The following is a 57671-nucleotide window of genomic DNA, read 5'->3' as shown; positions in this document are numbered from 1 at the left end:
GTTCAAAGTCTGCCATAATAATAGCTGATGAAATTGCATCTGTATCTGGATTTTTATGACCGAAAATATAAGTTTTTGCCATGTTTTAATTCTCCTTAATTTTATATTTAATTTTATTTTATCATGATTTTCTATTGTTATTCTACTTCAGCACCTAATGAATTTTTAAAATGATCTAATGCCCATTGATGTCCTGTTGGATTAAATGAAGCAACACCCTTATGGGAAATTGAAATAGCATATCCCAAATTGTAGGCAGTGATAGCAGTGTGAAGCACGCAAATGTCTGTACATACCCCGACAATTTCTAAATGCGTAATGTTGCGTTCGCGTAACATAATGTCTAAAGGCGTACCACAAAATGAATCATAACGCGTTTTATCTAAATAATGAACATGATCATTAAATAAGATATTTTGATAAATATCATTTACTTTACCGTAGAGTTCTCTTCCAGTGGTGTCTATTATATTATGAGGTGGGAAAAGTTTGTTTTCTGGATGATAACTATTTTCTTCATAATGTAAATCCATAAGAAAAAAGATATTAGCCTGTTTTTTATTATATACTTCAATTCTTTCAACAATATAATTTTCAATTTGTTGCCCAAGAAGGCCACAAGTTAATTTGCCATTATCAGCAACAAAATCATTTGAATAGTCAACAATAATAAGCGCACTATTTTTCATCTAATGTAACACTCCCAAAATTAAGATTATAGTTATTATATACTAAGTACATAAATCATTAAAGGAGCATTTAAAGCGTTTAAAAACTAAATATTAGTTTATTATAAAGTATTAAGTAAGGAGGAAGAGTTGCTAATGATCATTAACGCAATGCACTTTGGATTAAAAGGTAAGCATAAATGGGCAGATACACGTGCGATTCAAAAAGCATTGAAATATGCTAGAAATCACAAAAACACAACAATTTATATTCCTAACGGAGAGTATCATATTCATAGGCCGTTGGTAATATATGACTCAACTACTTTGATATTGGATGATGAAGCAGTATTAAAAAGAGTAGGTAAAGATACTTTATTAAAAAACGGTAGATGGTTGAAATCTTATTATGGATACGAAGGTAATGGTGCAATCTGTATTGCTGGTGGCACACTGGATATGAATGGTTATGACTATCCGTATAACAATACAGCAATGTGCATGGGTCATGCTCAAAATATTCAAATTTTAGACGTAACATTTAAAGATGTTGTTGGAGGTCATGCCATAGATGCATGTGGCATCAATGGATTATATATCAATGGCTGCCAATTTTTAGGATTTAAAGATGACAAAGGGGAAAGATTGTTTTCAGAAGCGGTACAAATTGATATACAAGTAAAAGGCGCATTTCCAAAATTCGGTGCAACGGATGGTACGATAACTAAAAATGTAGTGATTGAAAATTGTTATTTTGGAAATTCGAAAACACCTACAATGGGCGCGTGGAATAGAGCGATAGGATCTCACGCGAGTAGATTTAATCAATTTTATGAAAACATACATATTCGTTTTAATACGTTTGAAGGAATAAATCAATATGCACTGACACCTTTAAAATCAAAAGATACTTTTATTCACGATAATATATTCAAAAATTGTGGGGGCGGTATTCGGTTTTTAGCAGTGAAAGATGGTAAAAATGCGCAAGACCTTACCGGTAAGGTAAGAACAACTCAATCTGGAAGTAATTTATATATTTACCAGAATCATTTTATTGGTCATATGTCTAAAGATGCAATTCGAGTGCAAAGTTACCATAACGTAAAACACAAGAATATATTTATTGCACAGAATTATTTTGATAATAAACATCAAAGACTTTATTTAAAAGATATAGAAAATTTGTATCTATCAGATGAAAAAAATATAAACATTAAAAAAATAAACATAAAATAATGATTCTTTATTTTAGTAGTTCTGAATTAAAACACAATATAAAACATATTGTAATTTAATTGAAATTATATTATCTTAAAGAGTAATAATGTAAGAAAATTCAGAAAACAACTAAAATCGGGGGGAACATTATGAATAACATGAACAAAGGGGAATTTAGACGTTCACATTATTTAACATTTTTTTCTGAAAAAAATAAATCTTATAATGCAGGACAGCTGACAGGATTGATTTTAGGGCCACTATTATTTATTTTGACATTGTTAACTTTTCAACCTGAAAATTTATCTTATAAAGGTGTTTTTGTGTTAGCAATTACAATTTGGATAGCTATTTGGTGGATTACTGAAGCAATACCAATTGCAGCAACTAGTTTATTACCATTAATTTTATTGCCTATTGGTCATGTACTTAGCCCGGAAGAAGTATCTGCTCAGTATGGTAATGATATTATCTTCCTATTTTTAGGTGGATTCATACTAGCTATAGCTATGGAAAGATGGAATTTACATACACGTGTAGCATTAACAATTATCAGTATTTTAGGTACAAGTACTGGAAAAATTTTATTAGGTTTTATGATTGCGACAGGGTTTTTATCTATGTTTGTTTCGAACACTGCAGCTGTGATGATTATGATACCGATAGGTTTAGCAATTATTAAAGAAGCAAATGATTTAAAAGGGGAAGAAATGAATGCTACAAGCATCAATAAATTTGAACAATCATTAGTATTAGCTATCGGATATGCAGGAACAATTGGTGGATTAGGAACTTTGATTGGAACGCCACCACTTATTATTCTAAAAGGGCAATATCAATCAGCATTTGGTGAAGAAATCAGCTTTGCCAAATGGATGGTTGTTGGCGTGCCAACGGTCATTGTGCTATTGATTTTAGTATGGTTATATTTGCGTTATGTTGCATTTAAACATGATATGAAGGAACTGCCAGGCGGTCAAAATTTAATTAGAAAAAAATTAGATGAATTAGGCAAGATGAAATATGAAGAAAAAGTAGTACAAGTAATTTTTATATTGGCAAGTTTATTATGGATTAGTAGAGAATTCTTATTGAAAAATTGGTCGTTCACCTCAGAAGTTGCCGACGGTACGATTGCAATGTTTATAGCTGTATTATTATTCTTAATTCCTGCTAAAAATAAAGCGCAACATACACGTATTATTGATTGGAATGTTGCCAAGGACTTGCCATGGGGCGTGCTCATTTTGTTTGGTGGAGGTTTAGCACTTGCTAAAGGTATTTCAGAGAGCGGTTTAGCCACATGGCTAGGGGAACAATTAAAGTTAATCGAAGGTGTCAGTCCATTAATTATCGTCCTTGTCATTACAATATTTGTGTTATTCTTAACAGAAATAACTTCGAATACAGCTACTGCGACTATGATTTTACCTATTCTTGCTACACTTTCTGTTGCAGTTAATGTACATCCACTACTACTTATGGTGCCGGCTGCTATGGCTGCCAATTGTGCTTATATGTTACCGGTTGGTACACCGCCAAATGCTATTGTATTTGGTACTGGAAAAATTAGTATTAAAAAAATGGCATCAGTTGGATTTTGGGTCAATTTGTTGAGTATTATTGTCATTGTGTTAGTGGTTTATTTCTTAGTACCACCAGTATTAGGTATAGATGTTACCAAGCCTTTACCATTAAAATAACTAAAAGCGTCATAGAGCCTGAGGCATATAAAATGTCTCAGGCTCTATTATTGAAATATATAAGATGATAAGTTTTCGAGTTGGAATTTCAGTAAGTTTTACTTTATTAATTAATCGTGATTTAACTTATTGAAAGACCCAATGACTGTAACTTGAAAATCTAAAGTGTTCAAGATTTTAATGACTTTAGATAATTCTTCCGTCAATCCAGTGTCTGCTTGGACGAAAAAGTGATACATACCTAATTGTGTTTTTAAAGGTCTAGACTCAATCCAAGATAAGTTGATGTTAAAAAGTACAAAGGTATTTAGAATACTTGCTAGTAAACCTGGTTTATCAAATTGCGGTGTGATGAGTAACATTGTATCGCTTGCATTGTCCAAATGTTGCGGCTGGTTACTTACGACTAAAAAACGAGTAACATTGTGAGGGAAATCTTGAATGTTTTGTTCTATAGGTTGGAAACCATAAGTTTCCCCACTACCTAAAGGTGCGATTGCGCCAACTTGGTTAGTTATTTTTTCTAAACTTTGTATTGTGCTATCTACATAATCATATGTGAAGTTATGCTGTTGTATATATTTACTCGTTTGACTAATTGCTGGGCTTATTGAATAAACTTTTGATATATCATTTACTGTAGCATTTTCAGGGCCATATAAAGCAAATTGTATATCTAAATGAATTTCTCCCTGAGCATAAATGTTCTGTTGAGTTAAGGCATCGGCAACAATATTGATTGTACCTTCTATTGAATTTTCGATAGGCACAACAGCAATGCTTTGATCATCTTCTGAGACAGCAGTAACTACTTCATACAAATTAGATTTAGATATATAGTCAAACTCAGACTCTGATTGATATTGTTTTGCCGCTAAATATGAAAATGTTCCTTTTGGACCTAAATAATATAATTTCATTTGACGTTACCCCTTAAATATATGTGTTAATTTTAAAAATTAATGGAAAGGACACCCAGAAGCAGATGATTGCTTTTTATAATAGAAATTTGGTTCTCTCATCTCGTTTTTATATCCATGATGGTAATTAGATACTAGCGTTGGAGATAAAGAGGGTGCTAACCAAGACCATTTACCAGTTACATCTCTTCCATTCTTGCGTTCATTTTTTTCAAATCTTTCAAATTGTTTTGACGCGGTTAAATGATCAACCATTGACACGCCCTCATTTTTAAATGAATGATATACTGCATAATTCAATTCAACTAATGTTCTATCTTTATTAAAAGAATTATTCTTTAGTGTATCAAATTCAAAAGCTTCTGCAACGGTTTCTAGTAAATTATAGCGATATGAATCCGTAAAATTACGCACAGCAATTTCATTTACCATATACCAACCATTGAATGGTGCGGTTGGATATGTGATTCCACCAATTTTCAAGTCCATGCTAGATATAATTGGTACGGCATACCATTTTAATCCAAGCTTTGCTAATTTTGGAAAACGGTCATGTGTAATGGGTACTTCCTTAATTAATTCAGGTTGATAATTATGAAATTTTAATGTTTCCCCAGGAATTTTATAAATTAAAGGTAAAATATCAAAATCAGTATGATTGCTTGTCCACCCTAAATGTTCTGCTAATTGAGTGATTTTTATTTCAGCAGGGTCGCCAACATCTTCATATCCAGCATATCTGATGAGTTGATTATTAAATATTTTTGGTGGGTTTTGAGCGGCAAAAATAGTGATACATGGTTTGATTTTTCCATCATTTGTTGCAAATTGAATATGATTTTCTATTGCGTCTATAAATTCGTGTTCTGACTGAATATGTCTTGCATCTTTGACAGTTAAAGCATCCCAGAATGCACGACCTATACAACGATTTGAATTTCTCCATGCCATCTTAGCACCATATACAAGTTCTTCATTAGTATGTTCATACGTACCTGTTAAGTTGATTTGTGTTTCTATCTGATTTAGTCGTTTTAATATAATATTTTCATTATAATTTAATTCTTTATACATTGTTTGAATAAATGATTTAGCTTCATTTAACATATAAAACACCTCGCACATATTATACGGCATTTTTTCTATTTTTAATGCTTAACTGTGTAATTGTCATGATTTTGTCGCTACTATTTTGAATTTACTACTAACTAAATAATTAATAAATAACAAAATTATATTTAATAATGTGCTGAGTTATAATTGAAGTAATATAGATAAATTTGTTTCAGATATAAACGTTTAATTTTTTGTGTTAAACTAATGAAAAAGCCGATAGGAGAGATAGCGGTGTACCAATTTGAGGATGATACTTTAGTATTACATAATGATTTATATCAAATAAATATGGCGGAGAGTTATTGGAATGATGGTATTCATGAGAGATACGCTGTATTTGATTTATATTTTAGAAATATGCCCTTCAACAGTGGTTATGCAGTGTTTAATGGATTAAAAAGAGTTATAGCTTATATTAATAACTTTCATTTTTCAGAATCGGATATTAAATATTTAAAATCTATTGGTTATCAAGAAGACTTTTTGGAATATTTAAAAGATATGAAATTTACTGGTAATATTCGTTCTATGCAAGAAGGAGAATTATGCTTTGGTAATGAACCTTTATTAAGAGTTGAAGCACCACTCATCCAAGCGCAATTAATTGAAACGATGTTGTTAAATATCGTGAATTTTCACACGTTAATTACTACGAAAGCAAGTAGAATAAAACAAGTAGCGCCCAATGACACATTAATGGAATTTGGAACAAGACGTGCACAAGAAGCGGATGCTGCTTTGTGGGGTGCAAGAGCAGCATATATTGGTGGATTTGATTCAACTAGTAATGTGCGTGCAGGAAAACTTTTTGGTATACCAGTATCAGGGACACATGCGCATGCAATGGTTCAAACATATGGTGATGAATATATTGCATTTAAAAAATATGCAGAACGTCATAAAGATTGCGTGTTCTTAGTTGATACTTTTCATACCTTGAAATCTGGTGTGCCAACAGCGATTAAAGTGGCTAAAGAACTTGGTGATGAAATTAACTTTATTGGTATACGTTTAGATTCTGGTGATATTGCTTATTTATCAAAAGAAGCACGTCGCATGTTAGATGAGGCTGGGTTCACTAAGACTAAAATTATTGCATCAAATGACTTAGATGAGCAAACAATTACAAGTTTGAAATCGCAAGGTGCAAAGGTCGATTCATGGGGAGTTGGTACTAAATTAATTACTGGTTACGACCAGCCAGCCTTAGGTGCTGTATATAAACTTGTGGCAGTTGAAGATGCTTCAGGGAATTATGTAGACCGAATAAAGTTATCTAACAATGCAGAAAAAGTAACAACACCAGGTAAGAAAAATGTGTATCGCATTATTAATAAGAAAACCAACAAAGCTGAGGGTGACTACATAACGTTAGCGCATGAAGATCCTTATGATGAGTCGCCACTTAAATTATTCCATCCTGTTCATACGTATAAGATGAAATTTATAAAGTCTTTTATAGCTAAACCATTACATCATGATATTTTTAAAGCTGGTGAACTCGTTTATGATTTACCGAGCGAAAAGGAAGCACAAAACTATTTGACGGAAAGTCTTTCATATTTATGGGATGAAAACAAACGTCACCTTAATCCACAAGAGTATCCGGTTGATTTAAGTACAGAATGTTGGGAAAATAAACACAAACGTATATTTGAAGTGGCAGAACATGTGAAGGAGATGGAAGAAGAAAATGAATGAAATTCAAGATATTATCGTTAGAGAAATGAAAGTCAAACCCAACATTGATAGCAAATTAGAAACACGTAATATTGTTCAATTTATAAAAAATTACATCCAATCTCATTCATTTATCAAATCCTTGGTTTTAGGCATTTCAGGAGGACAAGATTCGACTTTAGCTGGTAAGCTGTGTCAAATTGCAGTAAATGAATTAAAGGAAAAGGATATTGATTGTCAATTTATTGCGGTTAAACTACCATATGGCGAACAAAAAGATGCAGATGAAGTTGAAGATGCTTTGAAGTTTATACAACCAGATCGAACAATTACGGTTAACATTAAACCTGCTGTAGATCAAAGTGTACAATCGTTAAAAGAAGCTGGAATTACGCTGACTGATTTCCAAAAAGGGAATGAAAAAGCACGTGAGCGTATGAAAGTACAATTTTCGATTGCATCAAATAAGCAAGGTATCGTAGTGGGAACCGATCACTCAGCGGAAAACTTAACAGGATTTTTTACAAAATATGGTGATGGTGCAGCGGATATTGCCCCGTTATTTGGTCTGGATAAACGTCAAGGACGACAAATCTTAGCGTATTTAGATGCACCAGCACATTTATATGAAAAAATACCAACGGCTGACTTAGAAGAAGATAAACCACAGCTACCAGACGAAGAAGCACTTGGTGTTAGTTATGCTCAAATAGATGATTATTTAGAAGGTAAACAAGTGCCAAAAGAAGCAAAAGCTATAATAGAAAATCATTATATTAAAAATGCACATAAAAGAGAATTAGCTTACACAAGATATACATGGCCAAAGAATCAAACAGATTTCGAATGATTTTAGTGACAAAATAATAAGTTACTGATAAAATAATTTGGATTTAATGAGAAAGAAAGGAAAATGAACATGTCAGTAATCACATCTAATCCATGGTTAATGGTTTTAGCTATTTTTATTATTAATGTTGCTTACGTAACTTGTTTGACAATAAGAACGATATTAACACTCAAGGGTTATCGTTATGTTGCAGCAGTTGTAAGTTTCTTAGAGGTTTTAGTATATGTAATTGGTTTGGGAATGGTGATGTCTAGTTTAGACCAAATTCAAAATGTCTTTGCATATGCTTTTGGATTTTCAATCGGTATTATTGTAGGCATGAAAATTGAAGAGAAATTAGCACTTGGCTATACAGTTGTGAATGTTACTTCATCTGAATATGAATTAGATTTACCAAAGCAATTAAGAGATTTAGGTTATGGCGTTACGCATAATACTGCTTATGGTAGAGATGGTACGAGGTTAATTTTACAAATATTAACACCAAGACGCTTTGAATTAAAATTAATAGAAACAATTAAGCAAATTGATGAAAAAGCGTTTATCATTGCATACGAACCAAGAACAATTCACGGTGGTTTTTGGGTTAAAGGTGTGCGCAGTAAGAAACTTAAACAATATGATCCAGATAAAGTGGAAAGTATATGAAAAAGCAGCAAAAGTTTAAAGTAGAAGAAAACGAAACGGTACAAGATTGTTTGCAACGTATGCGAGATGCTGGATATATGCCTATTAAACGCTTTGAAAAGCCGATTTATAAAGAAAATAAAGATGGTGAATACGAAGTATATAGACAAGAAATTCAATTTGTTGGTAAATTAATAGAATAATTGTTCCAAAATAGCTAAGAAATCAGATATGAATTAGTGCTAGATATATAAGTGTAATCGTTGACAGAGATAAAAAATCTCAGGTCAACGATTTTTTTAATCATGTTGTTCCATTTTGATATAGATTGATAAATTTTTTGAGTAGAATAAGGTTTTTCTGCACGCCTTTTGATAAAACGTGTTAAAATTTCTGTAAGAAGATAGAAAAGACTTATACATTTATGGTCAATTCTGTTAAACTAATAATGACAAGATTAAACACGAACTTTAACCGTATTTTTTGAATAAATGTACATGTTTTTGGAGTTTGTGGACTAAAACTTACGCAAGATAGGAGCTTATTTCAATGATAGAACGTTATTCTAGAGAAGAAATGTCTAATATTTGGACGGATCAAAATCGCTATGAAGCTTGGTTAGAAGTAGAAATACTGGCATGTGAAGCTTGGAGTAAATTAGGTGATATACCTGCTGAAGATGTATTGAAAATTCGCCAGAATGCAAAGGTTGATGTTAACCGAGCAAAAGAAATTGAAGAAGAAACACGACACGATGTCGTTGCATTTACAAGACAAGTATCAGAGACATTAGGTGAAGAGCGTAAATGGGTTCACTACGGTTTAACATCAACTGATGTAGTTGACACTGCATTAAGTTATGTTATTAAACAAGCAAACGATATTATTGAAAAAGATTTAGAAAGATTTATTGATGTTTTAGCCCAAAAAGCTAAAAATTATAAGTATACTTTAATGATGGGGCGCACACACGGTGTACATGCGGAACCTACAACATTTGGTGTTAAGATGGCATTATGGTATACAGAAATGAAACGTAATTTAGAGCGTTTTAAACGTGTGAGAAAAGAAATAGAAGTCGGTAAAATGAGTGGTGCAGTAGGTACCTTTGCGAACATCCCACCCGAAATTGAAGCGCATGTTTGTGAAAATTTAGGTTTGGATGCAGCAGCTGTTTCTACTCAGACATTACAACGTGATCGTCATGCATATTATATAGCTACCTTAGCGTTGATTAGCACTTCTATGGAAAAATTTGCAGTGGAAATACGTAATTTACAAAAAACTGAAACAAGAGAAGTAGAAGAAGCTTTTGCTAAAGGTCAAAAAGGTTCGTCAGCAATGCCACATAAACGTAATCCAATTGGTTCAGAAAATATCACTGGTATTGCGCGTGTTATCAGAGGATATATTACGACAGCATATGAAAATGTAGCTTTATGGCATGAGAGAGATATTTCGCATTCATCTGCAGAAAGAATCATGCTACCAGATGTAACGATAGCTTTAGATTACGGATTAAACAGATTTACAAATATTGTAGAAAGACTTACTGTATTTGAAGATAATATGTTAGCAAATATCGATAAAACATTTGGTCTTATTTATTCACAACGCGTATTACTAGCGCTGATAAATAAAGGTTTAGCACGCGAAGCGGCATACGATAAAGTACAGCCAAAAGCGATGACATCTTGGGAAACAAAAACACCGTTTAGAACGTTAATTGAACAAGATACAACTATTACAGATTTATTAAGCACTGAAGAATTAGACGAATGCTTTAATCCAAAACATCATTTAAACCAAGTTGATACGATTTTTAGCCGTGCAGGATTAGAATAATTGAAATTTACTGATGAAATCGTTACACTTTAATGTATTAGCACGTTGAATTAAGATTAAAATGAAAGTACAGGGGTTGTTTTTAATGCAAATAGAAAAATTAAGAGGAAAAGCATTAGATGAATTATTTGATGCAATTCTTACATTAGAAAACAGAGAAGAATGTTACCAATTCTTTGACGATTTATGTACAGTTAATGAAATCCAGTCGTTATCTCAACGATTGCAAGTCGCAAAAATGATTAAGCAAGGTTATACTTATGCGACGATTGAACAAGAGTCCGGTGCTTCAACTGCAACAATTTCTCGTGTTAAAAGATCTTTACAATGGGGAAATGATGCTTACACAATCATTCTAGACCGCATGAATATTGAAACGACCGATTAATTAACAATTCTATATACTATAGCGAAGTGTAATTTTAATGATTTCATTTGAAAAGCTGTTAGCAAAGAAACCTTCTTTGCTGACAGTTTTTTTGTTGTTAATTTAAAGTGTATTGATAAAATAGAAATAAGGCTTTAAATTTTTTGAATATATTTAGCGAGAAACATGATTAACTTATGATTTATTTGTCATGTTAAAATACATTATAAAATCCTATATCGTTTTAGAACTCAGTGGTTAAAAATGATATAATCAAAAGTATGCTAAAAAAAGGAGTAACATATCATGTATGACATTAAAAAGTGGAAACATATTTTCAAATTAGATCCTGCCAAGTCTATTTCTGATGAAGATTTAGATGCAATATGTATGTCTCAAACCGATGCAATTATGATCGGTGGAACAGATGATGTTACTGAAGATAATGTTATTCAATTGATGAGTAGGGTGAGGAGATATCCTTTACCTCTAGTTTTTGAAATTTCCAATATAGAAAGTGTTATGCCTGGATTTGACTTTTATTTCGTACCGACTGTATTGAATAGTACAAATGTAAAATATCATAACGGCATACTTTTAGAAGCATTGAAATCTTTTGGACACGTCATTGATTTTGAAGAGGTTGTTTTTGAAGGATATGTTGTCATGAATCCTGAAAGCAAAGTAGCACAAGTTACACAAGCTGAAACAAATTTAACAGATGAAGATATTGAAGCATATGCTCAAATGGTTAATGAAATGTATAAATTACCAGTCATGTACCTTGAATATAGTGGTACATATGGAGATGTTGAAAAGGTTAAGACAGCTGCAAATATGTTAAGTGATACACAACTATTTTATGGTGGTGGCATTAGTAATCAAGAAGAAGCTGAAGAAATGGCTTCGATTGCTGATACGATTATCGTTGGTGATATCGTTTATAAAGATATTAAAAGCGCATTAAAAACAGTTAAGATAAAGGAGTCACATAAATGAATGCATTAGTAAATAAGATGAATGATGAACAAAGCTTAGCAGTACGCACTACAGAAGGGCCATTACTTATTATGGCGGGTGCAGGTTCAGGCAAAACACGTGTTTTAACTCATCGTATAGCTTACTTGCTTGATGAAAAAGACGTATCTCCATACAACATTCTAGCGATTACTTTTACAAACAAGGCAGCAAAAGAAATGAAAGCACGTGTGGAAGCTTTAGTCGGTGAACCAGCTCAAGTTATATGGATGTCAACGTTCCACTCAATGTGTGTAAGAATACTGAGAAGAGATGCAGATAGAATTGGCATTGAACGTAATTTTACTATTATTGACCCAACCGATCAAAAATCAGTTATCAAAGATGTATTGAAGAATGAAAATATAGATAGTAAAAAGTTCGAACCGAGAATGTTTATAGGTGCTATAAGTAATTTAAAAAACGAATTGAAAACGCCAGAAGATGCTCAAAAAGAAGCTGACACTTATCATGAGCAAATGATTGCTACAGTATATAAAGGATATCAAAGACAGTTATCAAGAAACGAAGCATTGGATTTTGATGATTTAATCATGGTTACAATTCGATTATTTGAACGTGTGCCAGATGTTTTAGAATTTTATCAAAATAAATTCCAATACATACACGTCGACGAGTACCAAGACACAAACAAAGCACAATATACATTAGTTAATCTTTTAGCGTCTAAATTTAAAAACTTATGCGTAGTTGGAGATTCTGATCAATCTATTTATGGTTGGCGTGGCGCTGATATTCAGAACATACTTTCCTTTGAAGAAGATTATCCTGAAGCTAAAACGATATTTTTAGAACAAAATTATCGTTCAACTAAAAATATATTAAATGCAGCTAATGAAGTAATCAAAAATAATTCAGAGCGTAAACCTAAAGGATTATGGACAGGTAATACATCCGGAGATAAAATTCACTACTACGAAGCTACTACCGAGCGAGATGAAGCTGAATATGTAGTCAAAGAAATTATGAAACAACAACGCAACGGAAAAAAATTCAAAGATATGGCTATCTTGTATCGTACTAATGCACAATCTCGTGTGTTAGAAGAGACATTTATGAAATCTAATATGCCTTACACAATGGTCGGTGGTCAAAAATTCTATGACCGAAAAGAAATTAAAGACCTACTTAGTTATTTGAGAATAATAGCCAATAGTAATGATGATATAAGTTTACGCCGTGTAATAAATGTGCCAAAACGCGGTGTTGGACCTTCGACAGTAGATAAAATTCAGGCCTATGCTGCTCAAAACGATATAAGTATGTTTGACGCGCTAGCAGAAGTGGATTTTATAGGCTTATCTAAAAAAGTTACGCAAGCATGTATTACTTTTTATGACATGATACAGAACTTAATTAAACAACAGGAATTTTTAGAGATTACTGAAATTGTTGAAGAGGTATTAGTTAAATCAGGTTATCGTGAGATGTTGGAACGAGAACAAACATTAGAATCAAGAAGTAGATTAGAAAATATAGATGAATTTATGTCAGTGCCTAAAGATTACGAAGAGAATACCCCATTAGAAGAACAGTCATTAATCAACTTTTTGACAGACTTATCTTTAGTTGCAGATATAGATGAAGCGCAAATAGATGATGGTATAACGTTGATGACAATGCACTCAGCAAAAGGACTAGAGTTTCCTATTGTATTTATAATGGGGATGGAAGAATCATTATTCCCACATATAAGAGCAATAAAAAGTGATGATGATCATGAAATGCAAGAAGAAAGAAGAATTTGTTATGTTGCGATTACACGTGCTGAAGAAACGTTATATTTAACGCATGCAACTTCAAGAATGCTTTTTGGAAGACCACAGTCCAATATGGCTTCAAGGTTCTTGAAAGAAATACCTGAAGATTTATTAGAAAACGAAAATAAAGCACGAGCTACGGCACAAGGAAATCGATTTAAATCTGCAACCAAACAACCTGAAAAAAGAGGTTATAGTAAACGTGTTACTTCTTCTGAAAAAGCACAACAATCAACGGATTGGCATGTTGGTGACAAAGTTATTCATAAATCATGGGGTGAAGGCATGGTGAGCAATGTTAATGAAAAAAATGGTTCAGTTGAACTAGATATTATCTTTAAATCTGAAGGACCTAAACGTTTGCTTGCTCAATTTGCACCTATTGAAAAGAAAGGGGAATAAAGCGTGGCTGACTTACAATCGCGTGTCGATGCATTACATCAATTGCTAAATCAATATAGCTATGAATATTATGTACAAGATAATCCTTCAGTACCAGATAGTGAATATGATAAACTTTTGCACGAATTGATAGATATTGAGGCAAACTATCCAGAGTATCAAACAGTTGATTCACCTACAGTAAGGGTAGGTGGCTCAGCTCAATCAACGTTTGAAAAGGTAAATCATGATACACCGATGCTGAGTTTAGGAAATGCTTTTAATGAAGAAGATTTAAGAAAATTTGATCAACGTATACGTGAGCAAATTGATCAAGTTGAATATATGTGCGAGTTGAAAATAGATGGTTTGGCTGTGTCTCTCAAGTACGAAAATGGTAGGTTCGTACAAGGTTTGACACGTGGTGATGGTACTACAGGCGAAGATATTACCGAAAACTTAAGAACGATACATGCGATACCATTAAAGATTAATGAAGCCAGAACATTTGAAGTTCGCGGTGAAGCATATATGCCTAGAAAATCATTCTTTGATTTAAACGAAGCCAAAGCACAAAATGACGAACAACCATTTGCTAATCCAAGAAATGCAGCTGCTGGTTCACTGCGCCAATTAGATTCCAAACTTGCAGCAAAGAGAAAACTAAGTGTTTTCCTATATAGTGTGAATGACTTTACACAATTTAATGCTCATACACAAAGTGAAGCTTTAGATGAATTAGATAAATTAGGTTTTAAAACAAATAAAGAACGAGAACGTGCTCAAACTATAGAAGAAGTATTCGACTATATTGAAAAATGGACGGAAGCGCGGGAACAGTTGCCATATGATATTGATGGCATTGTTATTAAAGTGAATGATTTAGATCAACAAGATGAGCTTGGCTATACACAAAAATCTCCGCGTTGGGCAATTGCATATAAGTTCCCTGCTGAAGAAGTCATGACAGATTTATTAGATATTGAACTTAGTATTGGTAGAACAGGCGTCGTTACACCTACGGCCATACTTGAGCCAGTAAAAGTAGCGGGAACGACAGTTTCTAGAGCTTCTTTACATAATGAAGATTTAATTCATGAAAAGGATATCCGAATTGGCGATAGTGTAGTAATTAAAAAGGCTGGCGATATCATACCAGAAGTTATAAAAAGCGTTTTAGATCGTCGACCGGAAAATGCTGAAGTTTATCACATGCCAACACATTGTCCTAGTTGTGATCATGAACTAGTTAGAATAGAAGGGGAAGTAGCATTAAGATGCATCAATCCAAAATGCCAAGCACAACTCGTTGAAGGTATGATTCATTTTGTATCACGACAAGCAATGAATATAGATGGTTTAGGTACTAAAATTATTCAACAACTTTATGAAAATGAAAAAATAAAAGATGTTGCTGATATATTTTACTTAACTAAAGACGATTTGCTACCATTAGAGAGAATGGGTGAGAAGAAAGTCAACAATCTATTAAATGCGATTGAACATTCTAAAACAAACTCATTGGAACATTTACTATTTGGTTTAGGAATCAGACACCTAGGGGTCAAAGCGAGCCAAGTCATTGCTGAAAAATATGGAACGATGGATCATTTATTTGATGTTACTGAAGAATCATTAATTGAAATTTATGATGTTGGTCAAAAATTAGCACAATCATTAGTCACTTATTTAGAAAATGAAGATATCCGTGCACTTATTAATAAATTAAAGGAAAAACATGTTAATATGACTTACAAAGGTGTCAAAACAACTGAGTTAGAAGGTCATCCAGAATTTATTAATAAGACCATTGTATTAACTGGTAAGTTATATCAAATGACAAGAAATGAAGCTTCAAAATGGTTAGAATTGCAAGGTGCTAAAGTTACAAATAGTGTTACTAAAAAGACAGATCTAGTAATTGCTGGAGAAGACGCTGGTTCAAAACTTACAAAAGCCGAAAAATTTGGCACAGAAGTTTGGACGGAGGATGACTTTGTCCAGAAACAAAAAGAAATAGAGGGATAGAGGAGATAATGCATGAAAAGAACGATTATACTATTCATCTCAGCAATTTTTCTATTATCAGCATGTGGAAATGATGATAATGAAAAAAGTAAAGAACAACCTGATGACAATAAACAGCAAGAAAAATCCGGTTCAGTAAAAGAAATCGCTACTGATAAACATGTTCAAGGTAATAATTATAGAACGATTTTACCATTTAAAGAAAGCCAAGCACGTGGTTTATTACAAGATAACATGGCAAATAGTTATAATGGGGAAGATTTCGAAAACGGCCTCTTAGAATTGAGTAAACAAGTTTTTCCAACTGACGATTATTTATATCAAGATGGTCAGTACTTAGATAAAGATACGATTAATGCTTATTTAGATCCAAAATATACTAAATCTGAAGTAGATGAGATGGATGAAGATGAACGAAAAGAAAAGAAAGCGAATGAGAATTTAGGTCTAAATCCATCTCATAATGGAGAAACAGATCCAGAAAAAATTGCTGAAGAATCACCTGCGTATCTTTCAAATATTTTAGAACAAGATTTTTATGCTAGTGGTGATACTAAAGGTAAGGAAATTAAAGGTATGACTATCGGACTAGCTATGAATAGTACATATTACTATCAAAAAGAAAAAGATGGCGAAACCTATAGTAAAAAATTAGATGACAAAGAAATTAAAAAACAAGGTAAGCAAATGGCAGGAGAAATTTTGTCGAGAGTCAGAGAAAATAAAGATTTGAAAGACATACCAATACACTTTGCAATTTATAAACAAACTGGTGAAAATTCAATTGTTCCAGGTGAATTTATTGCTGGTACGACAGTTGAAGACGGCAAGACGCGTATTAATGAATGGAAAGATATAAATCAAACTACAGCATTGTTACCTTCTGATGAAGCAGGGGAAATTGATGAAAATTTAAATAATAATTTTAAGCAATTTAATGATAATTTACAGACGTATTTTAACAACTTTACTCAAGCAGTGGGTACAGTTAAATTCGATAATAAAAAAGCAAAACAATTAACAGTTGATGTACCGATTGATTATTATGGTGAAGCAGAAACAATTGGTATCACACAATACATCACTGAACAAGCAGAGAAATACTTTGATGATATTGACGAATATGAAATTCGCATAAAAGATGGTAACAAAGCAAAAGCTTTAATCAGTAAAACTGAAGATGACAAAGATCCACAAGTTCATATTTATAAAAACAATAATTAGTATACGTTTTCTCGATAAAAGCCACTCTATGTAATCACGTTATGTGTTACAAGAGTGGCTTTTTAGTATCAATTTATAGTGAGAGCGTTGCGATTCGATTATTCTTTAACCATTTCTTTAACTTTATTTAAATCGTGCTCTACAAATTCACCAGGTTTTTTAGTAATTTTACTTACTAGATAAGTAACTATCACACTTGCTAGAAAACCAGGTATTATTTCATACATACCAAATATTTCATTTACTGATGCTAGCGGTTTAACCCAAGCAATCCACACAATAACGACTAAAGCTCCTGTAATCATACCACTCAGCGCGCCAGCGTGAGACAACCCTTTCCAGTATAGTGAGAAAATCACTAACGGGCTGAACGCTGCGCCAAATCCTGCCCAAGCATTACCGACAAGGTTTAAAATTGTATCATTTGGTGACCATGCAATCCAAATTGCAATAATTGCAACTAGTAAAACAGATAGTCGTCCAATCATTACAAACTCTTTTTCGTGAGTTTTTGCTTTCGCTTCACCACGAATAAGTTTATAAAAATCTTCAGTTAATGAACTAGAAGTCACTAATAACTGAGATGAAATTGTGCTCATAATAGCTGCCAAGATAGCTGCCAACAAGAAACCGCCTACAAGAGGGTGGAATAAAATTTGGCTCATAATGATAAAGAGTGTCTCTGGATCTTCCATTTTAATGTGGTATTGAGGTATAAATGCGATACCTGTTAGGCCTACAGCAACTGCGCCTAAGAGACCAATAACCATCCAGCTAATACCTAAACGTCTTGCTTTTGGTAAAAGTTTATGTGTTTTAATGGACATAAACCGAACAATAATATGTGGTTGACCAAAATACCCCAATCCCCAGGCAAATAATGAAATAATACCTAAAAACGTTGTCCCTTTAAACAAATCCATATTGGTAGGTTTCATAGCTGCTACTTCGCTAAAAGTATCCAAACCGTTGAGTTTTATAAGTGCTACAATAGGAACCATTACCATTGCGATTAACATAATTACACCTTGGAAGAAATCCGTAATGGATACAGCTAAATACCCACCAAAGAACGTATAAAAAATTACTATTGCTGCAACTATGATAAGTCCCCAATGATAGTTTAAACCAAAAGCACTTTCAAATAATTTTCCACCAGATACAAACCCAGAATGTGTATATAAAGTGAAAAACACAACAATAATTAGACCTGAAATTATTTTTATGTAATTTTTACGGTCATTGAGTCGATTTTTAAAAAAGTCTGGCAGGGTGATAGCGTCTCCTGCAATTTCAGTATAAATGCGGAGTCGAGGTGCAACTACAAAATAGTTAATATAAGCGCCGAGTGATAAACCGATTGTAATCCACATTGCTGATAAACCAGTGCTATACACAGATCCAGGGAGACCCATAATCATCCATCCACTCATATCGGATGCACCTGCTGATAAGGCAGTTACGTAAGGGCCAATACTTCTACCTCCCAGCATAAATTCACTTAAATTACCTGTTGATTGTTTGTAACCATAATAGCCAATAACTAATAAAATGATAAAATAAATGATAATCATAATATACGTTTGCCAAGTAACGTGAACTTGATTAGCTAAAGATGTACCTAGAATAAACATAATACTTCAACTCCCTTATCCCCAGAATATTAAATTGTGTTACATGAATTATTATACAATGTAATTTATAAATAGAGTAGATTTATTTTTATTTTTTTGAAATATTTAGCTCAATGACAAAAATGAAAGTGCTTACAAAACATAGAATGATATTACGCACTTTATAAAATTTATGATTTATTATGCAATAATTGTTATTAATACTATGAAAATTGTATATATTGTTTTTGAAACATATTTAAGTTACATAATTACAAATGTTTTACCAAACGGAACTTAATTAAAATATGGTTATTTATTGTTATTGTTGAAAAGTTTAGATTTTTGTTTGAAATTTTGATACAATTTTATAATGAATGAGTAAAAAGGAGGCTTTTATTTAATGGCTAAAGTTACACGTGAAGAGGTAGAGCATATTGCTAATTTAGCTAGACTTCAAATATCTGAAGAAGAAACAATTGAAATGCAAGATACATTAGAAAGTATTTTAAATTTTGCTAATCATATAGATACAGCAGACACTAGCTCAATTGAGCCAACTTATCACGTATTAGATTTACAAAACGTGTTAAGAGAAGATAAAGCAATCGAGGGCATTCCTCAAGAGCTTGCATTAAAAAATGCTAAAGAGACGGAAGATGGACAGTTCAAGGTACCATCTATCATGAATGAGGAGGACGCTTAAGATGACCATCCGTTATGAATCTGTGGAAAATTTAATTACATTAATAAAAAATAAAGAAATTAAACCTTCACAAATAGTGAACGATATCTATGATGCAATTGAAGAAACTGATCCAACAATTAATTCATTTCTTGCATTAGATAAAGACAATGCTATTAAAAAAGCACAAGAATTAGATGAGTTACAAGCCAAAGACCAAATGGAAGGCAAACTATTTGGTATTCCAATGGGAATTAAAGACAATATTATTACTGAAGGTGTAGAAACAACTTGCGCTAGTAAAATGCTAGAAGGATTTGTACCTATTTATGAATCTACAGTAATGAATAAATTACGCAATGAACAAGCTATTTTAATTGGAAAACTAAACATGGATGAATTTGCAATGGGAGGTTCTACAGAAACTTCTTATTTCAAGAAAACGTTAAATCCATTTGATCACACGGCTGTTCCTGGTGGTTCATCTGGTGGTTCAGCAGCAGCTGTTGCAGCGGGATTAGTACCTTTTAGTTTAGGTTCAGATACTGGTGGCTCAATTCGTCAACCTGCAGCTTATTGCGGTATTGTAGGTTTAAAACCAACTTATGGTCGTGTATCACGTTTTGGTTTAGTAGCATTTGCGTCTTCATTAGACCAAATTGGGCCGCTAACGCGCAATGTTAAGGACAATGCTTTAGTATTAGAAGCAATTACTGGTTTAGATGAAAATGACAGTACGAGTGCACCTGTAGAAGATGCAGATTTTACATCTGATATTGGTAAAGATATTCAAGGCCTTAAAGTGGCATTACCAAAAGAATATCTCGGTGAAGGTATATCTGATGAAGTGAAAGCATCTGTAAAAAAAGCTGTTGAAACATTGAAAGAACTAGGTGCTACAGTAGAAGAAGTTTCATTACCGAATACGAAATATGGCATTCCTTCTTATTATGTAATCGCATCATCTGAAGCATCCTCAAACTTATCACGTTTTGATGGTATCAGATACGGTTATCATTCTCCAGAAGCAAATTCACTAGAAGAATTATATAAAATGTCAAGAAGTGAAGGATTTGGTGAAGAGGTTAAGCGTCGTATTTTCCTTGGCACATTTGCACTAAGTTCAGGATACTATGATGCGTTCTATAAGAAATCACAAAAAGTTAGAACATTAATAAAAAACGATTTTGATCGTATTTTTGATAACTATGATGTTGTAGTTGGGCCAACAACACCAACAACTGCATTTAATATAGGTGAAGAAATCGATGATCCACTTACAATGTATGCGAATGACTTACTAACAACACCAGTTAACTTAGCTGGCTTGCCAGGTATATCTATTCCTTGTGGTAAAGCGAATGGACGTCCAATTGGTTTGCAATTTATTGGTAAACCTTTTGATGAGAAAACATTATATCGTGTCGCTTTCCAATATGAATCAAAATTTAATTTGCATAATGAATACGAAAATTTATAAGGAGTGGAAATCATGCATTTTGAAACAGTTATTGGACTAGAGGTCCATGTTGAGTTAAAAACAGAATCTAAAATGTTTTCTCCATCGCCAGCACATTTTGGAGCGAAACCTAACTCAAACACAAACGTAATTGATTTGGCTTACCCTGGAGTACTACCAGTTGTCAACAGACGTGCCGTTGATTGGGCGATGAGAGCGTCAATGGCATTAAATATGGATATTGCAACAGAATCAAAATTTGATCGAAAAAACTATTTCTATCCAGATAATCCTAAAGCATATCAAATTTCACAATTTGATCAGCCAATAGGTGAAAATGGTTATATTGATATTGAAGTAGATGGTGAAACAAAACGCATAGGTATCACACGCTTACACATGGAAGAAGATGCTGGTAAATCAACACATAAAGATGGTTATTCATTAGTTGACTTAAATAGACAAGGTACACCATTGATTGAAATTGTGTCTGAGCCAGATATTCGTTCACCACAAGAAGCATATGCATACTTAGAAAAATTACGTTCAATTATTCAATATACTGGTGTTTCAGATTGTAAAATGGAAGAAGGTTCACTGCGTTGTGATGCCAATATTTCATTACGTCCATATGGTCAAGCAGAGTTCGGAACAAAAGCAGAACTGAAAAATCTAAACTCATTTACTTATGTACGTAAAGGGTTAGAATATGAAGAAAAACGTCAAGAAGAAGAATTGTTGAATGGTGGAGAAATCTTACAAGAAACAAGACGATTTGATGAATCTACGGGTAAAACAATTCTTATGCGTGTGAAAGAAGGATCAGACGATTACCGTTACTTCCCAGAACCAGATATCGTACCTTTATATGTTGACGATGAGTGGAAAGAACGCGTACGTCAAACAATTCCTGAATTACCAGATGAAAGAAAAGAAAAATACGTGAATCAATTTGGTTTACCAGCATATGATGCACACGTGATTACATTAACAAAAGAAATGTCTGATTTCTTTGAAGGTGCCGTAGCAGAAGGTGCTGATGTAAAATTAACTTCCAACTGGTTAATGGGTGGCGTTAACGAGTACTTGAATAAACATCAAATAGAATTATTAGATACAAAACTCACACCACAAAATCTTGCTGGTATGATTAAATTAATTGAAGATGGCACAATGAGCAGTAAAATCGCTAAAAAAGTTTTCCCAGAACTAGCTGAAAATGGTGGAGATGCAAAACAAATTATGGAAGATAAAGGTTTAGTTCAAATCTCTGACGAAGCGACACTTCTTAAATTTGTAAATGAAGCATTAGACAATAATCCACAATCAGTTGAAGACTATCAAAATGGTAAGGGTAAAGCAATGGGCTTCTTAGTTGGTCAAATTATGAAAGCTTCAAAAGGTCAAGCTAACCCACAATTAGTGAATCAACTATTAAAACAAGAATTAGATAAAAGATAACAAAATCATTTGCATTTTGAACAGTTATAATCTAATTAATGAGTAACCGAGAAATAAACAGCTTGGATAAAGTATTAAACGTCAATTTCTATAACAAAATAGGAATTGACGTTTTTTTATAAAACTTTAAGCGCACATTGAACTACTACTTTTTAATGTAATTTTATAAATTGCTGAATTCAATGAAATAATATGTGTGAAATATTATAAGAACGAACGATATATCAGGCAAGCATTATTCACAGTCAAAATCTTAAATTTAAAATATAAGAGCGCTAATTTAAATTATGGATAGTGCCATGTTTTGATAATAGGAATGGAAGTTTCAATTTCTTTAATATTAAGTAGTATATTATATTTTCTTTTTGAAAATAGCCTAAATGCTTTTATCATTTAACTAAATCATTTAATATATATACTGAGTATAAAAAGTTGAGGGATAAAATATGAGAAAACGAGCTAGAATCATTTATAACCCAACATCTGGTAAAGAATTGTTTAAACGAACATTGCCAGATGTGTTAATAAAATTAGAAAAGGCCGGTTTTGAAACGAGTGCCTATGCAACTGAAAAAATTGGTGATGCAACAACTGAAGCTAAACGTTGTTTAACTCAAGACTATGATGTTTTAATAGCTGCAGGGGGCGATGGGACGCTCAATGAAGTCATCAATGGTATAGCAGAACATCCAAATAGACCTAAAATTGGAATCATCCCAATGGGAACTGTAAATGATTTTGGGCGTGCATTGCATTTACCCAATGATATTATGAGTGCGATTGATGTGATTATAGAAGGCCATTCAACGCGCGTTGATATTGGAAAAATGAATAGTAGATATTTTATTAATTTAGCTGCAGGGGGACAATTAACACAGGTATCTTATGAAACACCAAGTAGATTGAAATCAATTGTTGGTCCTTTTGCATATTATATTAAAGGATTTGAAATGTTACCTCAGATGAAAGCTGTTGACATACGTATCGAATATGATGATGAGGTTTTTCAGGGAGAGGCGCTCTTATTTTTATTAGGTTTGACCAACTCTATGGCAGGATTTGAAAAATTAGTGCCTGATGCCAAATTAGATGATGGTTATTTCACCTTGATTATAGTGGAAAAAGCGAATTTAGCAGAGTTAGGGCATATTATGACCCTTGCTTCAAGAGGTGAGCATATTAAACATCCTAAAGTGCATTATAAAAAAGCAAAATCAATCAATATCTCTTCATTTATAGATATGCAATTAAATGTGGACGGTGAATATGGTGGTAAATTGCCCGGAAATTTCTTGAATTTAAAACAGCATATTGAAGTTTATACACCAAGTGACATTAAAAATGAGGAACTAGTTGAGCAATAACAAATATAATATTAAAATAAATCGTAATCGTGAACTAGTTTAAATAAATGAGTTAAAATGAATCTTCAAAAACGTTAATAGACAACGAGGTTAGGTAAAGATACAAATAGCCTAACCTCTTTTATATGGGGTGATAATATGAGCATATTACAAAAAAATGAAATCTTAGAAGGACACGTAATTGATTTAACACATGAAGGACACGGCGTTGTAAAGTTAGATCGGTATCCTGTGTTTATTCCTAATACTTTAATAGATGAAACGATTAAATTTAAAGTGATTAAAGTAAAAAAGAATTTTGCAATAGGTAAATTAATAGAAATTAAAGAACAAAGTAAAGAACGTGTTGAGCCACCATGTGTATATTATTACAAATGCGGAGGCTGTCAATTACAACATATGACATACCAAGCTCAATTGAATATGAAAAAAGAACAAGTAATTAATTTGTTTCATCGAAAAGCAGATTTTAAAGATACGATTATTAATGACACAGTTGGTATGGAAAATCCTTGGTATTATCGAAATAAATCACAAATACCTGTTGGAAAGAATAAAGACGAAGAGATTATCTCAGGTTTTTATAGACAAAGAAGTCACGATATTATAGATATGGAAAGTTGTTTAATTCAAGACCAATTGCATCAAGAAGTTATGAATCAACTTAAAGTTTGGTTTAACGAATTGAATATTAGCGTTTATAATGAACATAAAAAACAAGGGCTTATGAGGCACGTTGTCATTCGTACTGGACACCATACAAGAGAGTTAATGGTGATATTTGTGACCAATGGCAAGAAATTTAAACAGAGTGATTTACTTGTGCAAAAATTAGTTAAAGCATTTCCTGAAATTACAAGTATAAAGCATAATGTCAATAATACACATTCAAATGTAATATTAGGAGCGGAATCTAATACTTTATATGGTAAGACAACAATCAATGATAAATTATCAGACGTTACCTTCAAAATAAGTGATCAATCTTTTTATCAAATTAATTCGATACAAACTGAAAAATTGTATCAACTTGCGATTGAATACGCAAACTTAAAGCAGGATGATGTTGTCTTGGATACTTACTGTGGTATCGGAACGATAGGTTTATATATGGCACCAAAAGCGAAACATGTTTATGGCGTAGAAGTTGTGTCAGAAGCCATTGAAGATGCTAAACAAAATGCGACTATAAACCAATTTGAAAATACTACTTTTGTCTGTGGTAAGGCAGAAGAGGTTATATTAAAATGGAAATCACAAGGAATTAAACCAGATGTAGTGATGGTTGATCCGCCTAGAAAAGGCTGTGACGAAACATTTTTAAAAACATTATTAGAATTAAACCCAAGAAAAATTGTCTATATTTCATGTAATCCTTCAACACAACAACGTGATGCGCAATATTTAGCACAACATTACAAACTAACGAAGATTACACCAGTAGATATGTTTCCTCATACAACACATGTTGAAACGGTTGCTCAATTTAATCGTATATAAAACGTAGGTTAATAGATAAGCATGATTTAATAAACATTGTGTAAAGTTAATTAACTTATTGTTTGCTCAGTGTTGCAGTTTATTTCAATGTAAGAAGATTTGTTAAAATTCAATTACAAGTCATTAACTTTGTTCAATAGCTCTTTCTAAGTGATTAAAATCATTGTATACTCTAGGTAATAACAAAGCATTTGGAGGGTTGCTAATGTTTAAAATTGAGTTGTTTTCTAATAAAAAGTTATTAGAAGGATTCTTACTATTCCAATTAACAATAGTAATGATCAGTATATTGTTATCATATAAATTTGCTTATTTATTTGCTTCGGTTATAGAGCAAAATATCTTATTTAATTTATTGTATGGTATTTTAGGTTTTACTATTGTTTATTTCTTACATGAATTGATTCATAACTTAATGTTTCGCATCTTATCAAAAGGTCGAAAACCTATTTATAGAGTTAAATATGGTTTGATAAAGTCACATATGCCACAAGTTTATTTCAAAAAATGGCAATATAGCTTAATTATGTTAGCCCCTTTAATTATTATATCACCCATTTTATTTATCATATTTTTTATTACGCCTTACTCATCTATCATATTTATTACAAGTTTTCATATTGGATATTGTGTTGTGGATTTGTATTTACTTTCAGGTGTGTTAAATGAGAAAGTGGAAGTCATAGAAGATACTGAGGATGGTATTAAATATTATACAAAAAACCCTTCAATTGAATTGCAAACTGAACCAAAATCATAAGAATTAATTAATCTGAGTTAGTAATACTGCTAAATACATAATTATCATTATAGATGATATCGTATTTAAGAAGCGGATAGCTAACTCTTTTTTGTTTGTTTTACTATCATGAGCATATATTATGTAACAAAATCATTTAGATTGTAAGATAAATATCAATAATATAATTATATAAGTTTAAAAAGGGAGGTGTGTGCATTGACAGAAAGAAGAATCATTCATATAGATATGGATTATTTCTTTGCTCAAGTAGAAATAAGGGATAATCCAAGTTTAAAAGGGAAACCAGTTATCGTCGGTGGAAAAGCGAGTGGTAGAGGCGTGGTGTCAACAGCTTCTTATGAAGCAAGAAAATATGGTGTTCATTCTGCAATGCCCACCGCACAAGCACATAAATTATGTCCGAATGGTTTTTATGTATCTCCTAGATTTGAAGCTTATAAGGAAGCCTCAAACACAATTATGAATATTTTTAAAAGTTACACTGAAATCGTTGAACCATTGTCATTGGATGAAGCATATTTAGACATTACGCATTTAGTCCGTCCTGATTTACCAGCGTCTATGATTGCGCAATATATTCGTAGAGATATTTACGAAGCTACCCAATTAACGTCCTCTGCAGGTGTCTCTTATAATAAATTTTTAGCAAAATTAGCGAGCGGTATGAATAAGCCTAACGGTCTAACTATTATTGATTATAAAAATGTACATGAAATATTAATGGGCTTAGATATTGGTGATTTTCCAGGAGTAGGTAAAGCTTCTAAAGAAAAAATGCATGAGCATAAAATTTATAATGGCCAAGATTTATATAACCAAAGTGAGCGTGAATTAATTCGTCTTTTTGGAAAACGCGGTTATGGATTGTACAATAAGGCGAGAGGTATAGATAATAATGAAGTAAAAGCCACAAGAATTAGAAAGTCAGTTGGCACAGAACGCACCTTTGCAACAGATGTTAATGATGATGATCAAATTCTTCAAAAAATTTGGGAGTTAAGTCATAAAACAGCTGAACGCTTAGCCAGAATTCAAAAATCTGGCAAAACTGTCACTGTTAAAATTAAAACTTTTAAATTTGAAACTTTGTCAAAACAAAGAAGTTTGAGAGATCCGATTAGAAATGAGACGGATATTTATAACATTGCATATAGTTTATATACTGAACTAAAAGATTCAGAAACACCAATTAGATTGGTGGGCGTTACAGTAGGTAACTTAGAAAAAGCGACATATGAAAACATGACAATTTATGATTATATATAAACGAAGTATCATGGAAATAATTACTGATTTTGAATAAATTAATCTTTATCTTTTAACTGCTTACCAAATATTGTTAATATACTATTCAAATCATCATAGTGTTTTAATAATCGAAATGTAATCATTGCACATGCTTTAGCATCATTTAAAGCATCGTGATGACCGTGAAAATCTAGATTGTAATAATGCATCATATGATTCAACCCATAACGATGATTATTTATTGTCTTTCTTGATAGTTGTAGTGAACAAAAATAAGTGATTGTTGGTGTGTCTTGACCAATTTGCTTAATGCTGTCATACAAAACATTCATATCAAATGCAGCATTATGAGCAACTACTGGTAATCCATCAATGAATTGCATCATATATGGATATACTGATGCAAATGTCGGCGCATCTTTTACATCATTTGGATTAATACCATGTACGGCAATGTTTTGTTTTGAAAAATAGTCATTTGGATTAACCAGTGTATAAAAAGATTCTGTGATTTGATGATTGATAACTTTGACCATTCCCACTGAACATATACTCGTTCTTTTTCCGTTTGCAGTTTCAAAATCTAAAGCAATATAAGCATTAGCTGTCATCAAGCAAGAACCCTTTCTCTTATAGAATATGTTATGACTTTATATAATTCTCTTTTCGAAGTCAAGCGAGTAAAACTCAATTAAGCATAATAGATGATCAACAGTCCTTTCCTACTAGCAAAATACTTAAAAAGCATGCCAATCATGTTGGCATGCTTCTGTATATTCATCATTAATTTTAAAAATTTGTTAGCGTATTAACGCTATGCTTCATCTTCATTAAATGAACGTGCAGCTAATTCTTTCTCATATAAATATAAAGTGTTACTGTCGTCACCGATACGGTTTAAATAATCAATATGTGTATCAAACATTGATTCTTCTTCGACTTGTTCATCTAGGAACCAATTTAAAAATGAAATTGTGGCATAATCTTTATCTTTATTAGCTAGGTCAGATAAATTGTAAAATCTGCGTGTTACATCTTGTTCTTGGGCTAAGCCATCTTCAAAGGTTTCTAAGATACTTGTGAATTCAGATTTAGGTGCTGGTATTGAATTAAATATTGCTTGTTCACCACGATCATTGATATAATCATAAATTTTCTTACCATGAAATCTTTCTTCTTTTGCCTGCTGGATATAGAAATTAGCAAAGCCTTCGTAGGACTTACTATCACAATACGCAGCCATTGCCATATAAGCATGTGCAGCAAAATACTCGTGGTTCATTTGTTCATTTAATGCATCTAATAATTCTTTATTCAACATAAGTAACAGCCTCCATGTATCATTTTTCATTAGTATAGCAAACTTATTCTCATTCGTAAATAATAATTATTCTAATCTAAAGAATGTGAAAGATATTTGCATTGAGAATTGTTTGGAATACAACTTAATCGTGTTATAATATTTGAGTGAATAGTAGAGGAGGAATTAGATGAGACAATGGACTGCAACACGTCTAGCGAGACTGGCAAGACAAGTAAGTCGTACTGTTGGGAAAAAGGGAACAGACTTACCAGGTCAAGTCGCTAGAAAAGTGGATAAAAATATTTTAAGAGAATTAGCATCTCATGTAGATGAGATTGTATTTATAAGTGGTACAAATGGGAAGACGACTACATCAAATTTAATAGGTCATACTTTGAAAGAGAATCAAATAGAAATCATACATAATAATGAAGGTGCCAATATGTCTGCTGGTATTACATCAGCCTTTATTTTGCAAATTAAAAAAAACACTAAAATCGCAGTTATTGAAATTGATGAAGGTTCAATACCAAGAGTACTTAATGAAGTTACGCCTACGATGATGGTGGTTACTAATTTCTTCCGTGATCAAATGGATCGATTTGGGGAAATCGATATTATGGTAAATAATATTGCAAAAGCAATTGATAATAAAGGGATAAAATTATTGTTAAATGCTGATGATCCATTTGTCAGTAGATTAAAGATAGCGAGTGACACTGTTAATTATTATGGAATGAAAAAGCACGCGCATGATTTTGAACAAAGTTCTATGAATGAAAGTAGATATTGTCCTAATTGTGGTCGCTTATTACATTATGATTATATTCATTATAATCAATTAGGCCATTATTATTGTGAATGTGGCTTTAAACGAGAAAATACAAAATATGAAGTAGCTCAATTTGATTTAACACCTTTTATAAATTTAAATGTTGGTACTACAACATTTAATATGAAAATTGCAGGCGATTTTAATGCATATAATGCAATTGCTGCTTATACCGTGCTCAGAGAACTTGGATTAAATGATGCGTCAATTCGAAAAGGGTTTGAAACTTATACTTCTGATAATGGCAGAATGCAGTATTTTAAAAAGGGTACGAAAGAAGCAATGATCAATCTAGCTAAGAACCCTGCAGGTATGAATGCAAGTCTCTCAGTTGGTGATCGGATAGAGGGGAACAAAGTTTACGTCATCAGTTTAAATGATCATGCTGCAGATGGACGTGATACATCTTGGATTTATGATGCTGACTTTGAAAAATTAGCGAATCAACAGATAGAAGCTATAATAGTTACAGGTACACGAGCAGAAGAGCTACAATTGAGATTAAAGCTCGCAGAGATAAATGTACCAGTTATTTTAGAAAATGATATCTATAAAGCTACTGCGAAAACAATGGAATATACTAATAGTTTTACTGTAGCAATACCTAACTATACTTCACTTGCCCCTATGTTAAAACAATTGAATCACTCTTTTGAGGAGGATAACGTAAAATGAATGAGTTAACGGTCTATCACTTTATGCCTGATAAATTAAATTTGTACAGTGATATAGGTAATATCATTGCACTTAAACAACGTGCAAAACGCCGTAATATCACTTTAAAAGTTGTAGATATTAATCAGACGGAAAATGTTACTTTTGATGAATGTGATATCTTCTTTATTGGTGGGGGTAGTGACAGAGAACAAGCATTAGCAACATTAGAATTGAGTAAAATAAAAAGTAAGTTAAAAGCTGCTATTGAAGATGGTTTGCCTGGTCTAACTGTATGCGGTGGTTACCAGTTTTTAGGACGTAAATACATTACACCAGATGGCACAGAACTAGACGGTTTAAATATTTTAGATTTTTATACAGAATCTAAAAAAAATCGTTTAACAGGAGATATCGTTATTGAAAGTAATACTTTTGGTACAATTGTAGGATTTGAAAACCATGGGGGCCGTACTTATCATAATTACGGTACTTTAGGTGAAGTTACTCATGGATTTGGTAATAATGATGACGATGCTAAAGAAGGCATTCATTACAAGAATCTACTAGGTACTTATTTACACGGACCGATACTACCTAAAAATCATGAAATTACAGATTATCTATTAGAAAAAGCATGCGAACGTAAAGGCCTTGTATTTGAACCGAAAGAATTAGACAATTCAGAGGAAGAAGCAGCTAAGAAAGTAATTGTTGAGCGCGTTGCTCAACAAAAATAGTAAAGATTTAACTAGTATGAATAAACCACAGCCTAGGACATTTTGTCCTAGGCTGTTTTGTTGATGTAACAATAGTTAATAGATCAATTTAAGCAAACCGATTATTTAAAATTCTATAAATTAATAGTATTTCATAGACAATATGACTTTTTAATTGATTTTTATCAAACTCATCTAAACCTTTGACGGTGGATTTAAGTAACGACGCTGATTTTGGATGACGCTCAAAATGTCCAGTTCTATGTATGTTATTTATACTCTCAGCAATATTTAGGATGGCAAGTTGCTCATCTTTAGTAAAAGTAACTTGTGTGTCTTTTGGTAAAAAAACTAAGTTAGATAAGTGAGTTATAAATAAGCGATTTGTATGTGTACGCGTAGTTAAAGACTTTAAACGAATCCATTCTGAATTGTGGTGTTTGTGATAACTGAGCTCATCTTTTTGATAAGAAAGTAACGTCTCGACTTTTTGGTTTAAATTTAATAATGTGGTTAATTGTTGATTGGTCGTTCCATTATAAAATTTACCAATAACCAGTTGACGCATACGCTTATGAAATAATGCGTACATTTTTGCTTCAGTTTGATTAATAGCATCATCCAATTGATCATAATATTTGGGAGGTAAGACAATAAAGTTTACTAATCCCGCTGTAACTAATCCAATGATAGCCGTTAATAATCTGGAGAAGAAATTAAAGTAATAAGCATCATGTATGCCAGGAATCATAGCCATTGCAGTTAAAGTTGCTACAGTTGTACCTACTTGTAAATTTAATTTTGTACAAAGAATAATGGTGAATGTTGCACTAAATGCGTAGGCAAAAGCAGATTGATCGCCGAAAATAAAAGTAAATATAACGGCAAATAACGCACCAATAATTGTTGCAGGAAGTCTTCTATAACCTTTTATTAACGATGCCTTAGCGGTTGGTTCAATTGTGACAATAGCTGTTAATATAGCAAAAATTGGATTTAAGTTTAAGGCTAAACAAAAAAGAGCAGTTAAAAAGGTAGCTAAACCTGTTTTCAGAGTTCGTGCACCAACAATATTTTTATACCAAGAATCATTCATATTAAAACTCCTATAAAAATAAACGTTTAATGATTTAACCAGAATTGTAAAAGTGGTTATGTCATTATTTGGTTAAAATGTTAAACTATATATGATAAAAATTTTCTAATTTATTATATCAAAAAAAGTCTGCTATAATAAGAAAGAATATAATTTACAAAAAGGAACGGGATAAAATGATTGTAAAAACAGAAGAAGAATTAACAGCACTAAAAGATATTGGATATATCTGCGCACTAGTTAGAGACAAAATGCAAGAAGCTACTACACCTGGCATCACTACTAAAGAACTTGATGATATCGCAAAAGATTTATTTGAAGAACACGGTGCTATCTCAGCACCAATTCATGATGAAAACTTTCCAGGTCAAACTTGTATCAGCGTTAACGAAGAAGTGGCACATGGTATTCCTGGAAAACGAAAAATTCGTGAAGGTGACTTAGTAAATATTGATGTTTCTGCATTGAAAAATGGGTATTATGCTGACACTGGCATTTCATTTGTAGTTGGTGAAGCGGATAATCCATTGAAACAAAAAGTTTGTGATGTTGCTTTAGAAGCATTTGAAGCAGCTATGACAAAAATCAAACCTGGTGCAAAGCTGAGCCAAATTGGTAAAGCAGTTCACGCAACTGCACGTAAAAATGATTTGACAGTAATTAAAAATTTAACAGGTCATGGTGTTGGTCAGTCATTACATGAATCTCCAAGCCATGTGATGAATTATTATGATCCAAAAGATAAAACTTTGCTTAAAGAAGGTACTGTAATTGCTGTTGAGCCATTTATTTCTTCAAAAGCTACATTTGTCACAGAAGGTAAGAATGAATGGGCATTTGAAACTCAAGATAAAAGCTTTGTTGCACAAATTGAACATACGGTTATAGTAACAAAAGAAGGACCAGTTTTAACTACTAAAATAGATTAGAATAAGTTTCGGTCTAAAGTCCTAATATAAGATGGTTCCGGAGCCTATACTAATGGTTCCGGAAATTTTTTATAATAGAATCTAATCAATCATGAGGTGATTCTATGAATTATATTACGACTTATCTAGAAAAAATGACTAAACAAACTTTTTATTCAAGTTTAATTGAATATAGACAATATCTTGATAAAAAATTAAGAAGCATAGAAATGTACATAAATTATCTATTTGAAAGAAAAACTTATGTAGCTAGATTAATAGATCATTTAACATTATCTTTAGAAAATAAATATATCGACATTTTAGATGAATCTGATATTGAATGTGCACAAGAGATTGAGCACTATGATATAGAAAAAATTAAAAATGATTTGAATGAAATGGAAGCAGACTACGCACGTATTGTAGCCGATTTATCACAACAGGCAAAGGAAAAAGTGAATGTTGAAACAGAATGTGATTTAATCGAACAAATTAGTTTAGTCGCTTGAAGAAAGGTGGCGAAACATGACTCATAAATATATATCAACTGAAATGTTGATTGTGTTTACAGCATTAATGATAATAGCTAATTTCTACTATATTTTCTTTGAAAAAATAGGTTTTATTTTTGTATTATTATTAGGCTGCATATTGGTTTATGTAGGATATTTATATTTTCATAAAATACGAGGGTTATTAGCGTTTTGGATAGGGGTATTACTTATAGCTTTTACTTTACTATCCAATAAATACACAATTATCATATTATTTATATTTTTAATTGTGTTAATTGTGAGATATATATTTTATAGGTTCAAACCTTTGAAAATTATTGCGACAGAAGAGGCAGTAGAATCTCCAGAATTTATTAAGCAAAAGTGGTTTGGTGAACAACGTACACCTATTTATGTTTATAAATGGGAAGATTTACAAATACAGCATGGTATTGGTGATATTCATATAGATATGTCTAAAGCTGCTAATATTAGAGAACATAATACTGTAGTGATAAGACATTTTTTAGGTAAAGTGCAAATTATTGTGCCTTTAAACTACAATATAAAATTACATTTTTCAGCACTTTATGGTAATGCATATGTTAATGAAACATCATATAAAGTTGAAAACAATAATATTAAAGTTGTTGAAGAAACAAAAGAAGATAATTATGCTGTTAATGTCTACTTGTCAACATTTATAGGAGATGTTGAGGTGATTTATAAATGAATCACTACATAAGAGCAATAGGGTCAATGTTGATATTAGTTTATAGTACATTTTTCGCTATGTTTTTTATAGATAAAGTTTTTGTGAATATTATATATTTTCAAGGCATGATTTATACGCAAATCTTTGGAATACCAGTTTTACTATTTATTAACTTATTAGTTATATTACTTTGCATCATTGTTGGCTCAGTATTAGCTTATAAAATCAATCAACAAAATCATTGGGTACAAGACCAAATTGAGCGTTCTATAGAAGGGCAGACAGTAGGTATCAATGACCAAAATATAGAATTATATAATGAAACAATTGAATTATATCAAACGCTTGTACCGCTCAATCAAGAAGTTCATAGATTGCGTTTAAAAACACAAAATTTAACGAATGAATCATATAATATGAACGATGTGAAAGTTAAAAAAATAATTGAAGATGAAAGACAAAGACTGGCTCGAGAGTTACATGATTCCGTAAGCCAACAATTGTTTGCAGCAAGCATGATGCTTTCTGCCATTAAAGAAACTGATTTGAAAGCGCCTTTAGATCAACAAATTCCAGTATTGGAAAAAATGATTCAAGATTCACAGCTAGAAATGCGTGCCTTGCTATTACATTTAAGACCAATTGGCTTGAAAGATAAATCACTCGGCCAAGGTATCAAAGATTTAGTGGTTGATTTGCAGAAAAAAGTGCCTATGAAAGTTGTACATGATATTGAAGAATTCGACGTACCTAAAGGTATAGAAGATCATTTATTTAGAATTACACAAGAAGCAATTTCAAATACATTAAGACATTCAAAAGGGACAAAAGTTACAATTGAATTGTTTAATAGAGAAGAATATTTATTATTACGTATACAAGATGATGGTAAAGGCTTTAACGTAGATGATAAGGTAGAACAAAGCTATGGGTTAAAAAATATGCGCGAACGAGCACTTGAAATTGGCGCAACGTTTCATATAGTATCACTGCCAGATTCAGGAACACGAATTGAAGTCAAAGCCCCATTAAATAAGGAGGATTCATATGCCGATTAAAGTATTATTTGTTGATGATCATGAAATGGTCAGAATTGGTATTTCTAGTTATTTATCTACTCAACCAGATATAGAAGTAGTCGGAGAAGGGCAATCAGGGAAAGATGCAATTGAAAAAGCACATGAACTAAAACCTGATTTAATTTTAATGGACTTACTGATGGATGATATGGATGGTGTAGAAGCTACAGAACAAATTAAGAAAGATTTGCCACACATTAAAGTCGTTATGCTAACTAGTTATATTGAAGATAATGAGGTGTACCGTGCACTAGATTCTGGTGTAGATAGCTATATTTTAAAAACAACAAGTGCCAGTGATATCGCTGAAGCGATACGCAAAACATATCGTGATGAATCTGTATTTGAAGCAGAAGTGTTGGTTAAGATGAGAAATCGTATGAAACAACGCGCTGAATTATATGAGATGTTAACTGAGCGTGAAATGGAAATATTATTATTGATTGCAAAAGGGTACTCAAACCAAGAAATTGCCAGTGCTTCACATATTACAATCAAAACAGTTAAAACACATGTGAGTAACGTATTGAGCAAATTAGAAGTACAAGATAGAACTCAAGCTGTAATCTATGCATTTCAACATAATTTAATACAATAATAAAAGCTAAAACCTAAGCAGAGATACAATAATGTGTGCCTAGGTTTTAGCTTTTTTAAATTTATATTCGAAGAAAGATTCTGTCGCTTAATCTACTCCGTTATTTTTTTCTTCTTCAATTTGATCAATTGTAATTTCTTCTGGTGTTTTACCTGCAACTACTTTTCTTTGATGCATAATTGCATTGATTTCAGCACCAATAATGATGATAAAACCAGTGATATAAAGCCATAACATTAATATAATAATACCGGCAATACTACCATATGTTTTAGAATAATTAGCAAAGTTTGAAATATAAATACCAAATAAATAAGAGCCGCCTAAAAATACGATAGTTGCAAAAATAGCTCCGGGTATAACCGAAAGCATTTTAATTTTAACATTTGGTGCTAACGTATAAAGTACTATAAATGCTATAAGTACTACAATAACAGGTAGTGCAAATCTAACTAAATTGAAAATCCATTTAACTTGATCACCTAAGCCTAAAGGTCCAAATAGCAATGACCCGATTTGTTCACCAAATGTAGGCAGTACAATTGCTAGTGGTAAGACAATAATTAATGCCAGTGTAAACACTACACTTAATAGTTTAGAAACAATAAAATTTCTGCTATCTTCTACGTCATAAGCCACATTAAAAGAATTCATCAAGGCGGTCATACCATTAGAAGCAGACCATAACGCTAAGATTAACCCTACAGATAAAATACCGCCACTTGCATTGCCCATAATATCGCCAATAATAGATGATACTTGTGGTGCGTAATCTGGTGGCACATGTTCCTTAATCATGCTTCTAATCGAGCTTTGTTTAATACCGAGGTACGGCACAATAGATAATAAGAAAAGTAACATAGGAAATAGTGATAACATAAAATAATAGGATAGTTGTGCTGATAATCCTGATGCATCGTCTTTTCCTATTCTATATACTAAATAAGAGAAAAAATTTGAATCTTTAGTATATTTTGCAGGCTTATTGATACGTGATACAAAAAATTCTTGATTGTCTTTTTTTGGCGATTTCGATTTAAATTCATTTGGTGTTATGTATATACGATCACGTTCAATTTGTTCGTTCTTATCTTTTTTGTTCTTTTGATCTTCCATTTCTTTAGTTTCATTCAGAAAATTAGAAGATGTTTTTTCATTTTTAGACATATCAAATCTCCTTATGTATTGATATTTTACGTATACAGTTTAATATACTGTAAAATGCATTAAAGGTAAATATGTGTTGCCATATTCTTTTGAAATAAAGTAACTTTTGAAAAATAAAATATCTTATAACAAATCAAAAATAAAGGAGGGTAGGAAAGAAATCAAAACTTATAAAGTAGATTTCCAATTCCCACCCCCGCTTGGATGACTAAGTTATATTATGCGCAAGTCATCTATGACGCTACACTTCAAACTATCATTATGAAGTGACTAAACGTTTTTTATATTCATTAGTCACGATATTATTTATTTAATTTTTCAAGCGATTATTTTTACGTTCAACAAATGTGTCTTTTGCATCTTTTAAGGAACGCTCTAACTCTGGATTATTGCGTCTAATTTCTTCTATTGCATCTTTCCAATATGAGACTTCATCTTTTATATTAGAAATTGCTGAAGGTTTTTGTGAACGATTACCTTCTTTAATATCTTTAATTGATTGTTTTAATGATTGGCGTGTAGATTTGTCAGCAAGTGTTGCTGCGCCTCCTATTACAGCACCTAATAATATACCTGGAATTAATTTGTTTTGCATGATGTTGTTACCCCTCTCTTAAATTAGCATCTTTAATAATAAAATCAATTAAATTATCACAAGATGATTGTACCATTTTATACACGCCTTCGAAATTATTTGTGTAATAAGGATCTGGTACATCAGTTTCTGTCATATCACTGAATTCTAACAATTTAAATAATTTTCCTTTAATATTTGGATTAATATTTTGAATATCATCAACGTTGCTTTGATCCATAGCAATAATATAATCAAAGTCGTCGTTAGATTCAAATAGTTCACTAATCATACCATTAAATGGAATATTGTGTTCAGATAATATTTTTTGTGTCCCTTCATGAGGTGATTGTCCAAGATTCCATTTACCTGTACCTCTTGAAGTGATTTCTATACCATCGATACTTCTATCTTTTAACCTTTGTCGCATTATAGCTTCTGCCATAGGTGAGCGACAAATATTTCCAAGACAAACAAAAGCAACTGTAATCATATATTGACCTCCAAATTATATAATCCTATTTCCCATTTTAATGGTTTATTAATCATTTCTAAAGAGGAATTGTGATAAAAGTTTTACAAGGTTAGCAAATTTGATAAAATAAAGTAAAAAGAGGTGAGAGTAGTGACTAAAAATAACGAAGAAATGATTGAAGAAATTCGTGATCGTTTAAATCTAGTAAATCAAAGTTTAATCGATCCCGAAAAATATAAATCTGCTGATGAACAAGAAGTAAAAGAGGTATATGATTATGTAACGTCCAAAGCCTCATTTACGCCAAGTGAAGCTTCGGCAATTGCAGATGCACTTGGACAAATTCGTAAATAAGGGAGAGTTTAATTATGGGGCAATTACAACATAAATTGAAACAGTACGCTGAATTATTAGCTGGCATTGGCATGAACGTACAAGAAGGTCAACCAGTATTTATCCGTTCAAGCGTAGATGCTTTAGAATTAACGCATTACATAGTTGAAGCAGCATATAAAAGAGGTGCTTCAGATGTGAAAGTAGAGTATAGTGATGATCGCTTAGCACGACTTAAATTTGAAAATGAAACAGTTGATCATTTTGAAAATAATGAAGTTAAAGCTTACGAAGTTGCTAAACGTATGGATTATGCTAACCGTGGTGCAGCTAATCTCGCACTAATTACTCAGGATCCAGACCTATTAAATGGTATAGAAAGTGATAAATTAGCCACTTTCCAAAGACAATACGCTACAGCATATAAAGGTTATATAGAAGCAAGTCAGAAAAATCAATTTCCTTGGTGTGTAGCTGCCTTTCCGTCTAAAGCTTGGGCAGCACGTGTATATCCAGAATTAACTGTAGAAGAAGCATATGAAAAATTTATTGATGAAGTGCTAGATATTGTACGTGTAGACGGAAACGATCCAGTGGCAAATTGGGAAAAGCATATTGCTAATTTAAGTAAGCATGCAGATAAACTACAACGTAAAAACTATAAGTCATTACATTATATCTCTGAAGGAACTAATTTGGAAATTGGTCTTCCAGAAGGTCATATTTGGGAAGATGCAACAAGTTATACAGATGAAGGTCAAGCATTTGTTGCTAATATCCCAACAGAAGAAGTATTCACAGCACCGCATCGTTTGAAAGTGAATGGATATGTGACCAATAAATTACCATTAAGCCATAACGGTAATATTATTGATGGTTTTACACTTACGTTTAAAGATGGTGAGGTAGTAGATTTTAAAGCTGAACAAGGTGAAGAAGTGCTACGTGATTTATTAAATACAGACGAAGGTGCCAAACATTTAGGTGAGGTTGCTTTAGTACCAGATGATTCACCAATTTCAAATCGTAACACAATTTTTTACAACACTTTATTTGATGAAAATGCCTCATGTCATATTGCATTAGGTTCAGCTTATGGATTTAATATTGAGGGTGGCACAACAATGACCACTGAAGAAAAATTAGCACATGGATTAAATGATTCACTGATTCATGTCGACTTTATGATTGGTAGTTCTGATTTAACGATTTATGGTATCACTACAAGTGGTGAGCAAGAACTGATTTTTGAAAATGGTAATTGGGCTAACTAATCATTTGAAAATGTAGAAAAATTTGATCATGATATACTTATTTCAACTATAGTCATCATTATCGGGGTGGGACGACGAAATCTTTTTAATAAAATTAGATTTCTGTCCCACTCCTAATTTATATTTGTTTAAGTTTAAAAAAGGGAAGGAATATATTATGGGAACTACAAAAATGAAATCGATGTCTGAATCTAGAAGTGTTAAAGCAAGACAAGTATTTCCACAAGATACTAATCATCATCATACGATGTTCGGCGGAATGTTGATGGCTAACATTGATGAAATAGCAGCTATTACAGCAATGAAGCATAGTAACACACAAGTTGTTACAGCATCTACAGATTCTGTTGATTTTTTAAAGCCAATCAAAACCGGGGATATAGTGTCATATGAAGCAATGGTGTCATATGCAGGTACATCATCAATGGAAGTATGCGTACAAATTACAATTGAGGATGTTTTGAAAGATGAAAGGCACCTAGCAGCACTAAGTTTTTTGACATTTGTTGCCCTGGATAATGATGGCAAGCCAACACATGTGCCACAAGTGTATCCAGAAACAAAAACTGAAAACTGGTTTCACGAAACAGCATTAGCGAGGGTTAAACGCCGTAAAGAAAGAAGACAAGAAAGTAAAGAAACAATTGAGTTTTTAGCCAGTGTGCAACATATAGAATAAAGTTAGGGAATGTCTATTCCGAATATGGTGATTGAAATCCTGGTTTTGATTATGGATATTCATCATATTCGAAAAATAGACATTCCCTTGTTAATTGAAACTTTAAGCTCAGTAGATACGATTAATGCATAGGATACAAGCGATGCATATCTATTTCATTTTGTTTGAAATTTGTATCAGGGTAATACATATTTTTTACTAGAACATTTGGTCCTAAGCAATTAAATTTAGGACAATGGCAGTTAAGTGATTGTGCTAAAGGTGTCTTTAACCATGCATTAAAAACATCCGTGAGTTTATCATTTTTAATATTTGATAAAGCGCCATTTTCATCACCAAAATCAGTCACTATAATGTTTCCAGAAAACACATTCACGTTTAACCTATTTCTACCATCTGGGTCATTTCGCATCGTAATATTTTTGGAATTTCTTAATCTATGTAACAATGCTTGATAATCTTCATTGGTTATACATGGGTAAATAGGCAATGTTCCAAAAAGCATCCATATATCTGGGTGTCGAATATCTAATAAATGATGAATTGCTTCTTTTATTTCAGTTAATGATAGCACTTCTAATTGACTAGCAAAGTCAGAAGGATACATCGGATGAATTTCATGTCTTTGACATTTCATATCATTAACAATTTCATTATGTATTTTATTCAAATAGGGCCTTGTACTTTTGTTTAACATTGTTTCAGCAGAAATGAACATACCTTGTTCAGAAAGTGTTCGAGCGTTTGATAACATTTGATCATAAAGTCGTAATTTCGCTTTCAGTGGTGGTTGTTTTTCCATTGCTCCAAATCCAACTTCTGTAAATTCATCAATTGTTCCCCAATTATGTGAAATATGCATTACATCAATATATTCAGCAATATCTAAATATCTGTCGATAGGTAACGTTAAGTTTGAATTCATTTGAACATAAATTCCGCGATCATATGCGTATTTCAATAGTGGTTTCACAACATTTTTAATGGATTTCTTTGAAAACATAGGTTCACCACCAGTGATGGACATCGTTTTTAAATTTGGGATTTCATCCAAACGGCGATAAATTAAGTCCATTGGCAAAGGGGAAGGGTCTGCAGTTTGAAGAGTGTATCCTACCGCGCAATGACTACAGCGCATATTGCATAGATTTGTCGTGGTGAATTCAATGTTACTCAAAGTTAATGCATTATGTTCTTGAATATCATTATAGGTTTCCCATGGATCATTAAATATAGAAATAGGTTTTTTAATACTAGACAATAAAGATTTTTGATATGTCATTTTAAACATCCTTTTATTAAAGCTTGGTTTAGGTTTAAATATATGAAATGGTTAAACATATTGAAATTATTCTAATTTAGTTAAATTATTTCAGTTTATAATTATTAAGACTTTGGCAAAATTTGTCAAATCCATGTTAGTATAATAATATCTGAAAAAAAGGAGTTACTAATACAATGGATGACAATCAAACAATAGATCAAATAAAAAAGAGACTAGAAAAATTTATGAATGATATCGATCATGTAAACCCTAACGAAGTTAAAGTAGAAGACATAGATGAATGGATTGGTTTATTAGATCAATTAGAAGAAAAAGTTAAATCAGTTTCGAAATCATCAGATTAAATTTCGGGGTATTAAAATTTTTTATGTTTAAAAAACGCTAGTTTCGTCTATACAGAGTATATAACATAAATATGGAAAGGTGATAATTCATGGCTAAAAAAGTAGCAATTATTGTAACTAATGAATTTGAAGATGTAGAATTAACAAGTCCTAAAGAAGCAATTGAAGAAGCTGGACACGAAACTGTTGTTATTGGTGATGAAGCCAATAGTGAAGTTGTTGGGAAACATGGTGAAAAAGTTTCTGTGGACGTAAGTATTGCTGATGCAAAACCAGAAGATTATGATGGATTATTAATTCCAGGTGGTTTCTCACCTGATCATCTACGTGGTGATTCTGAAGGCAGATACGGTACATTTGCTAAATACTTTACCAAAAATGATGTTCCAACGTTTGCAATTTGCCATGGACCACAAATTTTAATAGATACTGATGACTTAGCAGGTAGAACATTAACTGCAGTATTAAATGTTCGTAAAGATTTAGCGAATGCAGGTGCACAAGTAGTTGATGAATCAGTAGTCGTTGATAATAATATTGTAACTAGTCGTACACCTGATGATTTAGATGACTTTAATAAAGCAATTGTAGATCAATTAAACGCTTAAGGAATTAAACGCTAATTGAATCATTGATATTTTAAAAAAAGAGGTTGTCTCTATTTTTGATGAATTTACTTTTATGATACAAAAGTGGTTCATTATAAAATAGAGGCAACTTCTTTTTGCTTGTTATAGAAATTTTAAAATTTAAAGCGAGATTTGGAAATAGATTTGGTTAAATCGCTTATTATAATGCCTTGATAGGAGATACATATACACCCTTGGACTGATTTTTATGATTTACTATAGATAAAAATTCCAACTATTGATAAACTCACTTATAATGATATGAGAGCAATATAAAGGAGCTACCGCATGAAAAGAAGCGATCGTTATAAGCAAACAACTAAAAAATCTCAAACCGATACTGTAAACGAACCTCAATATAATACTTATTTTCAACCAGTAACAAAATCACAAAAACGTAAAAAAGGAAAAGGGCTTTTCTTTAAACTACTTATTCCAATTATAATTGTTTTAGGTATATTTATTGCTATAATGTATGCTTTGAGTACTCGTGCAGATGTTGATGAATTAAAAAAAATAGAAAATAAAGAATCGTTTGTATCTGTGTCAAACATGCCAGATTATACTAAAGGTGCATTTATAGCTATGGAAGATGAGCGTTATTATAAGCATCATGGATTTGATATAAAGGGAACATCACGAGCACTATTTTCAACATTAAGTGATAAAAGTGTACAAGGTGGAAGTACAATCACACAGCAGGTAGTGAAAAATTATTTTTATGATAACGAACAATCAATCACGCGTAAAGTTAAGGAATTATTTGTAGCTCATCGTGTTGAAAAATCATATAGTAAAGATGAAATACTCAGTTTTTATATGAATAATATTTATTACGGTAGTGATAATTACTCAGTAGAATCAGCTGCAAATTATTACTTCGGGGTGACGACAGATAAAAATAATCAGGAGTTACCACAAATTTCAGTTTTGCAAAGTGCGATTTTAGCAAGTAAAATTAATGCACCTAGTGTTTATAATATCGATGATATGTCCGATAATTTTATAAATCGAGTAAAAATTGATTTAGAAAAAATGAAACAACAAGAATTTATTACAGATGAGCAATACAAAAATGCATTATTAGAATTAGGTGTATGATTAAAGTTATATCACTAAGTATCAATAGTTGTATAAAATGAGTCGCCAATGACAAACTCCTTTCCAAGAAGTCATGTGAAAAATGATTACTTGGAGGGAGTTTTTAATATCATTAAAAATTTTAAAAGATACAATATATGTTAACTGCAATTGAGGTTAGGAGAATTTTTAAATATGTAAAGCACTATAAAATATATCGATATATGCAGATTAGGTATGCTATTTCGTGAAAGGATTATACTACAAACCATGTTATAATTTGTACATAATCATAGTGAAGTTGTAGTTTGCAAATAAAAATCACTATAATTCCATTCATAATCAATATAAGTTATTCTTATAAGTGGAGTGAAGATAATGTCGAAAATCACAAAAATAGAAGTTCAAAAAAATAATAAAGACCGTTTTAATCTATATTTAGATGATGAATTTGAGATGGGTATTGATATTGATACTTTTGTATATTTCAACCTTAAAAAAGGACAAATCGTTGAAGCATCAGATATGGAAAAAATTCAAAATTATGAGCAATATAGACAAGCAATTAATATAGCGATTCAATATTTATCATACAGAAAAAGAACTGATCACGAAGTATCACAACATCTGGCAAAAAAAGATATTTCAGAAAGTGTTATTGCAAATGTATTAGATTATTGCCATAAACAAAATTTAATAGATCATAAAGATTATGCTAATAGTTTAAAAAATACGATGATTTTAACTACAGATAAAGGGCCTGAAATTTTCAAACAAAAACTACGTGAAGCTGGTATAGAACAAAATATCATTGACGAATATGCGCTTTTATATGATGATGAGCAACCTTTAGATAAGGTCATAAAATTAGCAAATAAAATATTGAAACAAAAAAAGGGACCACAAATAAAGCGTAAAGAAAAGCTGAAACAATCTTTAATGCAAAAAGGTTACACATTTGAAACGATTAATATCGTTATGGAAGAGTTAGATTTTTCACAATCAGAAGAAACATTAGATATGTTATTACAAGATGATTTAGAAAAAGCGTATATTAAAACTTCAAAAAAATATACAGGTAGAAAATTGGTCAATAAAACAATTGAAACACTTATGAGAAAAGGTTATCAATATGATAAAATAAAAGCTAAACTAGAAGAGAGTGGTATTGAAGATGGAACAGAAGAAATTGAGTGAAATGAGCGAAATAGAATTACGTCATGAAATTCAAGGATATAAAGAACAAATGCGCAAAGCAGAAATGAATGGCATTTATAATGAGTATGACGTATATGCAAGTAAAGCAATCATAGCGGAAAGTTATTTAGTAGATAGAAATGAAGTAGAACTTGGAAAAATTTATAAATTAAATGATGGTACTGGAAGTTATTTTAAAGTAGAGCGACTTAAAGGAATATTTGCGTGGGGATTCAGAATCAATAGTTCAGAGCCAGAAGAAGGTTTACCCTTAGCATTATTAAAACTGTAGAAGGATGAAGATAGCATGGGTAGTTCAATTATTTTAAAGTTACTTAATGTAACACATTACTATAGAAATAAAAAATCAAAAAAGTGGTATCAACCTTTTGGTTATGGTGCAGATAACATAGAGTTAAATAATATTAATCTACATATCTATCAAGGTGAATCACTTGGAATTATCGGTGAACCTGAGTCTTCAAAATCTCTTGTAGGTCGGATTTTAAGTGGTGAAATCAAACCTGATAAGGGTAGAATTGTGCGTAAAACAGATTTGTTTTATGCAGATATAGACGATAAATATTCACAAAATATATCAGTTAATGATTACATATCAAATGCAGTTACGCTATTCCCATACAAAGTAAATACGCATAAAGTCGAACAAATCTTAAAATATGCACATGTCGAAGAACAAAGTGATACTCCTATATGTGAATTATCAGATGAAACATATGCACGTATACTTTTTTCACTTGCCAGAACATCTAAAGCAAGTATTATCATTTTTAATAAAATACTGCAAAATTTAACAGAGGAATATTTTGAAAAAGCAATTGAACTATCAGACGAATACATAAATAATAATTTAACTGTTGTTATGATAGATGACAATGTTGAAAGAGTTAGTAAAGCAAGTAATTATATAGCATGGGTTTCGCATGGCCAACTTAGAATGGAAGGTTCTATTAACCAAGTCATTCCTGTCTTTAATGATCATGAGAAAGATAGAGTATCTTTAGAAAGTAAAGAAGAAAAACAAAACTTTGATTTGGATTGGAAAAAGAGCAGAGCACGTACGCCAGAATTAACATATAATTTCAAACGTATTGAAAGGTATAATCACGTCAAACCCCCGATTGTATTAGTCAGGTTCTGGACATTTATTACTATTTGTATCTTAGGGATGGTTTTAACAGCGGTACTAATGTTTAATGATATTGGAAAAATTGAAATTGGACAAAACGAGGATCAGGCTTCTATTCAGAATCAACCAAAAAATCCTTATGAAGATAAACTATCATACGGAATTGTATTAGATGATTCAGTTAAATTAGATAATTTTAAGAATGGTAAAGATTTAAGTCCAAGCAAATATGCTTTGCTTACAATAACAGGTGAAAATACTAAAAATTATCGCGTTAGTGTCGATAATCAGTCTTATAAAGTTGGTAAAAAAGATATACGTTATTTTGATCCAGCTGGTTTATTTGAAGAACATAGTGGTGATACACTCGCGCCATTTATGAGTAAAAATTACAGTAATTATTACGAATTTTTTAATAGTCACTTACATAAAAAACATGGTACTGTGACTGATTCGCTAGTTCCAGAAGAAGGGAAAAATGATCGTTTTATTGTTCCTATCGTTCAACAACCGATTGCTATGATATTTAATGATCAAAATAAACTCTCTGGATTTACAATTCCGATGAAAGATAAAGCGAAGTTAAAAGATAAATTTAATATTGATAATAACTTCTGGATTACTAAATCAGGTGATGGTTATTTCATGGCAGATTTTAAAAATGATAAATGGATATATATTGAATTGTAGGTGTAGTAAATGATAGATAATCTAATTAATTTTTATAAGAATGCACCATTTTTAAGTAAACATTTGTATCATCGGTTAAAGGGGCAATGGAAATGGTTTGTTATACCATTTATTAGTAGCATCCTATTATTATGTTTGTTAATGTTTATATTTAATGTGAATGGTACAGAAGAAATAAAACAAGCACGTGGCTATTTTAGGTTAGCAGCATTAATAAGTTTTTCATTTATTTGGGTAGCTATTTATCAAAGTTATCAATTGTTTAAAAAAGAGTATTTTACTGCGAAAGTTTTTAATTTAAATCCCATTTTCCAAACTATTATGATAGCTATTATTTCTAATTTATTGATGTTTATTGCATTAATGATGATTATCATAATGACACCAGTTAACATAGAAAGTTCTATCCCATCGACAATATATTTTGTCGTTATGTCAATTATTTTTGTTGTAACTATCTCTACGGTATTTGGTTTACTGACTATTACCAAAAATAATGTAAATATCATATTTTATATATTATCAGTAATCATGTTCTTTATCGTACCGATTGTGTTTATCCCGTCCAGTAATTCAACTGTAATTTCACATATTTTAATGTTAAATCCGTTGTTTTATCTTATAGAGGGAATTTCACAGTCAGTTGTTTTAGGCGCATTAAGTTTAAATAATATACCGTACCATTTATATTTTATATTTTTAATGGCTACAGTTTGTGCAGTTATATTTGCTATGTATCGAATGACTGCGTATCAAAAATTCAGATTTAGAAATGGCCAAGTAGAAAAAACGTCTGATACTAAATTAAAAAACGAGACAAATCATAACGAAAACGTAACTGCTCAAGATACAAACACAAATCATAAATAGTGATATTATATTTTAATTATGTATCTTCAATATAATATTAAAGGCTGAGACACAATCATGTGTCCCAGCCTTTGTTATTATCAATAAAATATCATTTAGCAAATAATTTTCTTTGTAGTTTATCTTCACTAAACACCCAACCAATATAAGAATGATCAATATTCATAAACTCATCTAAATGTGCGATTGCTACAAATGAATAGTGTCCATTCTTGAGATAGCGTAAATCAATCAATCTAATTTCTGTCGTATCATCATCTAATTTTCTAGCTTGCCAACGATAAATAGATGAGAAGTTAAGGAAAGTTTTAATATTTTTATCATCTTCAACAAACTGCATTAAATCATTACTAGGAAAAGAATGACGTTCTGATTTATCACTGAAAACGATGTTTCTACCATAACTTCGTCCAACATAATCGTGATTTTCTGTTTGAATAGCTACGCGCCATTCCATAAATCGTATGGTAGGCGCAACAAAAACTTTAACAGGATTATGTTCTTGCTTTATCTGTTTAAGCGCTTGTTGTTTAATGATGGCTTGCATTCTAAAACGAATAATATAATAAACAACAAGAATAGCAAAAATAGGAAAGAATGAAATGTAAGGATGTAAGCCCAATATCCAAAGTATAATGCCGACACACCAAAGGATGAATATGATTGGATCAAACGTATTGATTACACTGAGTTGAATCCATTTATTTGTGATGGGTCTGAGCGCCTGAGTTCCATAAGAATTAAATATATCTACAAAGACATGAAGAAAAACTGCAAGCTGAGCCCATAACCAGATATGGCTAGCATCAATATTTTTGAAAAATGTAAAAATAAATAAAGTTATAAGTAATGGCCACAAAATCGTAAAAGGTATTGAATGTGTTATACCTCTATGATTTGATATATAAGTAGCATTATCTTTAAGTTTTAAAACTGTATCACCATCTGGTATCAGTGAACCAATGATTAGAGTAGTTGCTGTTGCTGCAAATGAGCCAGTCATTGCAGGATCTTGTGTTGCCAAAGCGGTTAATCCAATACCCATGACAATATGCGTACCTGTATCCATAAGTATCCTCTCATTTCATTTCAATATTATTTCTATTATAATCTAATATACTAAATAATAAAATTAACATACTAAAATGAAGAAAAAAAGTTTTAGAATCACATAGAGAAAGAGATGTATAACATGTATAATGAATCGCAATTTAAAAATAATCTCGTAAAATGGTTTGAGAAAAATCAGAGACAAATGCCTTGGAGAGAAACTAAAAATCCATACTATATTTGGTTGAGTGAAGTAATGTTACAACAAACCCAAGTGAAGACAGTTATCGATTATTATCATAAATTTGTAAATAGGTTTCCAACAATAACGGATTTAAGTAATGCACATGAAGATGAAGTGCTTAAATATTGGGAAGGGCTTGGTTATTATAGTCGTGCACGTAACTTTCATACTGCGATAAAAGATGTAGCAATGAATTATAATGGTGAAGTCCCCAATGACCCTGAGCGCTTTGGAGAACTTAAAGGTGTGGGTCCATATACGCAAGCAGCAGTCATGAGTATTGCTTTCAATCTTCCGTTAGCAACAGTAGATGGTAACGTGTTTAGAGTTTGGTCAAGATTAAACAATGATCATCGTGATACCAAATTACAAACCACAAGAAAAGCATTTGAAAAAGAATTGGAAATTTATGTACAAGAAGATTCAGGTACTTTTAACCAAGCTATGATGGAACTAGGTGCATTAATTTGTACACCTAAAAACGCGTTATGTATGTTTTGTCCTGTCCAAGAACATTGTGAAGCTTTTGAACAAGGAACAGTTGAACAGTTACCTGTAAAAACTACGAAAGTGAAGAAAAAACATATCAAACAAAATGTATATATCGTGAGTAACGAAAATGGCGATTTATTAATTGAAAAAAGAACTCAAAAACTTTTGAATAATATGTGGGAATTTCCTATGTATGAAGCGGAAAGTAATGAAAATATTAATACACAGTTATCTACAGAAATTCAATTTCAAACTAAACCTGTTTATTCATTAAAACATCAATTCACACATTTAACTTGGGATATTGATGTGTATTTATCTCAAAGTTACGTTAGACAACAAGATATTACATTAACCGACAACATGGTGTGGATGCGTGTTAATGATAAAGATGAATATAACTTCCCAGTAAGTATGTCAAAAATATATAATTTTTTGCTAACAAATATTTAAGGTCGTTCTGTCATCGTTAATTATGTTATAATTCAATATGTGAAATCAGAAAAGGTGGTGTGGAGCATGGTTAAAGAGTCCATACCTAAAGAGGGTCAGACGATAAAAATTCAAAGTTATAAACACGATGGAAATATACACCGTGTTTGGTCTGAAACAACTATTTTAAAAGGTACGGATCATGTTGTCATTGGTGGTAATGACCATACATTGGTAACAGAAAGTGATAATCGCACATGGATTACAAGAGAACCTGCAATTGTATACTTCCATTCCGAATATTGGTTTAATGTTATTTGTATGTTTAGAGAAGATGGTGTTTATTATTATTGTAATTTATCTTCACCATTTGTATGTGATGAGGAAGCTCTAAAATATATAGATTACGATTTAGATATTAAAGTTTATCCCAATGGTAAATATCATTTATTAGATGAGGACGAATATGAGCAACATATGCGCCAAATGAATTATTCATCTGATATTGATGTGATTTTACGAAGAAATGTAGATATTCTTCAACAATGGATTGAACAGAAAAAAGGTCCATTTGCACCAGACTTTATTAAAGTTTGGCGTGAAAGATTCAAAAAAATTAGAGATTATTAAGCATATTTAATGTATTTGATAGTTATATTCGATATAGTTATGTAGGTATATATGATACAAGTTAATTGTATAGAATAAAAATTCATAGCAAATGCTTAACTAAATCATCTGATTGTAGATAATTGTATTAACAGCCTCGTTGAATTTCAGCGAAGGCTGTTTCATTTGCTGAAATAAGCAAGGAGGTATAGTTTGTATGATTCGCAGATATATACAATTCGTAAAACCATATAAATGGCGGATCATTGCCACAATTCTTGTAGGTATATTAAAATTTGGTATTCCAATGCTCATTCCGTTATTAATTAAATACGTTATTGATGACATTATCAATAATGGTGCAATTTCGGTAGAAGAAAAATTTACTAGATTGGGAATTGCGTTAGGAATAGCCTTATTTATTTTTGTAATCGTAAGACCACCTATAGAATTTTTAAGACAATATTTAGCTCAGTGGACAAGTAATAAAATATTATATGATATTCGTAAACGTCTATATAATCATTTACAAGCACTAAGTGCAAGATTTTATGCTAATAACCAAGCTGGGCAAGTTATTTCAAGAGTAATTAATGATGTTGAACAGACAAAAGATTTCATTTTAACAGGACTTATGAATATTTGGCTTGATTGTATAACAATCATCATAGCCTTATCAATTATGTTTGTATTAGATGTGAAATTAACACTGGCTGCAATTATTGTATTCCCAGTTTATATTCTGACTGTCTATTTCTTCTTTGGACGTTTAAGAAATTTAACACGAAAAAGATCACAAGCTTTGGCTGAAGTTCAAGGTTTTTTACATGAACGAGTACAGGGCATGTCAGTCATTAAAAGTTTTGCGATAGAAGATAACGAAGCGGTTAACTTTGATAAGCATAATAGTAATTTCTTACAACGTGCATTTACACATACAAGATGGAATGCTTATTCGTTTTCTGCAATTAATACAGTGACGGATTTAGGCCCTTTAATTGTAATAGGTTCTGGTGCAGTATTAGCTATCAACGGTTCCATTACAGTAGGTACACTCGCTGCATTCGTGGGTTATCTTGAACAATTATTTGGTCCATTACGTAGATTGGTTTCTTCATTTACTACGTTAACTCAAAGTTTTGCATCAATGGACCGTGTGTTCCAGCTAATGGATGAAGGTTATGATATTAAAAATAAAAAAGGTGCCTTACCATTAGAAATTAAGGAAGGACGTATTGAAATAAATAATGTGAGTTTTCAATATAATGCTGATGAATCTACGATATTAAACCATATTAATTTGGATATCGAACAAGGAGAAACAGTAGCATTTGTCGGTATGAGTGGTGGAGGTAAATCGACACTTATCAATCTTATACCAAGATTTTATGATGTTACAGATGGCGAAATCAAAATTGATGGTACCAATATAAAATCCTATTTAACGGGTAGTCTCAGACATCAAATCGGATTAGTCCAACAAGATAACGTACTATTCTCAGATACAATTAAAGAAAATATTTTATTAGGTAGACCCGATGCAACAGATGAAGAAGTCATTGCAGCTGCAAAAATGGCAAACGCACATGATTTCATTATGGAATTAACAGATGGATATGATACAGAAGTGGGTGAAAGAGGCGTCAAACTTTCTGGAGGTCAGAAACAACGCATATCTATCGCGCGGATTTTCTTAAATAATCCACCGATAATTATACTAGATGAAGCAACAAGTGCATTAGATTTAGAAAGTGAATCTATAATTCAGGATGCATTAAATATTTTAAGTAAAGATCGTACAACGTTAATTGTGGCACATAGATTATCTACAATTACTCATGCAGATAAGATTGTTGTTATAGAAAATGGTGAGGTAGTAGAAAGCGGGACACATCAAGAATTACTAGCAAAAAAAGGTGCTTATGAACATCTTTATAGCATTCAAAATCTATAAAAGCGATTTGCTAAATTTTGATTGTTTAAGTGCAGTTAATGTGTAAGAATAATTTTAAATTGAATAAAAGATCTAAAAAGACCAGAGACATTTTATATTGTCTCTGGTCTTTTTAGTTCAAATATTGATGGTTTTATAAATCAAAATCTTCTTCTTCAATTTCAATTTCACTATCATTAGAGTGATATGAGAAGAAACTGATAACTAAGCGATCCAAATGTTCTATAGTATAACGATATTCTTCAATAGCTGAAATAATCTGCATTATATTTGTAAACGAATATGTTGTTTGGTATGGATCTTTAATGATTTCTCGTTGGAAAGCATCCATTAAATCCTTTTTTTGTGGGTTTTCAATCTGACTATCAAAATGACTTATATCATATCGCGCTTTTTTTGAAATACTGATGAAAATTTGTTCGTGATAAGCAATGAGCAAATCTATTTCTAATTTTATTTGAAGTAACAACTCATTATTTAAATTATGAAGATCGTTTTGATAACGATTCATTCGTTTTAAAACATCGTATGCTTGCCGTGTACTACGCACGACTTGTTTAAATAGAATTTTTTTTCTATTTTGTGCATAAATTTGTTTTTTCGTCCAAGGTCGTTCTTCCTCATAGTATTCAAATATTTGCTCTAATTTCGTAATTCGTTTGCTGATTAGTCCTCTATCTTCTTTTATATGATGATATTCAGATGTATCATTTAACACAAGTTTGAACCATACAAAGATATCTGAACAAATGTTTAATGAATTATAATAAATTTTAGACTCGAATTTAGGGGGTAAGAATAAAAGATTAACTGCAGAAGAACTAATTACACCTACCATAACAAGGACAAATCTGTAAAATGCAGAAATATAAAAGTTACCAGTATGTGTTCCCATAATAATTAATGCAGTTATACTTGCAAGTGTAGCTACATGCTCCAAGTTAAAACGGAATAAAATAGCAATTAATAATATAACAGTAACCCCCATGATCACTGGATTATTACCAAAAACAGTAACCATAACTACTGCGAGTATTGCACCGATCAGGTTACCAATTGCTCTTTCAGAAATTGTTTTAATGGAACGAAAAACACTTGGTTGCATCGCGATTACCGCACTGACAGCAGCGATTGCCTTTAATCCTGCTTCATCAGGGAACAGAGAAGCGATAAACAAAGCAAGTATAATAGCTATACCTGTCTTCAGAATGCGTGCTCCTAATTTCAAATGTACCGCTCCTTCATATATTTAATAAAATTATGTTTATACTTGTTATACAACGATTCCCTATAAAATTCAAGTTTATTTCATTTGACTAAAAGCGTAATCTACAGCTTCTAATGTTTTATCAATATCATCTTTAGTATGTTCAGTTGTTAAAAACCAAGCTTCAAATTTTGAAGGAGCAAGATTAATGCCTTGATGTAACATGAGTTTAAAGAATTGTGCAAAAGCATCACCATCTGAATTTTCAACTTGATCATAATGTGTGACAATTTCATTTGTAAAGTAAAGTGTTAATGCACCATAAACTCTATTGACTGTAGCAGTTATATTATGTTTTTGAATTAATTTATTCAAACCATCTTCTAATTGTTGACCTAGGCTATCTAAATGTTCGTAGATACCATCTTGTTCCAATACTTCTAATAATGCGATGCCTGCTTTCATAGATAATGGATTACCAGCCATCGTTCCAGCTTGATATGCAGGGCCTAGAGGAGCAACTTGTTCCATAATGTCTTGTTTGCCTCCATAACCACCAATAGGTAGCCCGCCACCTACTATTTTACCGAAAGCTGTTAAATCTGGATAAACTCGATATAAATCTTGGGCACCGCCAAAATGGAAACGAAATGCGGTAATAACCTCATCATAAATTACTAAACTTCTATTATTATGGGTAATTTCATTTACTTGTTCTAAAAATCCAGATTTAGGTTTGACCATACCAAAATTACCAACGATAGGTTCGACTAATACTGCTGCAATATCATCTCCCCAATAATCAATTGCTTCTTTATAAGACTCTATATCATTGTAAGGTACCGTGATGACTTCTTGAGCTACACTTTGAGGAATGCCGGCTGAGTCAGGTGACCCTAATTGAGAAGGACCACTCCCAGCTGCAACTAATACTAAATCTGAGTGACCGTGATATTGGCCAGAAAATTTAATTATCTTATTTCTTTTAGTATACGCACGTGCCACTCGTATTGTTGTCATTACGGCTTCTGTTCCAGAGTTAACGAAGCGAATCTTTTCTAATGAAGGGATAGCGCTACGTAATTTCTTAGCGAAATTTATTTCAAGCTCTGTTGGCGTTCCATATAATACGCCAAGTGCAGCTTGTTCTTGAATAGCTTTAGTTATATGAGGATGAGCATGACCAGTAATTATTGGGCCATAAGCTTGTAAATAATCGATATATTTATTACCATCTACATCAAATAAATAAGCACCTTGACCTGATTTCATCATTACTGGAGCGCCACCACCTACAGCTTTATACGAACGAGAGGGTGAGTTAACGCCTCCCAATATATATTCATTTGAGTAATTTTGAAGTCTTTCACTTTCTGTAAATTTCATTAATATCAACCTCTTTTATTTAATATTTTCGTTTATTATCGTATCATATAATTATTAGTAAAAAGAAATAGGGTGAGTTATTTGTTGAAAAAAGGAGATCAATTTCCAGAATTTAAACTTGAAAACCAAAACGGTGATATTATTTCTAATGACACATTAAAAGGATATAAAGCAGTGCTCTATTTTTATCCAAGAGATAACACGCCAACATGCACAACAGAAGCCTGTGATTTTAGAGACAATTTATCATATTTTAATGAACTTAAAACAAAAGTTTACGGAATTAGCGGAGATACAAAGAAAAAACATCAAAACTTTAGCAATAAGCATAATTTAAATTTTGACTTATTGGTCGATGAAGATTATCAATTATCCACAGAAGTGGGTGTATACCAATTAAAGAAAAATTTTGGAAAAGAAACTATGGGAATCGTAAGAACTACGTTCGTTATAGATGAAGAGGGCATTATAATCGATGTCATAGAAAAAGTGAAAGTAAAATCACAAATGGACGAATTAAAAGCAATACTGGGGTGAGTAAAGATGAAGGCAGTCAGTTTAAAAAAAATGGGAGAGTTGGAAAATGATTTAGTTGAAGCTTTTCCAAACGTCAATTTTATATTTACACATGGTGTTTCTGAAATTAATGACCATGATAAAAAAGATTTAGATATACTGTTTGGATATGATGGTAAATTAGATGAAGACTTCTTGAAGGAATGTCCAAATTTAAAATGGTTGGCTTGGTATGCTACCGGTGTGAATAACCTTCCTTTAGATTATATCAATAATCATAATATATTGTTGACGAATGGCCGTGGTGTTCATGCAAAACAAATGTCTGAATTTATTATGGCTTTTATATTAGATGACTATAAGAAAATGAAGGTTTCATTTATTAATCAAACAAATAAAATTTATGACTCAAAGTTAACTGGTAACAGAGTGAGCGGTGAAAAGCTTTTATTTTTAGGAACAGGAAGCATAGCTCAAAAAACAGCAACTATTGCGAACGCGATGGACATGATTGTACAAGGTGTGAATACAACTGGTCACCCAGTAGATGGCTTCTCAAAAACCTATACTATTAATCATTTATCACAAGCATTGGAAGAAGCGGATATTGTTGTAAATACGTTACCTGAAACGCAACAAACGATACATTTACTTCAAAAAGAACATTTTGAAAAGATGAAAGACTCTGCTTTATTTATTAATGTAGGAAGAGGAACAATAGTTGAGGAAAATGTAATAGCAAATGTTATGAGAGAAAACATCATACGACAAGCTTATTTAGATGTGTTTGAAAATGAGCCACTTAAACCAAGTAATCAATTATATGATATAAATAACATTACAATTACAGCACATATCACAGGTAATGGTATAGAAAATAAACAAGAAGTAACTGAGATATTTAAACGCAATCTCAACCATTTTCTCAATAAGAATGCTTTAATTGAGAATGAAGTTGATCCAAAAACAGGATATTGATTGAAATGGTCTTTGTTTATTGACAATTCAATGATGCAACAGTTATATTAATATTAAGTAATAATAATTATTAAATAGAAAGATGGTGAGGGACATGAGTGCAGAGATGGAAACAGTTGAACATCAATTAGAAGATTCGATTGCGTCTTTAAGAGATAATGGGATAAGAATAACCCCACAAAGACAGGCGATATTGAAGTTTTTAATTGTCTCTGAAACACATCCCACTGCTGATGAGATTTATCAAGCACTTTCACCCGATTTTCCAAATATAAGTGTTGCAACGATATATAATAATTTACGTGTATTTAAAGGAATTGGCATCGTTAAAGAATTGCCTTATGGAGATGCTTCAAGTCGCTTCGATTTTAATACACATAATCATTACCATGTTATATGTGAAAATTGTGGAAAGATTGTAGATTTTCATTATCCACAACTAGATGAAGTTGAACAATTAGCTCAACACGTAACGAATTTTGATGTAACGCATCATCGTATGGAAATTTATGGTCTATGTAAAGAATGTAAAGATAAAGAAAAATTACAGCAGTAATTACAATTGAACAAATATAAAAGTTATTAAGATTCAAAGTGCCGCATTTATAATCATTTTATAAATGCGGCACTTTGTATTACTAAGAGATAAATATAGATTAATAAAAGTAAAAACACATAAGATGACATTTGTTGACAATGTATAGAAGGAATAGACACAAAATACAAATATTATTATACGTTTTAACATATAAATACATATAATAAATAATTAGTTATTACAAAGGTAAAATTTAACTAAAAAGTTATTAGAATTGAATTGACGTGTGAGATTAATCTTGATATTATATAAAAGTCGTCAAAACAAGATGACTTAAAAAAACAAACCAACCAAAAAATAATACAAAGTGTAAATTTGACACTTGTTAAAATTATTGAATGGTTATACAATATTAAATGTTGAGTTAACAAACGAAACAAACTTAATAATAACAAACAAAAATTTATTATTGACTTAACAAAAACTTAATGTTACAATTAATTCTTGTAACACATCAATGAACATTGAAAAATGAATTGAAATATGTCAACGTTAATTACGATTTCAACATTAAATGTTGAATCAAAACAACGTGT

57 protein-coding genes (1 of these 57 running past the window's edge) are annotated in these 57671 nt (G+C 31.7%); 42 read left to right on the top strand and 15 right to left on the bottom strand.

Going from position 1 to position 57671, the window contains the following annotated elements; genetic code table 11:
- Both KA824_RS01995 and KA824_RS01990 read right to left on the bottom strand, forming a co-directional pair.
- Positions 1 to 82: the 5' portion of a manganese-dependent inorganic pyrophosphatase gene (locus tag KA824_RS01995; protein ID WP_064264578.1), read on the bottom strand. It extends 845 nt beyond the left edge of the window; the window shows 82 of its 927 coding nt (coding positions 1-82); it begins with the start codon at positions 80 to 82; its stop codon lies beyond the left edge, outside the window.
- Between the two features lie 55 nt (positions 83 to 137).
- Positions 138 to 689: a cysteine hydrolase family protein gene (locus KA824_RS01990; RefSeq protein WP_181187635.1), complete on the bottom strand. Its 552-nt coding sequence runs from the start codon at positions 687 to 689 to the stop codon at positions 138 to 140.
- Positions 690 to 824: 135 nt separating this feature from the next.
- On the opposite strand from KA824_RS01990, the gene KA824_RS01985 reads away from it, so the two are divergent.
- Together KA824_RS01985 and KA824_RS01980 are read left to right on the top strand one after the other, a co-directional pair.
- Positions 825 to 1907 carry a glycosyl hydrolase family 28-related protein gene (locus KA824_RS01985; protein ID WP_181187636.1) on the top strand — a complete coding sequence of 361 codons (1083 nt, stop codon included), beginning with the start codon at positions 825 to 827 and terminating at the stop codon, positions 1905 to 1907.
- A 131-nt stretch (positions 1908 to 2038) separates the two neighbouring features.
- Positions 2039 to 3592 (top strand): SLC13 family permease, encoded by a 1554-nt coding sequence (locus KA824_RS01980; RefSeq protein WP_107385060.1) that lies wholly within the window; start codon positions 2039 to 2041, stop codon positions 3590 to 3592.
- A 110-nt stretch (positions 3593 to 3702) separates the two neighbouring features.
- Here KA824_RS01980 and KA824_RS01975 read toward each other — a convergent pair whose 3' ends face one another.
- Complete coding sequence (locus tag KA824_RS01975; protein ID WP_040029803.1) at positions 3703 to 4512, bottom strand: prephenate dehydratase; 810 nt, start codon at positions 4510 to 4512, stop codon at positions 3703 to 3705.
- 39 nt (positions 4513 to 4551) lie between these two features.
- A complete protein-coding gene (locus KA824_RS01970; RefSeq protein WP_107385059.1) occupies positions 4552 to 5619 on the bottom strand; it encodes a nitric oxide synthase oxygenase in 1068 nt (355 codons plus the stop codon).
- A 240-nt stretch (positions 5620 to 5859) separates the two neighbouring features.
- Here KA824_RS01970 and KA824_RS01965 point away from each other — a divergent pair, with 240 nt between their 5' ends.
- The 10 genes from KA824_RS01965 (at position 5860) to KA824_RS01920 (ending at position 17428) form a co-directional block, all read left to right on the top strand.
- Positions 5860 to 7329 (top strand): nicotinate phosphoribosyltransferase, encoded by a 1470-nt coding sequence (locus KA824_RS01965; protein ID WP_107385058.1) that lies wholly within the window; start codon positions 5860 to 5862, stop codon positions 7327 to 7329.
- Positions 7322 to 8158 carry an ammonia-dependent NAD(+) synthetase gene (gene nadE, locus KA824_RS01960; protein WP_064264234.1) on the top strand — a complete coding sequence of 279 codons (837 nt, stop codon included), beginning with the start codon at positions 7322 to 7324 and terminating at the stop codon, positions 8156 to 8158. The genes KA824_RS01965 and nadE overlap by 8 nt, the downstream gene beginning before the upstream one ends.
- Before the next feature lie 69 nt (positions 8159 to 8227).
- The gene (locus KA824_RS01955; protein WP_181187637.1) at positions 8228 to 8806 is read left to right on the top strand and encodes a DUF2179 domain-containing protein; all 579 of its coding nucleotides are present in this window, start codon (positions 8228 to 8230) and stop codon (positions 8804 to 8806) included.
- On the top strand, positions 8803 to 8988 hold the full coding sequence (locus KA824_RS01950) for an NETI motif-containing protein (protein WP_064264236.1): 186 nt from the start codon (positions 8803 to 8805) through the stop codon (positions 8986 to 8988). Before KA824_RS01955 ends, KA824_RS01950 begins: the two co-directional genes overlap by 4 nt.
- 346 nt (positions 8989 to 9334) lie before the next feature.
- Positions 9335 to 10630 (top strand): adenylosuccinate lyase, encoded by a 1296-nt coding sequence (purB, locus tag KA824_RS01945; RefSeq protein ID WP_064264238.1) that lies wholly within the window; start codon positions 9335 to 9337, stop codon positions 10628 to 10630.
- A gap of 85 nt (positions 10631 to 10715) precedes the next feature.
- Complete coding sequence (locus KA824_RS01940; RefSeq protein ID WP_181187638.1) at positions 10716 to 11018, top strand: YerC/YecD family TrpR-related protein; 303 nt, start codon at positions 10716 to 10718, stop codon at positions 11016 to 11018.
- 285 nt (positions 11019 to 11303) lie between these two features.
- On the top strand, positions 11304 to 11996 hold the full coding sequence (gene pcrB / locus KA824_RS01935; RefSeq protein ID WP_064264242.1) for a heptaprenylglyceryl phosphate synthase: 693 nt from the start codon (positions 11304 to 11306) through the stop codon (positions 11994 to 11996).
- Entirely contained in the window at positions 11993 to 14197 is a 2205-nt protein-coding gene (gene pcrA, locus KA824_RS01930; RefSeq protein ID WP_107384519.1) for a DNA helicase PcrA, read from the top strand. The genes pcrB and pcrA overlap by 4 nt, the downstream gene beginning before the upstream one ends.
- Before the next feature lie 3 nt (positions 14198 to 14200).
- A complete protein-coding gene (ligA, locus tag KA824_RS01925; protein WP_064264246.1) occupies positions 14201 to 16204 on the top strand; it encodes an NAD-dependent DNA ligase LigA in 2004 nt (667 codons plus the stop codon).
- A 12-nt stretch (positions 16205 to 16216) separates the two neighbouring features.
- Entirely contained in the window at positions 16217 to 17428 is a 1212-nt protein-coding gene (locus KA824_RS01920) for a CamS family sex pheromone protein (RefSeq protein ID WP_064264248.1), read from the top strand.
- Between the two features lie 98 nt (positions 17429 to 17526).
- Here the strand turns inward: KA824_RS01920 and putP are convergent, their stop codons facing one another.
- Positions 17527 to 19062: a sodium/proline symporter PutP gene (gene putP, locus KA824_RS01915; protein ID WP_064264250.1), complete on the bottom strand. Its 1536-nt coding sequence runs from the start codon at positions 19060 to 19062 to the stop codon at positions 17527 to 17529.
- A gap of 382 nt (positions 19063 to 19444) precedes the next feature.
- On the opposite strand from putP, the gene gatC reads away from it, so the two are divergent.
- From gatC to dinB, 7 genes are all read left to right on the top strand, one after another.
- Positions 19445 to 19747 carry an Asp-tRNA(Asn)/Glu-tRNA(Gln) amidotransferase subunit GatC gene (gatC, locus tag KA824_RS01910; protein ID WP_019469599.1) on the top strand — a complete coding sequence of 101 codons (303 nt, stop codon included), beginning with the start codon at positions 19445 to 19447 and terminating at the stop codon, positions 19745 to 19747.
- 1 nt (position 19748) lies between these two features.
- Complete coding sequence (gene gatA / locus KA824_RS01905; RefSeq protein ID WP_064264252.1) at positions 19749 to 21206, top strand: Asp-tRNA(Asn)/Glu-tRNA(Gln) amidotransferase subunit GatA; 1458 nt, start codon at positions 19749 to 19751, stop codon at positions 21204 to 21206.
- A gap of 12 nt (positions 21207 to 21218) precedes the next feature.
- A complete protein-coding gene (gatB, locus tag KA824_RS01900; protein ID WP_064264255.1) occupies positions 21219 to 22646 on the top strand; it encodes an Asp-tRNA(Asn)/Glu-tRNA(Gln) amidotransferase subunit GatB in 1428 nt (475 codons plus the stop codon).
- A 446-nt stretch (positions 22647 to 23092) separates the two neighbouring features.
- Positions 23093 to 24010, top strand: a complete 918-nt coding sequence (locus KA824_RS01895) for a diacylglycerol kinase (protein WP_064264257.1) — start codon at positions 23093 to 23095, stop codon at positions 24008 to 24010.
- A 138-nt stretch (positions 24011 to 24148) separates the two neighbouring features.
- Positions 24149 to 25510, top strand: coding sequence for a 23S rRNA (uracil(1939)-C(5))-methyltransferase RlmD (rlmD, locus tag KA824_RS01890; protein ID WP_107524444.1), 1362 nt, complete (start codon positions 24149 to 24151; stop codon positions 25508 to 25510).
- Between the two features lie 205 nt (positions 25511 to 25715).
- The gene (locus KA824_RS01885; protein ID WP_064264261.1) at positions 25716 to 26270 is read left to right on the top strand and encodes a DUF3267 domain-containing protein; all 555 of its coding nucleotides are present in this window, start codon (positions 25716 to 25718) and stop codon (positions 26268 to 26270) included.
- Between the two features lie 198 nt (positions 26271 to 26468).
- Positions 26469 to 27539 (top strand): DNA polymerase IV, encoded by a 1071-nt coding sequence (gene dinB, locus KA824_RS01880; protein WP_064264263.1) that lies wholly within the window; start codon positions 26469 to 26471, stop codon positions 27537 to 27539.
- 38 nt (positions 27540 to 27577) lie between these two features.
- Here dinB and KA824_RS01875 read toward each other — a convergent pair whose 3' ends face one another.
- Both KA824_RS01875 and KA824_RS01870 read right to left on the bottom strand, forming a co-directional pair.
- Positions 27578 to 28132: a 3'-5' exonuclease gene (locus KA824_RS01875; RefSeq protein WP_107384522.1), complete on the bottom strand. Its 555-nt coding sequence runs from the start codon at positions 28130 to 28132 to the stop codon at positions 27578 to 27580.
- A 203-nt stretch (positions 28133 to 28335) separates the two neighbouring features.
- Entirely contained in the window at positions 28336 to 28842 is a 507-nt protein-coding gene (locus tag KA824_RS01870; protein ID WP_019469608.1) for a ferritin, read from the bottom strand.
- A gap of 169 nt (positions 28843 to 29011) precedes the next feature.
- Here KA824_RS01870 and murT point away from each other — a divergent pair, with 169 nt between their 5' ends.
- Positions 29012 to 30331 carry a lipid II isoglutaminyl synthase subunit MurT gene (murT, locus tag KA824_RS01865; RefSeq protein WP_181187639.1) on the top strand — a complete coding sequence of 440 codons (1320 nt, stop codon included), beginning with the start codon at positions 29012 to 29014 and terminating at the stop codon, positions 30329 to 30331.
- Complete coding sequence (gene gatD, locus KA824_RS01860) at positions 30328 to 31050, top strand: lipid II isoglutaminyl synthase subunit GatD (protein ID WP_064264271.1); 723 nt, start codon at positions 30328 to 30330, stop codon at positions 31048 to 31050. Before murT ends, gatD begins: the two co-directional genes overlap by 4 nt.
- 88 nt (positions 31051 to 31138) lie before the next feature.
- Here the strand turns inward: gatD and KA824_RS01855 are convergent, their stop codons facing one another.
- Positions 31139 to 32125: an FUSC family protein gene (locus KA824_RS01855; protein WP_064264273.1), complete on the bottom strand. Its 987-nt coding sequence runs from the start codon at positions 32123 to 32125 to the stop codon at positions 31139 to 31141.
- A 176-nt stretch (positions 32126 to 32301) separates the two neighbouring features.
- Between KA824_RS01855 and map the strand changes: the two genes are divergently transcribed.
- The 5 genes from map (at position 32302) to vraR (ending at position 35922) form a co-directional block, all read left to right on the top strand.
- Entirely contained in the window at positions 32302 to 33054 is a 753-nt protein-coding gene (gene map, locus KA824_RS01850) for a type I methionyl aminopeptidase (protein WP_064264275.1), read from the top strand.
- A 104-nt stretch (positions 33055 to 33158) separates the two neighbouring features.
- Positions 33159 to 33545 (top strand): hypothetical protein, encoded by a 387-nt coding sequence (locus KA824_RS01845; RefSeq protein ID WP_019469613.1) that lies wholly within the window; start codon positions 33159 to 33161, stop codon positions 33543 to 33545.
- Positions 33546 to 33561: 16 nt separating this feature from the next.
- The gene (gene vraT / locus KA824_RS01840) at positions 33562 to 34263 is read left to right on the top strand and encodes a cell wall-active antibiotics response protein VraT (RefSeq protein ID WP_019469614.1); all 702 of its coding nucleotides are present in this window, start codon (positions 33562 to 33564) and stop codon (positions 34261 to 34263) included.
- Positions 34260 to 35303 (top strand): sensor histidine kinase VraS, encoded by a 1044-nt coding sequence (gene vraS, locus KA824_RS01835; protein WP_181187640.1) that lies wholly within the window; start codon positions 34260 to 34262, stop codon positions 35301 to 35303. The genes vraT and vraS overlap by 4 nt, the downstream gene beginning before the upstream one ends.
- Entirely contained in the window at positions 35293 to 35922 is a 630-nt protein-coding gene (gene vraR, locus KA824_RS01830; protein ID WP_019469616.1) for a response regulator transcription factor VraR, read from the top strand. Before vraS ends, vraR begins: the two co-directional genes overlap by 11 nt.
- 87 nt (positions 35923 to 36009) lie before the next feature.
- Here vraR and KA824_RS01825 read toward each other — a convergent pair whose 3' ends face one another.
- The 3 genes from KA824_RS01825 to KA824_RS01815 all read right to left on the bottom strand — a co-directional run bounded on the left by KA824_RS01825 (position 36010) and on the right by KA824_RS01815 (position 38156).
- Positions 36010 to 37089, bottom strand: a complete 1080-nt coding sequence (locus tag KA824_RS01825; RefSeq protein WP_107521367.1) for a YihY/virulence factor BrkB family protein — start codon at positions 37087 to 37089, stop codon at positions 36010 to 36012.
- 310 nt (positions 37090 to 37399) lie between these two features.
- Positions 37400 to 37684: a YtxH domain-containing protein gene (locus KA824_RS01820; protein WP_019469618.1), complete on the bottom strand. Its 285-nt coding sequence runs from the start codon at positions 37682 to 37684 to the stop codon at positions 37400 to 37402.
- A 7-nt stretch (positions 37685 to 37691) separates the two neighbouring features.
- On the bottom strand, positions 37692 to 38156 hold the full coding sequence (locus KA824_RS01815; protein ID WP_107384534.1) for a low molecular weight protein-tyrosine-phosphatase: 465 nt from the start codon (positions 38154 to 38156) through the stop codon (positions 37692 to 37694).
- 132 nt (positions 38157 to 38288) lie between these two features.
- Here KA824_RS01815 and KA824_RS01810 point away from each other — a divergent pair, with 132 nt between their 5' ends.
- The 3 genes from KA824_RS01810 (at position 38289) to KA824_RS01800 (ending at position 40424) form a co-directional block, all read left to right on the top strand.
- Positions 38289 to 38492 carry a DUF1128 family protein gene (locus KA824_RS01810; protein ID WP_064264282.1) on the top strand — a complete coding sequence of 68 codons (204 nt, stop codon included), beginning with the start codon at positions 38289 to 38291 and terminating at the stop codon, positions 38490 to 38492.
- A 14-nt stretch (positions 38493 to 38506) separates the two neighbouring features.
- Positions 38507 to 39745: an aminopeptidase gene (locus KA824_RS01805; protein WP_181187641.1), complete on the top strand. Its 1239-nt coding sequence runs from the start codon at positions 38507 to 38509 to the stop codon at positions 39743 to 39745.
- 157 nt (positions 39746 to 39902) lie between these two features.
- A complete protein-coding gene (locus tag KA824_RS01800; protein ID WP_064264286.1) occupies positions 39903 to 40424 on the top strand; it encodes an acyl-CoA thioesterase in 522 nt (173 codons plus the stop codon).
- Positions 40425 to 40545: 121 nt separating this feature from the next.
- Here KA824_RS01800 and yfkAB read toward each other — a convergent pair whose 3' ends face one another.
- Positions 40546 to 41706: a radical SAM/CxCxxxxC motif protein YfkAB gene (yfkAB, locus tag KA824_RS01795; RefSeq protein ID WP_107384532.1), complete on the bottom strand. Its 1161-nt coding sequence runs from the start codon at positions 41704 to 41706 to the stop codon at positions 40546 to 40548.
- Between the two features lie 176 nt (positions 41707 to 41882).
- Between yfkAB and KA824_RS01790 the strand changes: the two genes are divergently transcribed.
- The 7 genes from KA824_RS01790 (at position 41883) to KA824_RS01760 (ending at position 47669) form a co-directional block, all read left to right on the top strand.
- The gene (locus KA824_RS01790) at positions 41883 to 42053 is read left to right on the top strand and encodes an SE1561 family protein (RefSeq protein WP_019469624.1); all 171 of its coding nucleotides are present in this window, start codon (positions 41883 to 41885) and stop codon (positions 42051 to 42053) included.
- Between the two features lie 89 nt (positions 42054 to 42142).
- Positions 42143 to 42661: a type 1 glutamine amidotransferase domain-containing protein gene (locus KA824_RS01785; RefSeq protein ID WP_107384530.1), complete on the top strand. Its 519-nt coding sequence runs from the start codon at positions 42143 to 42145 to the stop codon at positions 42659 to 42661.
- 309 nt (positions 42662 to 42970) lie between these two features.
- Positions 42971 to 43783, top strand: a complete 813-nt coding sequence (sgtB, locus tag KA824_RS01780; RefSeq protein WP_064264292.1) for a monofunctional peptidoglycan glycosyltransferase SgtB — start codon at positions 42971 to 42973, stop codon at positions 43781 to 43783.
- Between the two features lie 357 nt (positions 43784 to 44140).
- Positions 44141 to 44959, top strand: coding sequence for a recombination regulator RecX (gene recX / locus KA824_RS01775; RefSeq protein ID WP_107386310.1), 819 nt, complete (start codon positions 44141 to 44143; stop codon positions 44957 to 44959).
- The gene (locus KA824_RS01770; RefSeq protein WP_064264297.1) at positions 44937 to 45251 is read left to right on the top strand and encodes a YfhH family protein; all 315 of its coding nucleotides are present in this window, start codon (positions 44937 to 44939) and stop codon (positions 45249 to 45251) included. Before recX ends, KA824_RS01770 begins: the two co-directional genes overlap by 23 nt.
- A 15-nt stretch (positions 45252 to 45266) precedes the next feature.
- A complete protein-coding gene (locus KA824_RS01765; RefSeq protein ID WP_107384528.1) occupies positions 45267 to 46799 on the top strand; it encodes an ATP-binding cassette domain-containing protein in 1533 nt (510 codons plus the stop codon).
- Positions 46800 to 46808: 9 nt separating this feature from the next.
- Complete coding sequence (locus tag KA824_RS01760) at positions 46809 to 47669, top strand: hypothetical protein (RefSeq protein WP_064264301.1); 861 nt, start codon at positions 46809 to 46811, stop codon at positions 47667 to 47669.
- Positions 47670 to 47760: 91 nt separating this feature from the next.
- On the opposite strand, the gene KA824_RS01755 is transcribed toward KA824_RS01760, so the two are convergent.
- Positions 47761 to 48738 (bottom strand): metal-dependent hydrolase, encoded by a 978-nt coding sequence (locus tag KA824_RS01755; RefSeq protein ID WP_107384527.1) that lies wholly within the window; start codon positions 48736 to 48738, stop codon positions 47761 to 47763.
- 123 nt (positions 48739 to 48861) lie between these two features.
- On the opposite strand from KA824_RS01755, the gene mutY reads away from it, so the two are divergent.
- The 3 genes from mutY to KA824_RS01740 all read left to right on the top strand — a co-directional run bounded on the left by mutY (position 48862) and on the right by KA824_RS01740 (position 52450).
- Entirely contained in the window at positions 48862 to 49908 is a 1047-nt protein-coding gene (mutY, locus tag KA824_RS01750) for an A/G-specific adenine glycosylase (protein ID WP_107384526.1), read from the top strand.
- Between the two features lie 66 nt (positions 49909 to 49974).
- Entirely contained in the window at positions 49975 to 50517 is a 543-nt protein-coding gene (gene ntdP / locus KA824_RS01745; RefSeq protein WP_019469633.1) for a nucleoside tri-diphosphate phosphatase, read from the top strand.
- A 196-nt stretch (positions 50518 to 50713) separates the two neighbouring features.
- Positions 50714 to 52450 carry an ABC transporter ATP-binding protein gene (locus tag KA824_RS01740; RefSeq protein ID WP_064264307.1) on the top strand — a complete coding sequence of 579 codons (1737 nt, stop codon included), beginning with the start codon at positions 50714 to 50716 and terminating at the stop codon, positions 52448 to 52450.
- Between the two features lie 133 nt (positions 52451 to 52583).
- Here the strand turns inward: KA824_RS01740 and KA824_RS01735 are convergent, their stop codons facing one another.
- A complete protein-coding gene (locus KA824_RS01735; protein ID WP_064264309.1) occupies positions 52584 to 53678 on the bottom strand; it encodes an FUSC family protein in 1095 nt (364 codons plus the stop codon).
- A gap of 75 nt (positions 53679 to 53753) precedes the next feature.
- Positions 53754 to 55043 carry a glutamate-1-semialdehyde 2,1-aminomutase gene (locus KA824_RS01730; protein WP_181187642.1) on the bottom strand — a complete coding sequence of 430 codons (1290 nt, stop codon included), beginning with the start codon at positions 55041 to 55043 and terminating at the stop codon, positions 53754 to 53756.
- Between the two features lie 81 nt (positions 55044 to 55124).
- Between KA824_RS01730 and KA824_RS01725 the strand changes: the two genes are divergently transcribed.
- From KA824_RS01725 to perR, 3 genes are all read left to right on the top strand, one after another.
- A complete protein-coding gene (locus KA824_RS01725) occupies positions 55125 to 55580 on the top strand; it encodes a peroxiredoxin (RefSeq protein ID WP_064264313.1) in 456 nt (151 codons plus the stop codon).
- 6 nt (positions 55581 to 55586) lie between these two features.
- Entirely contained in the window at positions 55587 to 56537 is a 951-nt protein-coding gene (locus KA824_RS01720; RefSeq protein ID WP_107384524.1) for an NAD(P)-dependent oxidoreductase, read from the top strand.
- 94 nt (positions 56538 to 56631) lie between these two features.
- Positions 56632 to 57093 carry a peroxide-responsive transcriptional repressor PerR gene (perR, locus tag KA824_RS01715; RefSeq protein WP_019469639.1) on the top strand — a complete coding sequence of 154 codons (462 nt, stop codon included), beginning with the start codon at positions 56632 to 56634 and terminating at the stop codon, positions 57091 to 57093.
- The last annotated feature ends 578 nt before the right edge of the window (positions 57094 to 57671 follow it).

Source organism: Staphylococcus sp. GDY8P198P, assembly GCF_017891615.1.
In the GTDB taxonomy this organism is placed as follows: domain Bacteria; phylum Bacillota; class Bacilli; order Staphylococcales; family Staphylococcaceae; genus Staphylococcus; species Staphylococcus cohnii.
Note: the sequence above shows the minus strand (reverse complement) of the source record. Positions and strands in the feature narration are given on the sequence as shown.

Excerpts from the sequence above, each read along its gene's own strand:
- KA824_RS01990 (WP_181187635.1), bottom strand. The coding sequence starts at position 689 with ATGAAAAATAGTGCGCTTATTATTGTTGACTATTCAAATGATTTTGTT.
- KA824_RS01985 (WP_181187636.1), top strand. The coding sequence starts at position 825 with ATGATCATTAACGCAATGCACTTTGGATTAAAAGGTAAGCATAAATGG.
- KA824_RS01980 (WP_107385060.1), top strand. The coding sequence starts at position 2,039 with ATGAATAACATGAACAAAGGGGAATTTAGACGTTCACATTATTTAACA.
- KA824_RS01975 (WP_040029803.1), bottom strand. The coding sequence starts at position 4,512 with ATGAAATTATATTATTTAGGTCCAAAAGGAACATTTTCATATTTAGCG.
- KA824_RS01970 (WP_107385059.1), bottom strand. The coding sequence starts at position 5,619 with ATGTTAAATGAAGCTAAATCATTTATTCAAACAATGTATAAAGAATTA.
- nadE (WP_064264234.1), top strand. The coding sequence starts at position 7,322 with ATGAATGAAATTCAAGATATTATCGTTAGAGAAATGAAAGTCAAACCC.
- KA824_RS01955 (WP_181187637.1), top strand. The coding sequence starts at position 8,228 with ATGTCAGTAATCACATCTAATCCATGGTTAATGGTTTTAGCTATTTTT.
- KA824_RS01950 (WP_064264236.1), top strand. The coding sequence starts at position 8,803 with ATGAAAAAGCAGCAAAAGTTTAAAGTAGAAGAAAACGAAACGGTACAA.
- purB (WP_064264238.1), top strand. The coding sequence starts at position 9,335 with ATGATAGAACGTTATTCTAGAGAAGAAATGTCTAATATTTGGACGGAT.
- KA824_RS01940 (WP_181187638.1), top strand. The coding sequence starts at position 10,716 with ATGCAAATAGAAAAATTAAGAGGAAAAGCATTAGATGAATTATTTGAT.
- pcrB (WP_064264242.1), top strand. The coding sequence starts at position 11,304 with ATGTATGACATTAAAAAGTGGAAACATATTTTCAAATTAGATCCTGCC.
- pcrA (WP_107384519.1), top strand. The coding sequence starts at position 11,993 with ATGAATGCATTAGTAAATAAGATGAATGATGAACAAAGCTTAGCAGTA.
- KA824_RS01920 (WP_064264248.1), top strand. The coding sequence starts at position 16,217 with ATGAAAAGAACGATTATACTATTCATCTCAGCAATTTTTCTATTATCA.
- putP (WP_064264250.1), bottom strand. The coding sequence starts at position 19,062 with ATGTTTATTCTAGGTACATCTTTAGCTAATCAAGTTCACGTTACTTGG.
- gatC (WP_019469599.1), top strand. The coding sequence starts at position 19,445 with ATGGCTAAAGTTACACGTGAAGAGGTAGAGCATATTGCTAATTTAGCT.
- gatA (WP_064264252.1), top strand. The coding sequence starts at position 19,749 with ATGACCATCCGTTATGAATCTGTGGAAAATTTAATTACATTAATAAAA.
- gatB (WP_064264255.1), top strand. The coding sequence starts at position 21,219 with ATGCATTTTGAAACAGTTATTGGACTAGAGGTCCATGTTGAGTTAAAA.
- KA824_RS01895 (WP_064264257.1), top strand. The coding sequence starts at position 23,093 with ATGAGAAAACGAGCTAGAATCATTTATAACCCAACATCTGGTAAAGAA.
- rlmD (WP_107524444.1), top strand. The coding sequence starts at position 24,149 with ATGAGCATATTACAAAAAAATGAAATCTTAGAAGGACACGTAATTGAT.
- KA824_RS01885 (WP_064264261.1), top strand. The coding sequence starts at position 25,716 with ATGTTTAAAATTGAGTTGTTTTCTAATAAAAAGTTATTAGAAGGATTC.
- KA824_RS01875 (WP_107384522.1), bottom strand. The coding sequence starts at position 28,132 with ATGACAGCTAATGCTTATATTGCTTTAGATTTTGAAACTGCAAACGGA.
- KA824_RS01870 (WP_019469608.1), bottom strand. The coding sequence starts at position 28,842 with ATGTTGAATAAAGAATTATTAGATGCATTAAATGAACAAATGAACCAC.
- murT (WP_181187639.1), top strand. The coding sequence starts at position 29,012 with ATGAGACAATGGACTGCAACACGTCTAGCGAGACTGGCAAGACAAGTA.
- gatD (WP_064264271.1), top strand. The coding sequence starts at position 30,328 with ATGAATGAGTTAACGGTCTATCACTTTATGCCTGATAAATTAAATTTG.
- KA824_RS01855 (WP_064264273.1), bottom strand. The coding sequence starts at position 32,125 with ATGAATGATTCTTGGTATAAAAATATTGTTGGTGCACGAACTCTGAAA.
- map (WP_064264275.1), top strand. The coding sequence starts at position 32,302 with ATGATTGTAAAAACAGAAGAAGAATTAACAGCACTAAAAGATATTGGA.
- KA824_RS01845 (WP_019469613.1), top strand. The coding sequence starts at position 33,159 with ATGAATTATATTACGACTTATCTAGAAAAAATGACTAAACAAACTTTT.
- vraT (WP_019469614.1), top strand. The coding sequence starts at position 33,562 with ATGACTCATAAATATATATCAACTGAAATGTTGATTGTGTTTACAGCA.
- vraS (WP_181187640.1), top strand. The coding sequence starts at position 34,260 with ATGAATCACTACATAAGAGCAATAGGGTCAATGTTGATATTAGTTTAT.
- vraR (WP_019469616.1), top strand. The coding sequence starts at position 35,293 with ATGCCGATTAAAGTATTATTTGTTGATGATCATGAAATGGTCAGAATT.
- KA824_RS01825 (WP_107521367.1), bottom strand. The coding sequence starts at position 37,089 with ATGTCTAAAAATGAAAAAACATCTTCTAATTTTCTGAATGAAACTAAA.
- KA824_RS01820 (WP_019469618.1), bottom strand. The coding sequence starts at position 37,684 with ATGCAAAACAAATTAATTCCAGGTATATTATTAGGTGCTGTAATAGGA.
- KA824_RS01815 (WP_107384534.1), bottom strand. The coding sequence starts at position 38,156 with ATGATTACAGTTGCTTTTGTTTGTCTTGGAAATATTTGTCGCTCACCT.
- KA824_RS01805 (WP_181187641.1), top strand. The coding sequence starts at position 38,507 with ATGGGGCAATTACAACATAAATTGAAACAGTACGCTGAATTATTAGCT.
- KA824_RS01800 (WP_064264286.1), top strand. The coding sequence starts at position 39,903 with ATGGGAACTACAAAAATGAAATCGATGTCTGAATCTAGAAGTGTTAAA.
- yfkAB (WP_107384532.1), bottom strand. The coding sequence starts at position 41,706 with ATGACATATCAAAAATCTTTATTGTCTAGTATTAAAAAACCTATTTCT.
- KA824_RS01790 (WP_019469624.1), top strand. The coding sequence starts at position 41,883 with ATGGATGACAATCAAACAATAGATCAAATAAAAAAGAGACTAGAAAAA.
- KA824_RS01785 (WP_107384530.1), top strand. The coding sequence starts at position 42,143 with ATGGCTAAAAAAGTAGCAATTATTGTAACTAATGAATTTGAAGATGTA.
- sgtB (WP_064264292.1), top strand. The coding sequence starts at position 42,971 with ATGAAAAGAAGCGATCGTTATAAGCAAACAACTAAAAAATCTCAAACC.
- recX (WP_107386310.1), top strand. The coding sequence starts at position 44,141 with ATGTCGAAAATCACAAAAATAGAAGTTCAAAAAAATAATAAAGACCGT.
- KA824_RS01770 (WP_064264297.1), top strand. The coding sequence starts at position 44,937 with ATGGAACAGAAGAAATTGAGTGAAATGAGCGAAATAGAATTACGTCAT.
- KA824_RS01765 (WP_107384528.1), top strand. The coding sequence starts at position 45,267 with ATGGGTAGTTCAATTATTTTAAAGTTACTTAATGTAACACATTACTAT.
- KA824_RS01760 (WP_064264301.1), top strand. The coding sequence starts at position 46,809 with ATGATAGATAATCTAATTAATTTTTATAAGAATGCACCATTTTTAAGT.
- KA824_RS01755 (WP_107384527.1), bottom strand. The coding sequence starts at position 48,738 with ATGGATACAGGTACGCATATTGTCATGGGTATTGGATTAACCGCTTTG.
- mutY (WP_107384526.1), top strand. The coding sequence starts at position 48,862 with ATGTATAATGAATCGCAATTTAAAAATAATCTCGTAAAATGGTTTGAG.
- ntdP (WP_019469633.1), top strand. The coding sequence starts at position 49,975 with ATGGTTAAAGAGTCCATACCTAAAGAGGGTCAGACGATAAAAATTCAA.
- KA824_RS01740 (WP_064264307.1), top strand. The coding sequence starts at position 50,714 with ATGATTCGCAGATATATACAATTCGTAAAACCATATAAATGGCGGATC.
- KA824_RS01730 (WP_181187642.1), bottom strand. The coding sequence starts at position 55,043 with ATGAAATTTACAGAAAGTGAAAGACTTCAAAATTACTCAAATGAATAT.
- KA824_RS01720 (WP_107384524.1), top strand. The coding sequence starts at position 55,587 with ATGAAGGCAGTCAGTTTAAAAAAAATGGGAGAGTTGGAAAATGATTTA.
- perR (WP_019469639.1), top strand. The coding sequence starts at position 56,632 with ATGAGTGCAGAGATGGAAACAGTTGAACATCAATTAGAAGATTCGATT.